This is a genomic window from Micromonospora sp. SL4-19, from assembly GCF_047921475.1.
Taxonomy (GTDB): domain Bacteria; phylum Actinomycetota; class Actinomycetes; order Mycobacteriales; family Micromonosporaceae; genus Micromonospora.
Genome location: NZ_JBLROB010000014.1, coordinates 57,672 through 114,363 on the forward strand (window position 1 = coordinate 57,672; position 56,692 = coordinate 114,363).

The following is a 56,692-nucleotide window of genomic DNA, read 5'->3' on the forward strand; positions in this document are numbered from 1 at the left end:
CGGCGATCCACAACGGACCGGTGAGGGGCGCCGACGGCTTCGGCGTCTTCCGGATGTAGGGGGCGCGCATGATCCGGAGACTGCTGGTCGCCAACCGGGGGGAGATCGCCCGCCGGATCTTCGCCACCTGCCGCGGGCTCGGCGTCGAGACGGTCGCCGTGCACTCCGACGCGGACCGCGACGCGCCCTTCGTCGCCGAGGCCGACCTGGCCGTACGCCTGCCCGGGAACACGCCGGCCGAGACGTACCTGCGGATCGAGGAGATCCTGGCGGCGGCCCGCCGGGCGGGCGCGGACGCCGTCCACCCGGGCTACGGCTTCCTCGCCGAGAACGCGGAGTTCGCCGCGGCGGTGGCCGACGCCGGGCTGACCTGGGTCGGCCCGAAGGCCAAGGCGATCGCCGCGATGGGCGACAAGTCGGCGGCGAAGGCGCTGCTCGCCGACGCGGGCGTACCGGTGCTGCCGACCTGGATCGACGGCGACCAGGTCACTGGCTTCCCGGTGCTGGTCAAGGCGTCCGCGGGCGGCGGTGGGCGGGGCATGCGGATCGTCCGCGACGCCGCCGGGCTCGCCGAGGCCGTCGCCTCCGCGCGCCGCGAAGCCGCCGTCGCGTTCGGCGACGGCACGGTCTTCATCGAGCCGTACGTCGAGCGTGGCCGGCACGTCGAGGTGCAGATATTCGGCGACACCCACGGCATGGTGGTGGCCCTGGGCGAGCGTGACTGCTCGATCCAGCGCCGGCACCAGAAGATCGTCGAGGAGGCACCCGCGGTCATGGAACCCGAGCTGCGGGCCCGCCTGCACGCGGCGGCGGTCGCCGCGGGCCGGGCGGTCGAATACGTCGGGGCCGGGACGGTGGAGTTCCTGCTCACCCCGGCCGGGGAGTTCTTCTTCCTGGAGATGAACACCCGCCTCCAGGTGGAGCACCCGGTCACCGAGGCGGTCAGCGGGCTGGACCTGGTCCGGCTGCAACTCCTCGTCGCCGAGGGCGAGCCGCTGCCGCTGGCGGCGGCCCCGCCGACCGACGGCCACGCGATCGAGGTACGCCTCTGTGCCGAGGACCCCGCTCAGGGCTTCCGCCCGGCGACCGGAGTCCTGCACCGGTTCGCGGTGCCCGGGGTGTCCGGCGAGTTCGCCCCCACGCGGGGCCTGCGGCTGGACTCCGGCGTCACCGACGGCTCGACGGTGAGCGTGCACTACGACTCGATGCTGGCCAAGCTGGTCGCCTGGGCGCCCACCCGTGCCGAGGCGGCCCGGGCCCTGGCGGGCGCGCTGGCCCGAGCCGAGCTGCACGGCGTCGCCACCAACCGGGACCTGCTGGTCCGGGTGCTGCGGAGCCGGGAGTTCGGCGCGGTGGAGGTCGACACCGGCTTCCTCGACCGGCACCCGGACGTCTTCGTCCCGCTGCTCCCGGCCGACCAGCTCCCCGTGGTCGCACTCGCGGCGGCGCTGGCCTCGGCGGCCGGGCGGCGGGCCGAGGTGAGAGTGCTCGCCGCGGTGCCGTCCGGCTGGCGCAACGTGCCCGCCTACCCGCAGGTCAGCAGGTTCACCGCGCCGGACGGCGGGGAGATCGAAGTCCGCTACCGCCTCGACCGGACCGGCCGGCTGGCCGAGTGGTCCACAGCCGGGCGCGCCGGCGGGGCCGCCCCGGCGGCCGCCCCCGACGCGCTGGCCGGCATGGACGCCGACGGCACTCCGGACGGTCAGCCGCCGGCGGTGACCCTGGTCGAGGCCGCGCCGGACCGGGTGGTGCTCGACGTGGCCGGGGTGCGGCGGGCGTTCCGCGTACACCGGGTGGGCCCGGAGGTCTTCGTGGACGGCCCGGACGGGGCGGCGGCCCTCACCGAGCTGCCCCGGTTCCCGCTGCCCACCGCGGAGCTGGCGGTCGGGTCGCTGCTCGCGCCGCTGCCGGGCGCGGTGGCCCGGGTGCACGTGGCGGTCGGCCAGCGGGTCGCCGCCGGGGACCTGCTGCTGACCCTCGAAGCGATGAAGCTCGAACACCCCGTGCTCGCCCCGGCCGACGGCGTGGTCGCCGAGCTGCCGGTGCCGGCCGGTGGCCAGGTCGACACCGGCACCGTGCTGGCCGTGGTGGACCCCGAGGAGGACAACCGATGAACTTCGACCTCACTCCCGAACAGGACCAGCTCCGGGACGCCGTCCGGGCGCTGGGCCGCCGGTACGGCCACTCCTACTTCGTCGAGAAGGCCAAGGCCGGCGAGCACACCACCGAGCTGTGGCACGAGGCCGGCCGGCTCGGCTACCTCGGTGTCAACATTCCCACCGAGTACGGCGGCGGGGGCGGCGGCATCACCGAGCTGGCCATCGTGAGCGAGGAACTGGCGGCGGCCGGCTGCCCGCTGCTGCTGCTCGTGGTCTCCCCCGCCATCGCCGCCACCGTGATCAACAAGCACGGCACCGACGAGCAGCGCAAGCGCCACCTGCCCGGCCTGGCCGACGGCTCCCAGAAGATCGTCTTCGCGATCACCGAGCCGGAGGCCGGCTCGAACTTCCACCGGCTCGGCACGGTGGCCCGCCGGGATGGCGCCGACTGGCTGCTCTCCGGCCGCAAGTGCTACATCTCCGGCGTCGACCAGGCGCGGCACGTCCTCGTCGTCGCCCGCACCGAGGACGCCTCGACCGGCAAGCTGAAGCCAGCACTGTTCATCGTGCCGACCGACGCACCGGGGCTGACCCGGTCCAAGCTGGCCATGGAGATCCTGTCTCCGGAGAACCAGTTCCTGCTCTACCTGGACGAGGTCCGGCTCCCCGGCGACGCGCTCGTCGGCGAGTCCCTCGAGGCCGGGCTGCCGGCGCTCTTCTCCGGCCTCAACCCGGAGCGGATCACGGTGGCCGCGATGGGGGCCGGCACCGGCCGGTACGCGATCGAGCGCGCCTCGGCGTACACCGCCACCCGGAAGGTGTGGGGCGGCCGGACCATCGGCTCCCACCAGGGCATCGCCCACCCGCTCGCCCACGCGGCGGTCCAGGTGGAACTGGCCCGCCTGATGATCTACAAGGCGGCCACGCTCTACGACGCGGGCCGCGACCTGGAGGCCGGCGTGTCCGGCAACATGGCCAAGTACGCGGCCGGTGAGGCCGCCGCGCTCGCCGTGGACACCGCCGTGCAGGCGCTCGGTGGTGCCGGCATGACCACCGATTACGGCGTGGCCACGTTGCTCGGCGCCGTGCGGGCCGGCCGGATCGCCCCGGTCAGCCGGGAGATGATCCTCAACTTCGTCGCCCAGCACGTCCTGAACCAGGCCAAGTCGTACTGAGCCGCCCGGCGTCCGATCAAGCTACCGGGTGCGCTGCTACACCACCGCGTTCGGCTGACGGCCGGGTACGACGGGCGATCGTGCGCCCGCCGTACCCCAGGTCCGTCAGCGGCTCACGAGGTGGGCAGCTTGTCGAACTTCTCCCACGGGCCGATCGCGGTCCGGTTGGCGATCAGCGGCTTGGCGCCCCCGCTCTCCGCCACCACGTACCTGCCGTTGGCGTTGGCCCGGAGGCTGATGGTGCCGTCCGAATTGTTGATGACCGTGAACTTCTCCCACGGGCCGATCGCGGTCCGGTTGGCGATCAGCGGCTTGGCGCCCGCACTCTCCGCCACCACGTACTTACCGTTGACCCGCGAGCGGAGCGCGACGAATCCGCCGCCCGCATCGACCACGTCGAACTGCTCCCACAGCCCGATCGCGGTCCGGTTGGCGATCAGCGGCTTGGCTCCGGCGCTCTCGGCCGAGACATAGCGGCTGTTGACGCGGGCGCGGAAGGCGACCGGTGCCGCGACCGCCGGAGCGCCGGTGAGCCGGGCGAGAGCGGCGTAGTCGCCGTTGAACACGTTCTGGCTGTAGTTCGCGGGCTGGCTGGGGTCACCGGCTGCGTACTGCCAGATGCTCTCCGTCGTCCAGCCGGCCGGCAGTGGCGGACGGGTGGCCGTGTAGCCGGCGATGTCCAGCGGGTGATCGCCGAAGGACGCGTTGTTACCGGTGCACGGGTTCCAGAAGTTGGTGTTGGTGTAGATCATCGGCACTCGGCCGATGCGTGTCTTGACCTGGTTGCTGAAGGCCCGGATCCAGCTGGCGAACTCGGTCGTGGTCAACCCGTAGCAGGTCGGCGCGCCACTCCAGTACGGCCACTCGATGTCCACCATGGGCACCAGCGTCTGGCTGTCCTTGGCGAACTGCGCGTTGTCGATGAAGTAGTTCGCCTCGGTGACCGGGTCACGGCTGTCCGGGCGCGCGAAGTGGTAGGCACCGACGAGCAGCCCGGCCGCCTTGGCCGCCCGGTAGTCCTCGGCGAAGTAGGGGTTGAGGTAGGTCCGCCCCTCGGTCGCCTTGACGTACGCGAACTTGTACCCCTTCGCCGCCACGGCCGGCCAGTCGATCGGGCCGAGGTTGTGGTCGTGGCTGGAGACGTCGATGCCCTGGATCGTGTAGCCGGGCGGGACGGTGGCGTTCGCGGAGAACGAACTCGTGCGTGCGCCGGGCTTGACGCCGGCGTTCGCCCAGCCGCCGCCGTCGGGAGTGGACTCTGCCGCATTCACCGGTTGAGACGTGCCGATCGCGGTGCCGAGAGCCAGCCCGGCAGAAATCAGCACAGAGATCCATCTTCTTGACATGATCTGTCGCGAATCTCCTTGCTCGGGAATCGATGACCGCCGGTCGCGGATCGCGGATCACGGCGGTGAAACGCACATCGCCTTCGGCCCAGGAGATCGGCCGGAACGGGGTGCGGTCGTACTCTAACCCGACAAAGTGCCTGCGCGGTGTCCCGGAACGGGCCCGCGCCCCACTCGATCCCGGTGCACCAGGACGGTGTCGGCCGCCCGCCAATCGGATCCGACGGTTGACAGGTGGCCGGCCTGGGTCATGCTTGTCGGGTGAGTTCGTTCCCGAAGCCCGATGCGCGGGCGAAGGCCGTCGTCGCGTCGCTGGCGGCGGTGGCGGCACTGGTGACCCTCGTGGTCTGGCAGCCCGAGGGCATCCTTTCGGTGGTCCTGGCGCTGGTCTGCGTCCTGTTCGGGATGATCGCCGGGGTGATGGTGACCGACGCCCGGCAGGCCCGGGACGGCAGCGCGCCCGCCGGGGACCCGCCGGTGCCCGGCGGATCCTCGGTGGACGCCGACACGCTGGAGGCGCTGGATCCCCGGGCGGTCCGAAACCTACGGACGCCGGGCGGCTACGGCGTGGACGCCGACACGCTGGAGGCGATCGATCCACGGGCGGTCCGCCAGCAGCGGACGGCGCAGCGGCTCAGCGACCGGTGATGGTCGGCACGGCGAGCGCGTCAACGCCCCGCCCGGCCAGGCAGCGGTAGCTGCCGTCCACGTCCCGCCCGGACGGTGGCAGCACCTCCAGGTTCCATCCGGCCTCCTCCCCGATGCCGCTGACGAGCCGGAACGTGCGGACGTTGCAGACCTCCTGGACGGTCGGATCGGCGATCACCGCGGCGTGACCCGCCCCGACCAGTGTCGTGGGCAGATCGCCCACGGCGTACGTCTCCCAGGTGTGCCGGCCGTCGCACGGCACCCGGGTCGCCTCGGCCCGGTCGCTGCGCAGCCGTACCGGCCCGAAGCACTCCAGCTCGGACGCGCAGCGGGCACCCGTCGGCAGGCGTACGCTCCCGGCCGCGCAGCCCGGCGTGGCTCCCGCGGTCGGGTGGACGACCCCGGTGGCCACCGACGTCGGCGGCTCCGTGGCCGGCGAGCCGGCGGCGAGCCAGGCTCCCGCGCCTGCGGAGGCGGCCAGTGCGAGCACCCCCGCGCCGCCGAAGAACCAGCGACGCGGCCACCACCGGCCGGACCCGGGCACGATCGTCCCGGCGTCCTCCGTCGACGGGCGCGGGGTCGGCTGACCCGTCCGGCCCGCGGGGTACGGCCCGCCCGTGCCCGGGCCACCGCTGATCGGGGCAGGGTACGGCACGCCGCTGATCGGAGCGGCCGGGTCGAGCGGGAGCGCGGCGAGCATGCCGCGCAGCTCGACGGCGGACGGCCGCTCCCCCGGGTCGTTGGACATGCCGAGCCGCAGCACGTCGATCAGCTCGTCGGGCACGCCGGGCAGGCCGGGGATCGGCTGCTGGAACATCTCCAGCACGGTGACCAGGCTCGGGTTACGCTCCGACTGCCACCGTGGCGGCCGGCCGTACATCAACGCGTACAGGGTGGCGCAGAGGGCGTAGACGTCGACCGCCGGCGTGGGCGGGCTGTGGTTGAACATCTCCGGCGGCGCGTACGCCGGGGTGAGCACCTCCAGGGTGACCGAGGCGTCCCGCACCTCGGCCAGCACCGCCAGCCCGAAGTCGGCCAGCACCGCCGGGTTGAAGTGGGAGTAGAGGATGTTCGCCGGCTTGACGTCCCGGTGCAGCACCCCGGCCGCGTGCGAGTGGGCGAGCGCGTCGGCGATCTTGACGCCGAGGTCGCGGGCCTCCAGCGGGCCCAGCGGTGACGTACGCATCCGCTCCGCGTACGAGCCGTCGCAGAGCTCCATGATCAGATAGGGATGCTGGTCGACGGTGACGCCGACGTCGAAGAGGTCGACCACGTGCGGGTGGGAGGACATCTTGCCGGCGGCCCGCGCCTCGCGCAGGAAGCGCGCCTGGTCCCGTTCGCTGTCCAGCGTGCGGTTCTCCACCTTGACCGCGACCTCGCGCCCGACCGAGATCTGCGTGGCCCGGTAGACGGTGGCGTAGCCGCCCCGGGCAAAGACCTCCAAATCGGCCAGGCCGGGCACGATGGGCAGCCGCAGGGCACCGGGCGGGGTCTCGGTCACGGCTCGAAAATACCCAACGATTCTGATCGCTCAGTGCACCGCGTCGGCGGCCGGCACCGGGCCGGGGCCCGCGGACGGGTCGTCCGACGGCTCCGCGACGGCCGGCCGGCGAGCGTCCCACCAGAGAGCGACGGCCGTCGCGGCCGCGCCCAGCCCCTCCCAGGCCGCCACCGAGAAGAACCGGCCCGGGGCCACCTCGGAGAGCACCGCGATGCTGAAGACGATGAACGTGACCAGCCGGAACCAGACCGTGAAGCGGTAGAACGGCCGCCACTCGGTGGCGACGGCGAGGAGGTAGTAGACCCCCATGTTGAACGAGGCCATCGAGGACGCGGTGAGGAACGTGCCGGTGTAGTCGCCCGGGGCCCGCACGGCCGGCACCTCGAAGCCGAGCATACGGAGCTGCGCCTCCGGCCAGATCAACCCGAGCGCGCCGAGCAGCAGCGCCAGAACCCCGAAGACCGCCATCGTCCAGCCGGCACTCGAGCGCGGCAGCCTCATCGTTCCTCCCCAGGGCGACCGCCACCGTGGACGGCCTGTCGCCCCACGCTAGCCAACGCCCCCGGCGCCCACATCCCCGAAACCGCCAGACCCGCCCCGCCTCCGCCGGGCCACGCAACACACCGGCGCGGATCGTGGGTGGGCGAGCGGGTCAGCCAGCGGCGAGGCGGGCGCGGAGGGCGTCGGCGTAGGCCCGCTCGCTGCGCTGCTCGGTGGCGTACGCCAGGCGTACCGCCTCCTCCGCGCTGGCCAGGGCCTCGGCCCGGCGGTCGCAGGCGGACAGCGCCTCGGCCAGCACGCAGGCCGCGATCACCTGGCTACGGACGTCCTCGGCCGGTGCGGACATGGCCCGCTGCGCCCAGTCCAGCGCCTGCTCACGCCGGCCGTGGGCGAGCAGCGCGGACGCGTACCGGGCCATCGTCTGGCGGCGGGAGAAGAGCAGCGACGGGGTGTGGGCCGCGGCGGCGGTGGCGACCGGGGCGAGCAGCCCCACCGCCGTCGCCGAATCGCCGGCGGCGAGCCGGGCCATGGCGAGCAGCACCCGGGGCCCCACCTGGGCGGGCGCCTGCGGGTTGTGCGGCTCGACGGTGGTCAGCACCGACCGGGCGTACCGCTCGGCGGTCTCGCTGTCGCCCATGTCCAGGGCCACGAACCCGCGCAGCGTGCCGGCCATCCCGGTGAGCAGCGGGTGCGACGTCCGGTCGGCGTATTCAAGGGCGTCGGTGAGCAGGTCAGCGGCGTGCTCCGGCGCGCCCAGCCCGCGGGCCACCACCCCGCGTACGACCAGGGCGAAGCCCTGCCCCCAGTCGTCACCGATCTCGGCGAACTCCCGGTACGCCCGGCGCGCCCCCTGGTCCGCCTCGGCCAGCTCACCCAGCTCGGCGGTGGCGTACGCCTCGACCGCCCGGAGCGTGCCGACCGCCCACGCCTCGCCGACCCGCTCCCCGAACGGCAGGAAGACCTGTGCCATCCGGCAGGCCTCCTTCAGCCGGCCGGCGAGCAGCCGGGCGAAGGCGGTGGTGCCGCGCAGCCAGGCCCGCCCGTACGGGTCCTTCAACTCGGCGAAGAGCCGGGCGGCCCGCCCGAGCACCGCGTCGGTGCCGGCAAAGTCGCCCCGGGTGGTGGTCACCCACGCCAGGTTCTGCAACGACCAGGCCTGCCCGCGCGAGTCCTTGACCGAGAGGCTGACCTGGTAGGAGGCGGCCAGCCGACTGCTCGCCTGGCCCAGCCGGCCGGCGATGAAGTCGGCCATGCCGAGCCGGCGCATCGCCGAGGCGCGCATCGCCGGCAGTGCGGCCTCGGTGGCCACCTGCAACGCCTCCTGCCAGCAGAGCACCGCCCGGTCGACGTCGCCGACGGTCTGGTGGGCCTGCCCGGCGAGCAGCAGGGCGCTGGCCCGGGTGGCCGCCGCGTCCCCGGCGTTGGCGGCGATCTTCTCGGCGAAGGCGAGCGCGTCACCGGGCCGGCCGATCTGGAGCAACGCCCTGGCGTGCACCACCTGGTCGGCCAGCGGCAGCCCGTCCCGGGCCAGCTCGGCGGCACGTTCCGCGTACTCGACGGCCAGGGCCGGCTCCCCGGAGCGCAGCGCGCGGCGGGCAGCCCGGCCGAGCGCGGCCACGCCCAGCGGGGCCACCGCGCGGGCGGGTGCGTCGGGGCGGAGCTTCACCGCGTCGGCGAGCGCCGCGGCCCGCCCGACGTGCTCGGCGACGAAGTCGTCCCGGACGGTCTCGGGGAACCCGCCGGCCGGGGCGACGGCGTCGGCGCTCTCCGGGGCGGCCCAGCGGGCCAACGCCGCGTGCCGCTCGGCAAGCTCGGCCTTGCTCACCCCGGCGTACGCGGCCTCCCGCATCAGCGGGGTGGCGAACGCGTATCCGGTGCGGGTGCGGTGCAGCATGCGGCGTTGCAGCAGCTCCTCGACGGCCCGGTCCAGCTCGACCGCGGCCACCGCCGCCGGCCGGCCGTCCCGCCCGACGCGCTGCTCGCGGAGCGCCTCCAGCGCGCCGGCCGGCACGGTGTCGCCGACCACCGCGGCGTCCCGCAACACCGACCGGGCGTCCGGCGGCAGGGCGTCGATCCGGGCCGCGAGCACGGCGGCCAGGTCCCGGGAGAGCAGCCGGCTGCCCAGCGAGCCAGGGGCGAGCCGCCAGCCGACCGGGGGGTTCCGGTCCGCGCCGGGGGTCAGCGCCCCGCGTTCCATCAGCAGGGTGACCAGCTCGGCCAGGTAGAACGGGTTGCCCTGCGCGGTGGCGAGCAGCCGGTCGGCGTCGGCCTGCGACAGCTTGCCGCCGTTCAGATAGCTGGTGAGCAGCCGGGCCGCGTCGGCGCCGCGCAGTGGGGGGAGCGCGTGCACCTCGGCGTCCGCGACCCGGGTCAGCGTGCCGGCGGTCCGTACCAGTTCGGGGCGGCCGAGCAGCAGCACCAGCACCGGGCCGGCGAGCCGGGAGAGGGCCACCCCGAGCGCGTTGATGGTCTCGGCGGTCGCGTCGTGCAGATCGTCCACGACGATCACCAGCGGCGCCTCGGCGGCGAGTGCGGTGAGCAGGTCGGCGACCGCGTTCGGCACCGCCTCGGCGTCGGGCGGCGGGGAGGCGGCGCTCCACTGGCCGCTCTCGGTTGCGGCCGGAAGTTCGGCGTACCCGAGCAGCGCGAGGAGTTGGTCGACGGCGAGCGGAGGGAGGTCGCCGGGGAGTCGGCCGAGCCGCTGGCCGAGCCGGCGCAGCCGCTCCTCCACGGCCGGCCGGGTGAGCGCGGTGGCGGCGTCGTTGGGCAGGCCGACCGCTGCCCGGACCAGGTCGGCGAGGGGGGCCAGCCGGCGGCGCTCGCCGAACGCGGCGCATCGGACCGACAGCACCCGGGCGCCGGTGTGGGCGGCGTAGCGGCCGGCGCCGACGTCGTAGCCGGCGGCGAGGCGTTCCACCTCGGCGGCGAACCGGGACTTGCCGATCCCCGCCTCGGCGGTCATCAGCAGCACCCGAGGCTCGCTCCGGTCGATCACCTCGGCGAGCCGACCGGCAACCCGGCCGATCTCGGTCTCCCGGCCCACGAAAGGCGCCTCGTCGCCGAGGCCGGACCGGGTGCCCGGCGCGTCCAGGAGACCCAGCAGCTCGTACGCCTCGACCGGCTCGCGCTTGCCCTTGAGCCGCAGCGGGCGCAGCGCCCGCCAGGAGGCGACGTGCCGGGTGGCGGCGGCGGTCCGGGCACCCGCGTAGACCGCGCCCACGGCGGCGGCGTCGGCGAGCCGGGCGGCCGTGTTCACCGTGTCGCCGATGACCGTGTATTCGATCGCCGCCTGGATGCCCGCGATGACGTCGCCGGTGTTCAGCCCGACCCGCAGGCCGAGCGGCGCGCCGCCGCCCCGCTCGTCGTCGAGCACCCGGCGGACGGCCCGTTGCATCGAGAGCGCGGCCCGGACCGCCCGCTCGGCGTCGTCCTCGTGCGCGACGGGCGCGCCGAAGACCGCCATGATCCCGTCGCCGGTGAGCTTGTCGACGTGGCCGCCGAAGGTCTTGACCGCACCGGCGAGGGCGGCGAGCACCCGGTCGGTGACCGCGCCGACCCGTTCCGGGTCGAGGTCCTCCGACCAGGAGGTGAAGTCGGAGAGGTCGCCGAAGAGCACGGTGACCACCCGCCGTTCGGCGGCGGGCAGCGTCGCGGCGGCCGGCAGCGCCGCGCCGCAGTTGTGGCAGAACCGCGCGCCGGGCACGGCGACGGTCCCGCACACCGGGCAGGTCACGGCTGCTCCACTCCGAGGTATTCGAGCTGCGCGCGGACCGACCACTCGGCCGCCCACCAGAGCGACCGGTCGACGTCGGCGTAGACCCTGGCCACCACCTCCTGCGCGGTGGTCGCGCCCTCGGCCACCGCGGCGCGGACCTGGTCGAGCCGGGCCCGCCGATGAGCCAGGTAGAACTCGGCCGCCGCGCCGCAGTCGGCCAGCGCCGGGCCGTGCCCCGGCAGCGCCGGGACCCCCCGGTACGTGGACAGCAGCTCCAGGCTCGACAGGTAGTCCCCGAGGTGCCCGTCCGGATGGGCCACCACGGTGGTGCCCCGGCCCAGGATGGTGTCGCCGGTGAACACGACCCGCTCGCCGCCGTGCTCCACGAGGAAGCAGACCGAGTCGGCGGTGTGCCCGGGGGTGCTCAGCAGGCGGATCCCCAGATCGAAGCCGCCGAGCTCACCGGACCCGGTCAGCGGCTCGCCGCCGATGGTGTGCGCCGGGTCGGCGGCGAGGACCGGTGCACCGCCGAGCAGCTCGTGCAGGCGGGCGCAGCCCTCGGTGTGGTCCGGGTGCCCGTGGGTGATCAGCACGGCCCCGACCGGCCCGTGCGCCGCGATCGCGGCCAGGTGCTCCTCGTCGGCCGGCCCCGGGTCGACCACGACGGCGTGCTCGGCACCGGGGGCGCGCAGCACCCAGGTGTTGGTGCCGTCGAGCGTCATCGGCCCCGGATTGGGTGCGCGCAGCAGCGTCACCCACTCCGGCAGCTCGTCCGCGAGCGCCCCCACGGCCCCGGTCACATGCCCGCCCATGGCAGCGATCGTACGACCCCGCTCGCCACTCCCCGCGATCTTGCAGTTCTGGACCGTGATTTGTGGTCGTTCACGGCTTTCGCCGCGGCCGAACCTGCAAGATCGCGGGGACGGGGCGGGGATGGAGGGTCAGGCGACCTCGACGATGGCCTCGACCTCGACGGGGGCGTCGAGGGGGAGCTCGGCGACGCCCACGGCGCTGCGGGCGTGCCGGCCGGCCTCGCCGAAGACCGCGACGAACAGGTCAGAGGCGCCGTTCATCACGCCGGGCTGACCGGTGAAACCCGGCGCGCTGGCCACGAAGCCGGTCAGCTTGACGATCTTGACGACGTTCTCCAGGCCGACCAGCGAGTCGATCGCGGCGAGGGCGTTCAGCGCGCACCGCTGCGCCAGGTCCTTCCCCTGCTCGGCGGAGACGCCGGCGCCGACCTTGCCGGTGGCGAGCAGCTTGCCCTCCGCCATCGGCAGCTGGCCGGAGAGGTAGAGGTGCTGCCCGGACTGGACGGCCGGCACGTAGCTGGCCACCGGCGGCACCACCTCGGGCAGGGTCAGTCCCAGTTCCGCGAGCTTCGCGTGTGGTCCGTTCACCATGCCGCTCACGCCTTCGGCCGCTTCAGGTAGGCGACGAGCTGCTCCGGGTTCGGGCCGGGAACCACGGAGACGAGCTCCCAGCCGTCCTCGCCCCAGTTGTCGAGGATCTGCTTGGTCGCATGGACCAGCAACGGGACCGTGGCGTATTCCCACTTCTGCATCGGTCTGAAGGCTCCCTTGCCTGGCATGTACTTCGGTCAGGCACAGCCTACGGTCCGACCCGACCACCCGGACGTGGGACGCTGCCCGGGCGTCGTCACGTTCGCCGCCGATGTGCGGGCCGCGGCACGCGCAACGTGTCCGTGGGGCTGGCAAGTCGCCCACCGACCGCTACCCTTCCGGTCTGGACGGGCGATCCGCGCTCGCCCGCCACGCTCGACCACGCGTCGGTCGCCTTCCGGGGCGACGGCGCCGCACCTCGGGGGAAGACATGACCCAACCGCCCATCGGTGGCGCCGCCGGCTCGCCCGGCGAGCCGTCCCACCTGGAGCCGCCTGCCGGCGTCGCGCCGCACCCCGGGGTCGTACCCCCGCCACCCGGCGGCTACCCCCCACCGGCGGCCGCCAATCCGCCACCCGGGTCCGCCTACCCGCCACCCGGGTCCGGCTACCCCCCGCCCGGGTCCGGCTACCCGCCACCGGGATCCGGCTACCCGCCACCGGGATCCGGCTACCCGCCGCCGGGATCCGGCTATCCCCCGCCGGCGGCCGGCTACCCGTCGCACCAGGAGCCGGTCGCCCGGAAGCCGCGGCGCGGTCTGCTGATCGTCTCGATCGTGCTGGCGGCGGCGATCCTGCTGTGCGGCGGTGGCGGCGCCGCCGCCTTCCTCACCCTCCGCAACGCCGAGGAGGGCCAGGGCGCGAAGGAGCCGACGGTCGCGGTGGACGGCTTCCTCCGGGCGGTCTACGAGGACCGGGACGCCGGGAAGGCGGCCACCTTCGTCTGCTCCGCCTCCCGGGACGAGAAGAAGATCGCCGCCAAGGTCGCCGAGGTGCAGAAGTACGCCGAGCAGTACCAGAAGCCACGGTTCCGCTGGACCGCCCCGAAGCTGGACAACCAGACCGGCGACCGGGCAACGGTCACCACCAAGGTCTCCATGATCACTTCCGACGAGAAGGTGGCCGACCAGGATCTGCGCTTCACCGTGGTGCGGAAGACGGGATGGTGGGTCTGCGAGGTCGCCTGAACCCGGCGGCTGGATAGGCTCGACCGGTGGCAGCAGCTGAGCAGCCGGCCCAACCGGCCGGCACCGGGTGGCCGGCCCGCCTCCACGTGGTGACCGGCAAGGGCGGCACGGGCAAGACCAGCGTCGCCGCGGCGCTGGCCCTCGGGCTGGCCGGCGGCGGCCGGCGGACCCTGCTGGTCGAGGTGGAGGGACGGCAGGGCATCGCCCAGCTCTTCGGCATCGACCCGCTGCCGTACGAGGAACGTCACCTGACCGACGCTCCGGGCGGTGGCGAGGTGCGGGCCCTGGCCGTGGACGCCGAGGAGGCGCTCCTCGAGTACCTGGACATGTTCTACAAGCTCGGCGCAGCCGGCCGGGCGCTGCGCAAGCTCGGCGCCATCGACTTCGCCACCACGATCGCGCCGGGCCTGCGGGACGTGCTGCTCACCGGCAAGCTCAAGGAGGCGACCACCCGGACCAGCGGGCAGCGCCGGACCTACGACGCGGTGGTGCTGGACGCCCCACCGACCGGGCGGATCGGTCGCTTCCTCAACGTCACCGCCGAGACCGCCCGGCTGGCCAAGGTCGGGCCGATCAAGACCCAGAGCGAGGGGGTCGCCGCGCTGCTCCGCTCACCGATTGCCGCGGTGCACGTGGTGACGCTGCTGGAGGAGATGCCGGTCCAGGAGACGGTCGACGCGATCACCGAGCTGACCCAGCTCGGTTTCCCGATCGGCCGGGTGATCGTGAACGGCGCCCGGCCCCCGGCGCCGGCCGCGCATGAGGTGACCGCGGTCGAGCTGAGGCGGGGGCTGGCCGCCGCCGGCCTGCGGGCCGACGACCGGACCGTGGCCGGCCTGGCCGAGGAGGCCCGGACCCAGCAGATACGGCGGGAGCTGGAAGACTCCCTCCGGGCCGACCTGGTGGAGCTGGGCCGGCCCCTGACCGAGCTGCCGCTGCTGCCGGAGGGGGTCGACCGGGCAGGGCTGGAGAAGCTGGCCGCGGTGCTCGTCCGGGCGGATTGACTCACACCTGCGGCCGGCACGGAGCAGAGACACCCCGCAGACCGATACGCTCGATTGGTGCCTTCTGAAGCCGCGGCGCCACCGCTGGACGTCGACCAGATCCTCGCCGACCCCGGCGTGCGGATCGTGGTCTGCTGCGGTGCGGGCGGGGTGGGCAAGACGACCACCGCCGCCGCGCTGGCGCTGCGCGCGGCCGAGCGGCACGGGCGGCGGACAGTGGTGCTCACCATCGACCCGGCCCGCCGGCTGGCCCAGTCGCTCGGTCTGACCGAGCTGGACAACACCCCGCGCCAGGTGAAGGGGATCGACGCCGAGGCCAGCGGCGGTGAGCTGCACGCCATGATGCTCGACATGAAGCGCACCTTCGACGACGTGGTGCTGCAGCACACCGATCCGGCGAAGGCGGCGGAGATCTTCGCCAACCCCTTCTACCAGGCCATGAGCTCCACGTTCGCGGGCACCCAGGAATACATGGCGATGGAGAAGCTGGGCCAGTTGCACGCCCGGGGCGAGTGGGACCTGATCGTGGTGGACACTCCGCCGTCCCGCTCGGCGCTGGATTTCCTGGACGCGCCCGCCCGGCTCTCCCGTTTCCTCGACGGCCGGATGCTGCGCCTGCTGCTCGCCCCGGCGCGCAGCGGGGGGCGGAGCATGTTCAGCTTCGTGACCGCCAGCTTCGGGATGTTCTCGAAGGCGGTGCAGAAGGTGATCGGCGCGCAGCTGCTCACCGACCTCTCGGGCTTCGTCGCCGCGCTGGACTCGATGTTCGGCGGCTTCCGGCAGCGGGCCGAGCAGACGTACCGGATCCTCCAGGCGCGGGAGACGGCGTTCCTGCTGGTCGCCGCGCCGGAGCCGGACGCGGTCCGGGAGGCCGCCTACTTCGCGGGCCGGCTGCGCGAGGAGCGGATGCCGCTGGCCGGCCTGGTTCTCAACCGGGTGCATCAGCCGGCGGTGCCGGAGCTGTCCGCGGCGGACAGCCTGGCCGCCGCGGAGCGGCTGGAGCACGAGGGCGGCCACGCGGGCACCGTCGAGGTGCTGCGGGCCCACGCCGCGCTGGCCCAGCAGGCGGCTCGCGAGCAACGGGTGGCCGTGCGGTTCACCACGGCCTTCCCGGCGGTGCCAGCGGTGTCGGTGACGGCGCAGCCCGCCGACGTGCACGACGTCGACGGGCTGCGGACGATCGGCGAGGCGATCAGCCGGCGGTGAGCCGCCGTGCCGGCCGCCGGCCGGCACGGCGGTCAGTTGGCCGAGGTCACCAGGATCTTGTCCTTGCCGGTCTTGTCCCTGCTGTTCTTCTTCATGGCCGCCTCGAACATCTTGCGCCAGCTGGTCACCTGGGGGTGACGGCGCAGCAACGCCCGGCGTTCGCGTTCGGTCATGCCACCCCACACACCGAACTCGATCCGGTTGTCGAGCGCGTCGGCCAGGCACTCGTACCGAACTGGGCAGCTCCGGCAGATCCTCTTCGCCACGTTCTGTTCGGCGCCCTGTACGAACAACGCGTCCGGGTCCCCGTTCTGACACGCCGCCAGTGACGGCCAGTCAGCAATCATGCCCATCTGTACACGTCCCCCCTTGCATTACCTACCGACTTCGCGCGACCAGCCGTCGAATCCTTCCGGCCGTCCGGCCCGCCTCCCCCAAGGCGGCACGGAGGGCATGTGGCTCTGTCGCCGCCACCATCATGCTGGGTAGTCACCCGATTACGCAACGTTGTCGGCGAAATCCATCATTCCGGACACTCCCGGCTTCCCGGGCCTACGCCCGCCGTCTACCCGGTCGGAGTAGGTGAAAACGCTGCGCGGGTCGCCCGTTCGGTGGAGACTTTCGCCAGGTTTCACGCAACCACGCACCAGGGTTCGTGCGTTTAGCACAACGAGGCCGGCGCGCGCAGGAAATGGGGAAAAGACGCCCCAGCGCCCCTCGTTCCCTACTCGCGTACCCTGTCGAGGTGACCTGGATGCGGAAACGTGACCACAATGTGCTGACCAACGCCGCATCGCTACTCATCTGTGGCCTGTTGGCCGGCGTGGTGGTCGCGGCGGCGGCCTTCCCCGCAGTGGCGATGTCCGGACTGGCCGCCAAGGCGGGGGCCCAGACCTTCGGCGCCCTCCCCACTGAGCTGAAGGTGGCCCGCGCGCCACAGATCACCTACCTGCTGGCCTCGGACGGCAAGACTCCGCTGGCCACCATGTACGACGAGAACCGCCGCGACGTGAAGCTCAAGGACGTCTCGCTGTTCATGCAGAAGGCGATCGTCGCGGCCGAGGATCACCAGTTCTACAAGCACAACGGCGTCGACTTCAACGGCGTGGCCCGGGCGTTCGTCAACAACAGCTCCGGCTCCAACGCGCAGCAGGGCGCGTCGACGCTGACCATGCAGTACGTCCGGCTGGCCATCGCGTACTCGGCGACCCACCCGGCCGACGTGGTGGCCGCGACCGAGGACACCAGCGCCCGCAAGCTGCGCGAGATGCGCTACGCGCTCCAGATCGACAAGGAGCTCTCCAAGGACGAGATCCTGGAGCGCTACCTGAACATCGCCCCGTTCGGCAACGGCGCGTACGGCGTCTACGCCGCCAGCCAGGTCTACTTCGGCAAGCCGCCGAGCAAGCTCGACATCCAGGAGTCGGCACTGCTGGCCGGCCTGGTGAAGGCACCGACCGCCTACGACCCCACCACGACGTCCGGCTACGACGACGCGGTGGGCCGGCGGAACTACGTCATCCAGAACATGGTGACGATCGGCGCGATCACCCAGGCGCAGGCTGACGAGGCCAAGCAGATCAAGCTGAAGGTCAACCACAAGCGCACCCCGAACGGCTGTGTCGCCGCCAACGTCCGGTCCTGGGGCTTCTTCTGCGACTACTTCTACCGCTGGTGGATGGGACAGGAGACCTTCGGCGCCACCACGTACGACCGTGAGCGCCGGCTGAAGAGCGGTGGCTACACGATCACCACCACGCTCGACAAGCAGGCGCAGACGGCCGCCGACAAGGCGGTCCGCAACCACCTGAGCGAGAGCAGCAAGGCCGCCCGGATGGTCGCGGTGGTCGAGCCGGGCACCGGCCGGGTCCGCGCCGTCGCGGTCAACCGGAACTTCAAGCTCGACGACCCGGACCACCCGCAGAACAAGATCTCCAGCGACCCGAGGAAGGCCAAGAAGGGCATCCGGGGCAACTATCCGAACACGGTTATCCCGCTGGTCACCGGCGGCCCCGGCATCACCGGCTATCAGGCCGGCTCGACCTTCAAGATCTTCACACTGGTGGCCGCCTTGGAGAAGGGCTACCCGCTCAGCTACACCATCAACGCGCAGCCGCAGTTCAAGTCCGAATACATCATCGACTCGGGCAATCCGGCCGCCTGCGCGGGCACCCACTTCTACTGCCCACAGAACGCCTCGAAGGCGATGGCCGGCGTACACAACATGTGGAGCGGGTTCGGCTTCTCGGTCAACACCTACTTCATCCCGCTGCAGCAGCAGGTCGGCGCGGAGAACGTGGTGAAGGCCGCGGAGAAGCTCGGCATCACCTTCCGCGCCTCGAACGACGCCAAGTTCGCCGCGACCAAGGACGCCGCGCACCAGTGGGGCGCGTTCAGCCTCGGCGTCTCGCAGACCACTCCGCTGGAGCTGGCCAACGCGTACGCCACCCTCGCCGCGGACGGCAAGTACTGCGAGCCGATCCCGGTGCAGGAGATCCGCAGCCCGGACGGCGAGAAGCTCGACATCGCCAACCCGCGCTGCGAGCAGCGGATCAGCACGCAGGTGGCCCGGGCCGCGGTGGACGCCGCCCGTTGCCCGCTGGGCGACAGCTCCTCGACGTCCCAGTGCAAGACCGGCACCGCGCGCAACGTCCACGGGATCGTCGACGCCCCGGTGGCCGGCAAGTCCGGCACCACCGACAAGGACAAGACCTCCGCCCTGGTGGCGATGACCAAGCAGTATGCGGTCGCCGGCATCATGGCCGACCCGGACTGGCCGCAGACCAACCAGAGGATGGGCCACGACGTCCCGAACGGCATCAACCCCGCGGTGTACGAGACGCTGCGCGACGCCATGAAGGGCAAGGATCGCAAGAACTTCACCCCGCCGAGCGGGAAGATCGTCGAAGGTGACCAGCGCTCCATCCCCGACGTCAAGTGCCTGTCCATCGACGCCGCCAAGTCACGGCTGCGCGGCGCCGGCTTCGAGCCGGTGGTGGGCACCAGCAAGGTGCCGTCGGAGTGCCCGGCGGACACCGCGGCCGGCACCAGCCCGGACCGCCGCACCATCAAGGGTGGCGTGGTGCTGATCGAGGTCAGCAACGGTCAGGGTGGACCGAAGCCCGGCACCACCACCGGCCCGGGGACCGTGTTCCCGCCGCCGAACGGCAACGGCCGCGGCCCGCGACCGCGCGGCTGACCTGGAGCAACGACAACGGGCGGGCACCCCACGGGGTGCCCGCCCGTTTCGTCGTCGGCGGGGATCAGAGGCCGAGCTGGCGGCGTACCTCGGCGGCGACCCGCCCGCCCTCGGCCCGGCCGGCCACCGCGCCCTGGGCCGCCTTCATGGCCGGGCCCATCTGCGTCTTGCCGGTGAAGCCGCCCGCGGCGAGCGCCCCCGCGACCAGCTCGGTCAGCTCGGCGTCGGAGAGCTGCTTCGGCAGGTAACGCTCCAGCACCTCACCCTCGGCCGTCTCCTTGCTCGCCTGCTCGGCGCGACCCGCGTCGGCGAACGCGGTGGCCGCCTCGCGTCGCTTCTTCGCCTCCTTGGTCAGCACCGCGAGCACCTCGTCGTCGTCGAGCTCGCGCTTTTCCTTGCCGGCGACCTCGGCGTTGCCGACGGCCGCGAGGGCCATCCGCAGGGTGGAGGTGGTCAGCTCGTCACGCGCCTTCAGGGCGGCGCGCATGTCAGCGGTGAGACGATCCTTCAGCGTGCTCATGGTCGGTCAAACTACCCTGAACGTCATGCGAAAGCGCACACTATTCCGGCTCGCCGCCGGGACCATCGCCGCCGGCGCGGCCACCCTGGCGTACGCGTCGCTCGTCGAGCGCAACATGTTCACCCTGCGCCGGTACGACGTACCGGTGCTCCCGACCGACGCCGAACCACTCCGCGTGCTGCACCTGTCGGACCTGCACATGATGCCCAACCAGCGGCGCAAGCAGGACTGGGTGGCCTCGCTGGCCGCCCTCGACCCGGACCTGGTGGTGGTCACCGGGGACAACATGGCGCATCCCGACGCGGTCCCCGGCGTGCTGCGTGCCCTGCAACCGCTGCTCGACCTGCCGGGCGCCTTCGTCTTCGGCTCCAACGACTACACCGGGCCGGTCTGGAAGAACCCGTTCACCTACTTCCTGCCCGACCGGGAGTACAGCGAGGGCGTGCCGCTGCCGTACGAGGAGCTGCGCGACGTGCTCACCGGCGCCGGCTGGGCGGACCTCAACAACGCCCGGACCACCCTGAAGGCAGGTGGCCGGGAGATCGAACTGGCCGGCGTGGACGACCCCCACGTCGAGCGGGACGACTACGACGCGGTGGCCGGCCCGGTCAGCTCCGGGACGGCACTCTCCATCGCCCTCAGCCACTCCCCCGAGCCGGCGGTGCTGGACCGGATGGCCGCCGACGGGTTCGGGCTGCTGCTCGCCGGGCACACCCACGGCGGCCAGGTCTGCGTACCCGGCTACGGCGCGCTGGTGACGAACTGCGGCCTGCCCCGCTCGATGGCCCGCGGGCTGCACCGCTGGCCCGGCTCGGATTCCTGGCTGCACGTCTCCGCCGGCCTGGGTACCCACCCCACCGCTCCGGTGCGTTTCGCCTGCCCGCCGGAGGCGAGCGTGCTCACGCTGATCTCCCGCTGAGCGGCCCACACCCCCATGAGCCGGGGGTACCGAGTTTGACCATCGGAGCGGGTGGGCTACTATTTGTCGGCACGCCTCGGGGTGTGGCGCAGCTTGGTAGCGCGCTTCGTTCGGGACGAAGAGGTCGTCGGTTCGAATCCGGCCACCCCGACCAGAGGTAAGAGCAGGTCAAGGCCCCTCCACGGAGGGGCCTTGATTCGTTTCTGGCCCTCACTGGATGCGCCTGGCGCTCGTGGCGGTCGTCTGCGTCCGGCCCGGGACAGAATTTGACCTTGATCGCTAGGGTGACGGCCAGCGCGGGTCGCGTTCCCGACGCATCCCACACCTCTCACACACGGGGAATCATGAGCAGATCAATGCTGCGCCGGTTCGGCGCACTGCTGCTGGGCGTCACCCTGGCCCTGACCGGGCTGGCTACGCCGGCCCAGGCGGCATCCACCGGCTCCATCACGGGCCAGGTTTCCGACGGCGGAGTTCCGGTCACCGGCGGCTCCGTCTACCTGTACGGCGACGACGTCGACCACGGGGCTCACGCGTCGCTCGACGACCAGGGTCGTTACGCGTTCGACGCGGTTCCCCCGGGCCGGTACCGCGTGCAATTCGAGGCCTGGGGTCACCCGACTCAGTACGCCTACGGCAAGAGCGACTGGTCGGCGGCGAATCTCATCACCGTGACGGCTGGCGGCACGACGGTGGTCAATGACGAGCTGCTGCCGCTCGGCACCATCACCGGGCGGTTGGTCGACCGGGCCGGCGCTCCGGTGCGGTACGTGTCCGTCGGCGCCGAGACCCCTGACTACAGCAGCTCCGGTTACGGCAGCACGGATTGGGACGGCAACTTCACCATCCAGGTTGTGCCGGGCAGCTACCGGGTCCGGTTCGAGGTGGGCACGTTCAGCCAGTTCGCGTACGGCACGCTGGACTCCGACGCCGCGACGCTCTTCGCGGTCACGGCGGGCGACACGGTGACGGTCAACGACACCCTGGTCCCGACCGGCACCGTGGCGGGCCGCTTCACCGACACGTCCGGCGCACCGCTGTCCGGCGTGGACGTCTACGTCAGCAACGGCCAGTTCTTCGGCAGCACCTACACCGACGAGGACGGCCGCTACCGGCTCGACCGGGTCCCCGTGGGCACCCGCAACACGGTCCAGTTCTCCAGTTCGTGGCTGCTCGTGCAGCAGTACGCCTACAGCACGGTGGACGAGTCGGCGGCGACCCGGTTCGCCGTCACCGAGGGCCGGACCACCACGGTCGACGACCAGAAGCTGCCGACGGGCAGCGTCCGCCTCACCGCCGTGGACTCGCGTACGGGCAAGCCGATCCTGAACTTCGCCTCCAGCATCAGCGTCGACGCGCGGGACACCGAGAACGGCGAGGTCATCTTCCCGACCATCCCCGTCGGCACCCACAAGATCTGGGCCTGGGCCTCGGGCTACTCCTTCGACGGGGCATCGGTGACCGTGGTCGCCGGCGAGCAGGCCGATGTCAGGCTGGTCATGGAGCCGATGGCCCGCGTCACCGCCACCGTGGTGGACGCGGCGACCGGCGCTCCGCTGCCCGACGTGTGCATCGTTGCGGTGCGGGTCGACGAGGTCCGAATGCCGGACGGCTGTGGCGCGCTCACCGAACCGAACGGCAAGGTCACCCAGATGATCCCGCAGGGTGCGGGCACCTACCATCTGCTGGCCTGGCCGGCCGAGGCCAAGGGCTACGGCGCCCAGTGGCTCGGTCCGCGCGGCGGCACCGGCGACCTGCGGCGCGCCACGAAGTTCACCGTGGAGTCCGGCGAGACGATCACGCCGCCGGTCATCCGGATGGATCGCGCGGGTGTCATCACCGGTCAGGTCGTCGGACCGGACGGAGCCGCACTGCCCGGAGGGGGAGCTGTCCGGATCGCCGGCGAGCATGTCGGCCTGGGCGGTGGCTTCGGTGTCTTCGCCTTCGGCAACGATGGCCGCTACCGGATCGACAAGCTCGGCCCGTACGAGTGGCCGCTCCTGTTCGATGTGTACGGGCAGGCCACGCAGTGGAGCGGCGGCGAGGCCAACCGCGACCGGGCCGACCGCATCAAGGTCGTCGCGGGCGGCACCACCACCTACGACTACCGGCTCGACGCCGGGGTCACGGTGACGGTGGCGAGCACCACGCCGTTCCAGGGGTACGTGGTCGCCCGCAACGACGACACCGGTGACATCGTCGGCACGTGGTCGATCTCCGCACCGAACGTCGGCGTGACCAGGCAGGTCATCGGCGGGCAGCACATCCGGTTCGAGTACCACCCCGCCACGAGCGGTCGCAGGTTCGTCGGCGGCGAGGACTTCGCCTCGGCGGCCAAGTTCAAGGTCCACAAGCACAAGGACGCGGCGTTCGAGCTCACGCTCGGCTGATCACATCCGACGAAGGCCGGGCACGCTCGCCGTGCCCGGCCTTCGTTTTGCTTCGTCTTCAGGTCCCGCGAGCAGTCCGGCCGGCGTGGTGCCGCTCACTCGGCGAGCGGACCCGGAGAGCACAGACCGGGGCAGGTGACTGGTCTTCTGGCAATCTTGACGGCATGGCCGCGCTGATCCGATCCCGCCTGACCGATTGGACCACCCTCGTACCCCTGATCGCGATCTTGGTGCTCGCGGCCTGTTGGGGCCGGGAACTGCCCGCCGTCGTGATCGCGGTGGTGGCGGCGCTGCTCGCCGGCGCGGTCCTGGCGGCGGTGCACCACGCCGAGGTGGTGGCGCACAAGGTGGGGGAGCCGTTCGGCTCGCTGCTCCTCGCCGTGGCGGTCACGGTGATCGAGGTCGGACTGATCGTCACGCTCATGATCAGTGGTGGAGAGAAGACCCAGGCGCTGGCCCGGGACACCGTCTTCGCCGCCGTGATGATCACCTGCAACGGGATCTTCGGCCTGTCGCTGCTGCTCGGCGCGCTGCGCCGTCGGGTCGCGGTCTTCAATCCGGAGGGCACCGGTGGGGCGCTGGCCACCGTGGCCACGCTCGCCACCCTCAGTCTGGTGGTGCCCACCTTCACCATCGGCCGACCGGGCCCGCAGTTCTCCCCCGCGCAGCTCACCTTCGCGGCGGTGGCGTCGCTCGCCCTCTACGGCCTCTTCGTGCTGGTGCAGACCGGCCGGCACCGCGACTATTTCCTCCCGGTCACCCAGGAGGGCAGCGTCATGGCCGTCGACGCCGACGGCGACGGGCACGCGGATCCGCCGTCGTCCCGTACCGCGCTGGCCAGTCTGGTGCTGCTGCTGGTGGCCCTGGTCGCGGTGGTCGGCAACGCGAAGATAATCTCTCCGGCGATCGAGGCGGGTGTCTCGGCGGCGAACCTGCCGCAGGCGTTCGTCGGGGTGATCATCGCCCTGCTGGTGCTGCTGCCGGAGACCCTCGCCGCGGCCCGGGCCGCCCGGCGGGACCGGGTCCAGATCAGCCTCAACCTGGCCCTCGGCTCGGCGATGGCCAGCATCGGCCTGACCATCCCGGTCATAGCGCTCGCCTCGATCTGGCTGACCGGACCGCTGGTCCTGGGCCTCGGCGGCACGCAGCTCACGCTGCTCGCGCTCACCGTCGTGACCGGCGTGCTCACCGTGGTGCCGGGCCGGGCGACCGTGCTCCAGGGCGGGGTGCACCTGGTGCTGCTCGCCGCGTTCGTCTTCCTCGCCGCGAGCCCATGACACCGCGCTTCGTCGGTGGCGGCCGGCAGCCCCGCCCGCGGCACGCGGTTCAGTCGTGCAGCTCGGTGCGGGCGACCTCGGCGAAGGCGGCGGCCAGGTAGTCCGCCAGCGGCCGGCCGGTGGCCGCCAGCAGGTCGGCGACGAGCAGCGGGGCGTGCCGGGCGATCGCGGCCGGGTCGGGCGGCGCGTCGTCGTCGCCCGGGTCGTACACGCCGAGGGAGCTGGCCAGCAGGACCAGCAGCACGTGCGGGTCGACGTCGGGCCGCCACGGCGCGGTCGACCGGACGCAGCGCTCCAGCACCAGGCGGACGTCGTCGCCGTCCAACCCGTCGGGGTGGGTCTCCTCCAGCAGCAGCCGGACCACCCCGCCGAGCACCAGGCCCGCCCGGTCGGCGGCGGTAAGCCGCTCGACGGCCGGCTCGTACGCCCCGGCGTCCCGCTCGCGGGCGGCGACGACGGCCTCGGTGGCGGCCGCGGCGATCTCGCGGGCCGGGGCGGGCAGGTGGCGCCAGGTCGTGGTCACCGGGCCAGCATGGCAGACCGGGGTGGTCTTGCTCACCCGCCGGCTCTGCTGAGCGCGTAACCGGCGGTAATCCGGTCGCGGGTGTCGTACCCGGCGCACAGAATCCAGCCATGCTGCGCCGCGCCCTGCCTGCTCGCCCGGAAGCCCGTCGAATCCTGCTCGGCACCCTGCTGTCGGCCATCGGGCGCGGCCTGACCCTGCCGTTCCTCTTCATCTACCTCACCGACGTGCGCGGGTTGACCGACAACCAGGCCGGTCTGGTGATCGGCTGGTTCGGTGCGGTGACCCTCGCGCTGTCCCCGCTGGGCGGGACGCTGATCGACCGGTTCGGCGCCCGCCGGGTGGTGCTGCCCTGCCTGGTCGTGGAGGCGGTCGGCACCGGCTCGCTCGCGCTGGTCGACTCGATCGGGTCGGCGTTCGCGGTCAGCACGCTGATCGCGGTGGGCGGCTCGGCACTCTGGTCCGGGCAGACCACCATCCTCGCCTCGCTCACCAGCGACGGCGAGCGGCAGCGGGTCTTCGGTCTCCAGTTCGCCCTGCTCAACCTCGGCATCGGGGTGGGCGGTCTGATCTCCGGCGCGGTGGTCGACATCGCCCGTCCGGTCACCTTCCAGGCGATCTACCTGCTGGACGCGTTGAGCTACCTGACGCCGGGCCTGATCCTGCTGACCCTGCCGCACGTCGGGCACCGGCTGGCGCAGGGCCGGGCGGCGGACGCCGGGCGCTCGACCGGGGGCTACCTTGCCGTGCTCCGGGACCGGCCGTTCCGGCGGCTGGTCCTCTTCGGCCTGGTGCTCACCACCTGTGGATACGCGCAGATCGAGGTCGGCTTCACCGCGTACTCGATCCGGGTGGTGGAGGTGACGCCGCGGGTGGTGGCCTGGGCGCTCGCCTGCAACACCGTGATGATCGTGCTCTCCCAGCTGCTGGTGATCCGCCGAATGGAGGGGCGCAGCCGGACCCGGGCGCTGGCCGCGGTGGGCGCGGTCTTCGCGACCGCCTGGCTGGTGCTCGGCGCGGCCGGCGTGGTCGGTACGAGCAACGCGCTGGTCGCGGCGCTCGGCGTGGTGGCCTGCTCGGCGATCTTCGGGTTTGGCGAGACCATGCTCTCGCCGGTGATGCCGGCGTTGACCAACGCGCTGGCCACCGACGAGCTGCGCGGGCGGTACAACGCGATGAGTTCGATGATCTTCGGAATCAGCGGGATCATCGGCCCGGTCACCGCCGGTCCGCTGCTCGGCGCGGCGCACGGGCGGCTCTGGGTGGCGGTCGTGGTGGGTGGCTGCCTGACCGCGTCGGCGCTGGCCCTGTCGCTGCGCCCGCTGCTCACCCCGGCCCAGGACGGCCGCCCCACCTCGGCCCCGACCCAGCCGGCGCCGGTCCCCGTGTGAGGGCTCTCGCCGGGTGCGGGGCACCCGCGGGTGCGGACACTTTCGGGGGAAAGTGCTGCGTCAAGACCGCCGGAGGCAGCACTTCCCCGACATTGCCGCCTTTTAGTGGACAGCGAACGGGCCCCGGAGCAGGAGCTCCGGGGCCCGTCGCTGCGGGAGGGCCGGCCGTCAGGCGGCGGGAACCTCCGCGGTGGTCTGGATCCGGTCCAGCGCCGGCGCGGAGACCGGCGACTTCGCGGTGAGGTACGCGGTGAACGCGTCCAGGTCGATCATGCCGGTGACCGCGTTCTGCCCGCCGGTGAGGACGCTGAAGCCGTCGCCGCCGCCGGAGAGGAAGTTGTTCACCGTGACCCGGTAGGTCGCGGTGTTGCTGACCGGGGCGCCGCTGATGGTGAGGCTGCCCCGGACCACCCGGGTGCCGCTGCACGGCGAGCTGACCGGCGCGGTGGTGCCGTTGACGTCGACGATGTAGTGCACGGTCGACGACGCGTACAGCACCTTCGCGACGGTGAACTGCTGCTCCAGCATGCAGTAGAGCTGCGCGCCGGTCAGGTCCAGCGTCACCAGGTTGTTGGCGAACGGCTGGACGGTGAACGCGTCGGAGTAGGTGACCCGGCCGGCAGGGAGGTCGGCGCGGACACCCCCGGGGTTCATGAACGCGGCGACCGCGTTCTGCTCGTTGTCGGTGGCGGCGAGCTGGGCGTCGGCGATCACGTTGCCGAGTGCGGACTCGCCGGTCTGGTACGTCGGCTTGCCGTTGGCGTCCACCCCGGTCTGGAACAGGTTCTCCTGGGCGCGGGTGATCGCAGAGGCGGTCTCACCGACCACCTTGTCGGCGACCGGACCGAGGGCGGTCTTGTAGTGGTCGATCAGCGCGGTGCTGGCCGGGTGCTTCGGGACGTCCCGGGTGACCACGACGTTGTTCGCCGACGCGCTGATCACGTCCTTGGTGCGCTGGTCGACCTTGAGGTTGATCTCGGTGACCAGGCGGCCGAAGGAGCTGGCGCTGGTGACCAGCTTGCCGTTGATGTTGCAGTTGTACGCGGCGTGGGTGTGCCCGCTGACGATCACGTCGATGGCCGGGTCCATCCGGTTGGCGATGTCGACGATCGGGCCGCTGAACCCGACGCAGTCGTTGATGCCGCCGCCGTTCTGCACACCACCCTCGTGCAGCAGCACGACGATGGCCTCCACGCCCTGGGAGCGCAGGATGCGGGCGTACTTGTTGGCGGTGTCGGCCTCGTCGGCGAAGGACAGCCCGGCCACACCCTGCTGGCTGACGATCTGCGGGGTGCCCTCCAGGGTCATCCCGATGAAGCCGATCCTGACCCCGTCGATGGTCTTGATGCCGTACGGGGGCAGCAGCGGCTGGCCGGTGGCGGTCTTGAAGGCGTTCGCGGAGAGGTACTGGAACTTGGCGCCCTTGAACGGGGTGCCGTCGGCGCAGCCGTCGACCGGGTGGCAGCCGCCGTTCTGCATGCGGAGCAGCTCGGTGGCGCCCTCGTCGAACTCGTGGTTGCCGACGCTGGTGAACTCGAGCCCGGCGAGGTTCATCTCCTCGATGGTCGGCTCGTCGTGGAAGGCCGCGGAGAGCAGCGGGGAGGCGCCGATCAGGTCGCCCGCGGCGACCGTGACGGTGTGGTCCCGCTCCTTCTTGGTGGTGCCGCGCAGCTGGTCGAGATGGGTGGCCAGGTATTCCACGCCACCGGCGGCCTTGCCGTCGATGGTGCCGCTGGACCCGGTCGGGGGCTCCAGGTTGCCGTGGAGGTCGTTGATGGCGAGCAGCTTGACGTCGACCGGCTTCGGATCGGCCTCGGCCTGGTCGGGGTGGACGGCGACCGCGGTGAACGCGGTCACGGCGAGCGCGGCCAGGCCGACGGCGGCCCGGCGCATGCCTGGGACGGACATGGGACTCCTCGTGAGAATCGGCGCGTGAGCAGGCCGGACGATGGTTCTCCCGGCACCCCTGATCCGTGCCGCGGCAGGGGTTGAGCTCGGGTGGCGGGATCGGGGGATGCCAACCCGACGGGGGACAGCTTCTCATCCACCGGGCGATCGGTCGACCGGGCCGGCACATCAGGATGGTGGATATTGACGGCGACCTGCGACGGTCTACCCGGCAAGTCGGATATTACGGGCAGGTGAATTCCTGTACAGCCAGCCGATGTCGCAGGTGAGCACTAAAAAGTAGCCATGACGTCGAACGGGACCACCTGGACGGTGGACACGGTGCGGTCCGCCGATGGCACCACGATCGCGTACGAGACCGCTGGCGAGGGGCCGCCGATCATCCTGGTGGGCGGGGCCTTCAACGACCGGAGCACGACCCGCCCGCTGGCCACCGCGTTGGCGTCCGACTTCACCGTGTACGGCTACGACCGGCGGGGCCGCGGCGACAGCGGAGACGCCGCGCCGTACGCGGTGCAGCGGGAGATCGAGGACGTGGCGGCCCTGATCGACCGGGCGGGCGGCACGGCCTACCTCTACGGCCTCTCCTCCGGCGCGATCCTCGCCGCGTTCGCGGCGGCGGAGGGTCTCCCGGTGCGCGGCCTGGCGCTCTTCGAGCCTCCTTTCCAGGCCGAGCCTCACGGCGGCGCCAAGCCGGGGCTGGCCGGGCGGCTGACCGAGCTGGTCTCCGCCGGGCGGCGCGGCGACGCGGTCGCACTCTTCCTGACCGACGCGGTCGGGGTGCCGGCCGGGGCGGTCGCCGGGATGCGCGACATGCCGGAGTGGGCCTGGATGGAGGGCCTGGCGCACACCCTGGCGTACGACAGCACCGTGACCGGCGATGGTGCCCTGCCGGCCGCCCGGCTCGCGACCATCGCCGTCCCGACCGTCGTGGCGGACAGCACGGGCAGCCCGGACTGGTTGCGCGAGGCGGCCGCCGCCACGGCCGGGGCGATCCCCCACGCCACCCACCTGAGCCTGGCGGGCGGCTTCCACGAGGTGCCGCCGGAGGTGCTGGCCCCCGCGCTGCGCGCCGCCCTGCTCGGCTGAGCTCGGTCATCGGTTTTGGGCGGCGCCGGCTCCCCAGGGACCGCGGAGCCGGCGTCGCGCACCGATCGGATCAGCAGTAGGTGTATCTGCTTCACACGATCCCCCACTTGCTGGCCGGCGGACGGGTGCCGGCGCGAACCCCCGCCCTCCTGCGGGGCGGCGTCACCGTCCATGTCATCGGGAAACCTTCACTCATGACAACCTCTGCCCCGGCAGATACATCCGGGCAGCCACCACTCCCGCCCGAATGTCGATCATGACCCGACGATCCGGCAGCGGAAGCCGCTGCCCGACATCGACAGTGCGACCGGGAGTGGACGGCCGCGTGCCGGGGCGGTCAGCCCGTCGAACACGAAAGACTGCCGGGATCGCCCGGCCCGCCGGCCGAGCCGGTCCTCCGCCCGGTCAGAACCAGCAGGTCTGCCCGGCGGCGTGGCTCACCTGCACCGTGTGCGTGACGCAGCCGTCGTCGGTCACCTGATGCAGCAGGAAGGCGGTCGGCTCGGCGACCAGCCCGATCTCCTCGTCCTCGGTCATCGTCAGGCTCGCCTGCACCCAGGTGCTCGGCGCGGTGGTCAGCACCGTGCCGGCAAAGGCGCTGGTCACCGCGCGGTGCAGGTGACCGGCGGTGACGCGTACGACATGGGGGTGACGCCTGATCACCTCGGCGAACGCGTCGGCGTCGGCGAGCCGGATGGCGTCGGCGGCCGGGACGCCGACCGCGACCGGCGGATGGTGCAGGCACACGACGGCGGGCACGTCCGGCCGGCCGGCGAGCACCCCGTCGAGCCATCCCAGCTGCTCGTCGCCGAGCCGTCCGCCACTGCCGCCGGGGGCGAGCGAGTCCAGCACCACGAGCGTCCCGTCCGGGTGGTCGACGTGGTAGTAGGCCGAGAAGCCGCCGCCCAGGTAGGGGGTGCCGCCGAAGGTGTCCAGCAGCGACTCCCGGTCGTCGTGGTTGCCGGTGGCGAGGTGGACCGGCAGCGGGAAGCGCCCGATGATCTCGCGCAACGCGACGTACTCGTCGGGGCGGCCGTTGTTGACCAGGTCACCGGTGATCACCACGCAGTCGGGGCGGGGTCGCAGCGCCAGCACCCGGCCGAGGGCCCGGTGCAACCCGGACGCCTGCTCGGCGGCGAGCGGGCCGGTGGCCACATGCGGGTCGCTGAGCTGGGCGATGAGCATCGGACGCCTCCTCGGGACCGGGCCCCTCACGCTATCGCCGCCGGCCCCGCCGCGCGGCCCCACCATATCCACAGGCCGCGTCCACACCCTGTGGATAGCACATGTGTACGAAGGTCGCCGGGCCGCCCGCTGAGTACCCTTGATCACGCCCCCGACCCCTCCGACCAGGAACGACGTGGATCACGAGCGAGTCGTCCGAGACCTCACGGTCCGCCTCCCGATGGCGTCGACCGCTCTGGAGGCGTGCGAGTGGACCGTCTCCGCGCTCGCCCGGTACACCCCGGCGACGATCTCGATCCTGCTCCAGGTCCACGACCGGCTCCGCTGCGTCGCCGCCACCGGTGCCTGGCAGGTCTTCTCCACCGTGCCGCCGAAGGCCGGGAGCGACAACTCCGGCCCGACGGGCGGCCATGATTCGGCCTCCGCGCCGCTAGGCGGCACTCCGGACCGAATGAAGGCCGGCCTGGCGCCGCGGCGCGACCTGGAGTGGTCGATCGCCGGCCGGGTGTACGCCTCCGGCGAGCCCGCCACGATCGCGGACGTCACCGCCGACCCCGACCACCTGCCCGCACGCCCCGACGTCACCACCGAACTCTGCGTACCGGTGCCGGGCCCGGCGGGCCGGCCGATCGGCGTGCTCGACCTCCAGTGGAGCGGCCCGGTCGAGCTCGCCCGGTGGCAGGAGACCGCCGAGCTGCTCGCCGGCCGGCTGGGGGCCCGGATCGCGGCGCTCGGCGGCCCGCCGGCGGAGACCCGCAGCGAGAAGCTCCTCCGGCACGCCGCCGCGATGACCGCCGCCGCCACCGAATGGGACCTGATGACCGCCGCGATCACCGCGGCCCGGGACGTCTCGGCCCTCTCCGCCGCCGTGCTGCTCCTCACCGACGGGCAGGAGCCGCGGCTGGGCGCGCCGACGGGCGTCCCCGGTGCGCTGGAGTCCCGGCTCCGGGCCGAGCTGACCGAGGCCGGGCCCGCCGCGCTCGGCCGGCTGATCGCCGGCGCGCACCGGCACGGCGCGGCGCACACGCTGGGTGAGGCGGGGCACCTGCCGACCGAGGACTACCTGCCGCTGGCCCGGGCCGGGGCGCGCACGCTGGTGTCGGTGCCGGTCGGGCCGCCGGACACCGGCGGGGTGCTGCTGGTCGCCGACGAGCGGCTGCTCCGCCCCGATCCGACCACGATCAACCTGATGGAGCTGCTGGCCGGGCAGGCGTGGACCTGTCTGGACCGGCTGCGTACGCTCGCCCGGCTGCGCGAGCAGGCCAGCTCGGATCCGCTCACCGGACTGCGCCACACCGGGCCGTTCGGGCAGCGGATCGCGAGCGCCACGCCGGGGCGTACCGCCCTGCTGGCGATCGACGTGGACGGCTTCAAGAACGTCAACGACACGTACGGGCACCAGGCCGGGGACCGGCTGCTGGTCGGGCTGGCCCGGGCGCTGGAGGGGGCGCTGCGGCACGGCGACGAGCTGTACCGGACCGGCGGCGACGAGTTCGTCGCGGTGATCGAGGTGAGCCGCCCGGAGGAGGCGGTCCGGATCGCCGAGCGTCTCACCGAGGCGGCCCGCCGCACCGGCCGCACCATCAGCGTCGGTGTCGCCCTGCCCCACCCCGGTGAGTCCCCCGAACGCACTCTGCTCCGCGCCGACCAGGCCCTCTACGCCGTCAAGCGCCACGGCCGCGACGGCGTCCGCCTGGCCGCCTAACCCCCTCCCCCCGTTCTGGGTGCCACAAGCCCATGATCGACACGATCCGGACGGGGGGTCAGGGGTGGGTGAGTTCCGCGGCGAGGAGTTCGGCGATCTGGGCGGTGTTGAGGGCCGCGCCCTTGCGGAGGTTGTCACCCGTCACGAAGAGGTCGAGGGCGCGGGGGTCGTCGACGGCACGGCGGATCCGGCCCACCCAGGACGGGTCGGTGCCGACGGCGTCGATCGGCATCGGGAACTCGCCGGCGGCCGGGTCGTCGACCAGGATCACGCCGGGGGCGTTGCGCAGCGCCTCCCGGGCGCCCTCGGCGTTCACCTCGGTGGCGAAGACCGCGTGCACCGCGACGGAGTGGCCGGTCACCACCGGCACCCGTACGCAGGTGGCGGAGACCTTGAGGTCGGGCAGCCCGAGGATCTTGCGCGACTCGTTGCGCATCTTCAGCTCCTCGGACGACCAGCCCCCGTCGGCCAGCGAGCCGGCCCAGGGCACCACGTTGAGCGCCAGCGGGGCCGGGAACGGGCCCATCTCGTCGCCGACCGCCTGCCGCACGTCCCCGGGACGGGAGCCGAGCACCCGATCCCCGGCGATCTTGCCGAGCTGGGCGTGCAGCGCGTCCACGCCGGCCTGCCCCGCCCCGGACACCGCCTGGTACGAGGCGAGCACCAGCTCGCGGAGACCGTACTCGCGATGCAGCGGGGCGATCGCCACGATCATCGTCAGGGTGGTGCAGTTGGCGTTGGCGATGATCCCCTTGGGCCGGTTGCGGATCTGCTCCGGGTTGATCTCCGGGACCACCAGCGGGACGTCCCGGTCCATCCGGAACGCGCCGGAGTTGTCCACCGCCACCGCGCCCCGGTCGACCGCTATCGGCGCCCACTCGGCCGAGACCTCGTCGGGAACGTCGAACATCGCCACGTCCACGCCGTCGAACGCCTCGGGCGTGAGCGCCCGCACGGTGAGCAGCTCGCCCCGGCACTGCACCTGCCGCCCGGCGGAACGCTCGGAGGCGAGCAGCCGGATCTCCCCCCAGACGTTGCGTCGGGCGGAGAGGAGCTGGCACATCACCGTGCCGACGGCACCGGTCGCCCCGACCACGGCGAGGGTGGGCAGCGACGACATCTCGCGCTACCGCCCGGTGCCCGCGTAGACAACGGCCTCGGACTCGCCGCCCAGGTCGAACGCGTCGTGGATCGCCCGGACCGCCTTGTCGAGGTCGGTGTCCCGGCAGACCACGGAGACCCGGATCTCGGAGGTGGAGATCATCTCGATGTTCACCCCGGCCGCGCCGAGGGCGGCGAAGAAGCCGGCCGCGACGCCCGGGTGCGAGCGCATGCCGGCACCGATCAGGGAGACCTTGCCGACGTGGTCGTCGTAGAGCAGGCCCTTGAACTTGACCACGTCCTGGATCTTGCTGAGCGCGGCCATCGCGGTCGGGCCGTCGGTCTTGGGCAGGGTGAACGAGATGTCGGTGCGCCCGGTGCCCTCGGTGGACACGTTCTGCACGATCATGTCGATGTTGATCTCAGCCCCGGCCACGGTGTCGAAGATCCGGGCGGCGGCGCCCGGCTCGTCGGGCACCCCGACAATGGTGATCTTCGCTTCGCTGCGGTCGTGGGCGACCCCGGTGATCAGTGCCTGTTCCACAGGAAGGTCCTCCATCGATCCGGTGACCATCGTGCCGGTGTTGGTCGAGTATGACGAACGGACGTGGATCGGCAACCCCGCGCGTCGGGCGTACTCGACGCTGCGCAGGTGCAGCACCTTGGCACCGCAGGCGGCCAGTTCCAGCATCTCCTCGTAGGTGATGTTCTTGATGTGCCGGGCGTTCGACACGATCCGCGGGTCGGCGGTGAACACGCCGTCCACGTCGGTGTAGATCTCGCAGACGTCCGCGTCGAGCGCGGCGGCGAGCGCCACGGCGGTGGTGTCCGACCCGCCCCGGCCCAGCGTGGTGACGTCCTTGGTGTCCTGCGATACGCCCTGGAAGCCGGCCACGATGACCACCGCGCCCTCGTCCAGCGCGCCCTTGAGACGCCCCGGGGTGACATCGATGATCCGCGCCCTGCCGTGCACCGAGGTGGTGATCACGCCGGCCTGCGAGCCGGTGAACGAGCGGGCCTCGTAGCCCAGGTTGTGGATGGCCATGGCGAGCAGCGCCATGGAGATCCGCTCCCCGGCGGTGAGCAGCATGTCCAGCTCGCGGCCGGGCGGCAGGGGACTGACCTGGTTGGCCAGGTCGAGCAGCTCGTCGGTGGTGTCCCCCATCGCGGAGACCACCACCACCACGTCGTCGCCGGACTTCCGGGCGGCCACGATGCGCTCGGCCACCCGCTTGATCCGCTCGGCGTTGGCGACGGAGGACCCGCCGTACTTCTGCACCACGAGTGCCACGACGGTGCACTCCCTCCCAGCGACGACCCTGAGCGTGCCGACGCCGCCGGGCTCCGGCCCGGCGGCGTGTCAGACTTCCCCAGGGTATCGGGCGGCGGACGCCACCGGCCGGGGTGATCCCACCATCCGGCCCGGCGTGGGGCGCCTCACCAGGGGCGGACGCGGCGGCTGCGGGGCGCGCGACACGCCGGCAGCACAGCCGCGCAGCCGGCCCCCGGACCCGCGTCAACACCGCAGAATGTCCCGGTGCACGCACACCTCCGCGCGGCCCGGCGACTGACCGGCGCCCTGGCGATCACCCTGTCGGCACTACTGGCCGCCTGCACCGCCGACCCGCCGCGGCCGGTCCCGATCAGCACCACCGACCCGGTGCCGCTGGAGGCGGACGCGGCCCGCGACGAGCTGGCCGCGTTGGCGGCCGCCGCCCAGGACCGCCACCTCACCGCCACCTACAGCTTCGCCACGGCGGACGGCCCGGCCCGCACGATCTCGGTGACCAGCGCGAACGACGGCTCCTGGCGGGTGGACGTGCCCGGTTGGGGGCAGGGCGGCACGGTCGACATCTCGCTCGCCGCCACCGCCGACGGCCTGTTCCAGTGCGCGCTGCCCTCGGCCGGCCGACCGGAACCGGCGAGCTGCGTACGCCTCGGCGACCCCGACGACGCCGTGCCACGGAAGCTGGACCCCCGGGTGCAGCACCCGTTCACCGACTGGCTGGAGGTGCTCACCGACCGGCGAGCCCCGCTCGCGGTCTCGCCGGCCACCCCCGGGGCCGGGGTGAGCGGCCAGTGCTACTCGGTGGAGTCGACGTCCGCCTCCCTGAACGCCCCGCTGGACGTGGGCATCTACTGCTACCGCCCGGACGGCACCCCGACCAGGATCCGGGCCGCCCTCGGCACCCTGACGCTGGCCGGTGAGCCCGGCCCGGCTCCGGCCACGGTGCAGTTGGCCGGGCCGGTCACCGAGGGGGAGCCGGTCGGCCGGGAGGCGCTGTCGCCCGCGGAGAGCCCGAGCCCGCAAACGCCGTGAGCCCCTTGTCCGTTACGGGTGCTCTTAGCCACATCTGACCGACCCGGCAGCGGGGGCGAATCGGCCATCGGGGACGCTCTGCCCCATGGCTGACCTCACCCCGCTGCTCGCCTTCCGCTGGAGTCCCCTGGCCTTCGACCCCGACGCGGAACTCGCCGGCGACGAGGCGGCCTCGCTGTTGGAGGCCGCCCGGTGGGCCCCCTCGACCGGGAACGCACAGCCGTGGCGCTTCGCGCTGGGCCACCGGCAGGACGAGACCTGGAAGCGGATCCTGGTCAGCCTCCCGGAAGACGACCAGCGGTGGGCGCGGCACGCCTCCGCCCTCGTGGTCGCCGCACACACCGGCGGCGACCCGGAGCGGGCCGCGTACGACCTGGGCCAGGCCGTCGCCCACCTGACCGTCCAGGCCACCGCGCTCGGCCTGCACGTGCACCAGCTCACCCGGATCGACCGGGCCGGTCTCGCCGTCGAGCTGGACCTGCCGGTCGGGATCCGGCCGCTGGTGGTGGCCGCCGTCGGCCGCCTCGGCGACCCGTACACCCTCCCGGCGGAGCTGCGCGCCCGGGAGACCGGTCTCCGCCGCCGTCAGCCCCTCGCCGCCCTGCTGCTGGCCTGACCTGTGGGGCCGCCCGAAGATCGGCGCGAAACCGCGGCTCGACCTACTCGCGGCGGCTGGCCCGGACCAGGACCATCCCGGCCTCGGTGTTCCGGTAGAGGACGTGCCGACCCTGCCGGGTCCGGGCGACCAGCCCGGCGGCGCACAGCGCGGAGAGGTGCTGGGAGACGTTCCCGCAGGACATCCCCACCCGACGGGCGAGGTCGGTGGTGGTGGCGGCCGTGTCGAGCAGGTGGAGCAGCGCGGCACGGCCCGACCCGACCACCCGGACCAGCGGGTCGCCGGGCGGGACCGGGGACGCCGCCCAGAGCGTGCCCACCGCCCGGACCGGGTACGTCCCGGCGGGCGGCGAGTCCTCCAGCAGGTTCCACAGCACCCGACGGTCGGTGAAGATCCCCGGGTTGAGCACCAGCCCCCGCCCGCCCAGGTCGAAGTCGAGCCGCCACGGATCGTCACTGACCACGCGGTCGCCGAGCCAGCGCAGGGTCGGGTGGAGCTGGCCGAAGAACCGGCCCGCGCCACCGTCGGCGAGCAGCGCCGCCCGGTGCGCGATGTCCGCTTCCAGGACCGACCGGATCCGGTGCCAGTCGGGGGCGATCGCCTCGTCGTACCAGATCCGCAGGGCCGTGACGAGCTGCGGCAACAGGCCACGGGGGTCGCCGAGCAGTGCCCGTCCGAACGGACTCAGCGGGCGCTTCGGCGTGGTGGCCAGCAGGTCCCGGATCACCACGTCCGGCGGGGTGGCGGCGATCTGGTCGAGCTGCTCCGCCAGCTCCACGTCCGGGCAGGCCGCCGGCGGGGTGAGGAAGTCGGGCAGCCAGCGGCGCGGCTGGGTCAGCTCGACCAGCGGCCGGACCTGGACCGCGACCTCCGGGCGGCGCAGCGCCATCCGGGCCCGGTCGATCCAGGGCAGGTGCACCGCGTGCCGGAGGGGGTCGTCCAGCGCCCACATGCTGGAGACGGTCTCCCAGAGCGGGGAGACGGTGAGGCGCACCCCCGCGACGTCGGCCGCGCCGAACCGCAGCTGTGACATCGCCACCCCCGTCGAAGATTCGCCTCAGCCTAAAAGGCTCGACCGGGCGGCGGGGGGCACGGTTTGCTCGACGGTCATGGGGACCAGGGACACCGTCCGCGCCGCCGTCCGGCACGTCGTACCGCCCGCCGGACTGACCCGCGCCCTGGCCGTGCAGGCCATGGTGTACGCGATCGGCCACGGCCTCTTCCAGGCCGGCAGCGCGGTCTTCTTCACCCGGGCGCTCGGGCTCAGCCCGGCTCAGGTCGGGCTCGGGCTGTCGCTGGCCGCCGGGGTGTCGCTGCTCGGCACGGTCCCGCTCGGCGCGGTCACCGACCGGTACGGCGCGCAGCGGGTGTGGCAGGTGGGGCTGGTGGTGGAGGCGGCACTCTTCGGGGCGTACCCGTTCGTGGGTGGCTTCGCAGGGTTCCTGGCCGTGGTGGTCGCGCTGGCCGTGGTGGATGCGACCACCGGGGTGGCCCGGCAGGTCTACTCGATCAACGTGCTCCCCCCGGAGGAGCGGGTTACCGCGCTGGCCTACCAGCGTTCGGCGCTGAACGTCGGCTTCGGGCTGGGCGCGGTGATCAGCGGCGTGGTGCTGGCCGTGGACACGCTGCCCGCGTACCGGGGGATGGTCTGGTTCAACGCGGCGATGCTGCTCGTCACCGCGGTCTTCGTGTACCGGCTGCCGCGGGTGCCGGTGGTCGCCGCGCCACCGGACGGGCCGAGTCGCTTCGCCGTGCTGCGCGACCGGCCGTTCATGGCGGTGTCCCTGCTCTCCGGGCTGCTCGGCGCGCACGGAACGCTCTACCTGGTGGTGCTGCCGCTCTGGGTGCTCAGCCACACCGACGCGCCCCGCACCCTGATCGCGGCGCTGGTGCTGCTCAACACGATCCTCGCGGTGCTGCTCCAGGTACGCGCCAGCCGGGGCGCCGACACGGTGGCCGGCGCCGGTCGGGCGCTGCGCGTCGGCGGCCTGTTGATCGCCCTGTTCTGCCTGGTCCTACCGATCTCGGCGGTGACCCGTGGGGGGCTGACCATCGCCGTGCTGGTGGTGGCGGCGGTGGTGCTCACCCTCGCCGAACTGGTCCAGTCGGCCGGCGCCTGGGGAATCACCAGCACCCTGCCGCCGGCCGCCCACCGGGGCGCGTACGTCGGCGCGTTCCGGCTGGGCGGGCAGCTCCAGTACCTGGCCGGCCCGGCCGGGCTGACCGCCCTCGGGGTCACCACCGGCGGCTGGGGTTGGTTCCCGATGGCCGCGCTCTTCGCCGTCGCCGCGGTCGCGGCGGTGCCGCTGGTCGGCTGGGCGGCCGGCCGCCCCCGCCTCGGCGAGGGCCCGGCCACGGGCGAAACCGCGGCCGGAATCGCGGCGGTGTCGGACCGCCCTGCCGAGGACGCGGGCGTGTCGAACTGACCGGGGTGGTCGTTCTCACGTCTCAGATTGCGGACCGGCCTACCAGCGGCCGTCCTGATCACGTAGGGTCACCCTGTCATGTGGCGGGCGTACCTTCTCCTTGGCTGCCGCGACGAGGCCTGATCGGCCGGCACCTCGTCGCGGAGTTGAACCGCGCCGTCCAGCACATCCGAACTTTCACTCGGCACCGCCCGGGCAATGTCGCCCGGCATCTCGCCGACACCTTCCGATCTGCTGACGCCACATGTTCCCAGGGAGCACTCCGAGATGGCTGAAACCGCCACCGAAGCTGAGACCGATCCGATCGCCCGGCAGCGCCCCAGCCGGATGCCGTTCCACCGTTACCTGCCCTACGACCAGCAGTTCCGCATCGACCTGCCGGACCGCACCTGGCCGACCCGCCGGGTCGAGGCCACACCGCGCTGGTGCGCCGTCGACCTGCGCGACGGCAACCAGGCACTGATCGACCCGATGTCGCCGGAACGCAAGCGCCGGATGTTCCAGCTGCTCGTGCAGATGGGCTACAAGGAGATCGAGGTCGGCTTCCCCTCGGCCAGCCAGACCGACTACGACTTCGTCCGGCAGCTGATCGAGCAGGACCTGATCCCGGAGGACGTCACCATCCAGGTGCTCACCCAGTGCCGGGAACACCTGATCGAGCGGACCTTCGAGTCGCTGCGCGGCGCTCGCCGGGCCATCGTGCACTTCTACAACTCCACCTCGACGCTCCAGCGTCGGGTGGTCTTCGGCCTGGACCGGGACGGCATCACCGACATCGCCACCCAGGGCGCCCGGCTCTGCCGGAAGTACGCGGAGATCCACACTCCGGACACCGACATCCACTACGAGTACTCCCCCGAGTCGTACACCGGCACCGAGCTGGAGTACGCGCTGGAGGTCTGCGCCAAGGTCATCGAGGTGGTCGACCCGACCCCGGACCGGAAGCTGATCGTGAATCTGCCGGCCACCGTCGAGATGGCCATGCCGAACGTGTACGCCGACTCCATCGAATGGATGCACCGACACCTGCCCCGGCGGGACAGCCTGGTGCTGAGCCTGCACCCGCACAACGACCGGGGCACCGGCGTGGCCGCCGCCGAGCTGGGCCTGCTGGCCGGCGCGGACCGGATCGAGGGCTGCCTGTTCGGCAACGGTGAACGCACCGGCAACGTCGACCTGGTCACCCTGGGCCTGAACCTGTTCTCCCAGGGCATCGACCCGATGATCGACTTCTCGAACATCGACGAGATCAAGCGGGCGGTCGAATACTGCAACCAGCTCCCGGTGCACGAGCGGCACCCGTACGCCGGCGACCTGGTGTACACCGCCTTCTCCGGCTCCCACCAGGACGCGATCAAGAAGGGCTTCGACGCCCTGTACGCCGACGCCGCAGCGGCCGGGGTTCCGGTCGACCAGTTCACCTGGGCGGTGCCCTACCTGCCGATCGACCCGAAGGACCTGGGCCGCACCTACGAGGCGGTCATCCGGGTCAACTCGCAGTCCGGCAAGGGCGGCGTCGCGTACATCATGAAGACCGAGCACCAGCTCGACCTGCCGCGCCGCCTCCAGATCGAGTTCTCCGGCGTGGTCCAGCAGGTCACCGACCACGACGGCGGCGAGGTCGAGCCGGCCGCCATGTGGGAGATCTTCGCCCGCAACTACCTGGTCGACCACCAGGTCGACCCGGCGGTCACGCTGGCCGGCTACACCATCGGCACGGCTGACGGCAAGGTCGAGATCGAGGCCGAGGTCGGCCTCGGCGGCCAGACCCACGCGCTGGCCGCGGTCGGCAACGGCCCGATCGACGCGTACGTCAACGCGCTGCAGGCCCTGGGCGTGGCAGTACGCGTGCTCGACTACCACGAGCACGCGCTCTCCTCCGGTGGGGACGCGCAGGCGGCCGCGTACGTCGAGTGCGAGGTGGACGGACGCACGATCTGGGGCGCCGGGGTGGACGCCAACATCGTGACCGCCTCGGTGAAGGCGGTCACCAGCGCGGTCAACCGCGCCCGCGGCTGAGCTGCGAGGAAGGGCTCCCTGTCCACGCCTCGCGCGGAGCAGGGGGCCCTTCCTGTCATTTGTCCGGCGGGGTGGAGGCGGGCAGGGACGGGCAGGGCTGGGCGCCGGGCGGCTTGCGGGGCGGCCGGTGGATCAGCGGCCCGGCCAGTCCGGCCCCGACCAGGAGCAGGCCGGCACACCAGAGCATCGCCCCCCGGAACGCCTCGGTCAGCGCGGCCTTCTGCTCGTAGCCGGTGCCGGAGAGACCGACCAGCAGCGGCAGTGCGGCGACCGCCAGCAGGCCCCCCGCCCGGGAGGCGGCGTTGTTGAAGCCGCTCGCCACCCCGGCGAACCGGTCCGCCACCGCCCCCAGCACCGATGTGGTCAGCGGCGCCACCACCAGGGTCAGGCCCGCCCCGAACAGGGCCACCCCGGGAAGCACGTCCGCCCAGTACGACGCTCCCGGCCCGACGCGGCGCAGCAGCAGCAGGCCGACCGCGGCGACCACCGGGCCGACGGTCAGCGGCAGGCGCGGGCCGATCCGGGCCGACAGCGCGCCGGCCCGGGGCGAGCCGACCAGCAGCAGCAGCGTCATGGGCACGGTGGCCAGCCCGGTGAGCAGGGCCGACCAGCCGACTCCGTTCTGCAGGTAGACGGCGAGGAAGAAGGTGAACCCGCCGAGGGCCGCGTACACCACCACGGTGTAGATGTTCAGCACCGAGAAGAGCCGGCTGCCGAAGAGCGCGACGGGCAGCATGGCGGCTTCCCCGCGCCGCCGTTCGACCAGTACGAAGACCACCGAGGCCAGCACCCCGACCAGCACCGCCGCCAGCACCGCCGGCGAGCCTCCGCCGCGCGCGTCGATCAGGGCGTACGTGACCCCGCCGAGGCCCAGCGCGCCGAGCAGTGCGCCGATGACGTCGAACCGTCGCCTCGCCCCGGTGCGCGAGGCGGCCACATCCCGGCTCTCCGGCACCCACCGCAGCGCCGCGAGCACCACCGCGACGGCGAGCGGCAGGTTGATGAAGAAGATCCACCGCCAGGAGAACGCGTCGATCAGCCAGCCGCCGAGGAGCGGGCCGAGGGCGGTGGACACCCCCGACAGCCCGGACCAGGTGCCGATCGCCCGCCCCCGGTCGTCCGAGTGGAAGCTGGCCTGGATCACGGAGAGCGAGCCGGGGGTGAGCAGCGCCCCGCCCGCGCCCTGGAGGAACCGGGCCGCGATCAGCCAGTCGGTCCCCTGGGACAGTCCGCAGAGCACGGACGCCACCGCGAACCAGGTCACGCCGACCAGGAAGATCCGCCGGCGGCCGAACCGGTCACCGAGCGCACCCCCGAGCAGCACGAACGCGGCCAGCATCAGCAGGTAACCGTTCACGGTCCACTGTAGGTCGGCGACGGTGGCCTTCAGCTGCGCGCCGAGTCGGGGCAGCGCCACGTTGACCACCGTGCTGTCCAGGAACACCATGCCGGAGGCGAGGATCGTGGCGAGCAGCGTGCCCCGTCCGGCAGGGGTGCCCGTCCGGAGCGCGGGTTCGGGTGCGGTCATGGGTACCAACTCTGCCCGCACTCCACCCTCGACGCCACGAATCACGCAAACGACGTCGGGGTACTGTGCGGACTCGCCGGAAGCACGCAAGCTGGAGAGGTGTCGTCTGTGCGTACGAAATCAGGAGCCCGTGCCGGGTTGGCGGCCGCGCTCGGCGCGGCGCTCGTCCTCGGTGCGGCTGGCTGTGTGCCAGTCGTCGACGAGCCGGCGACACCGGCTAGCAACGCCGGGAACGCCACCAAGCAGCTCAACGAGCTGACCGTGGCCGCCGCCGGGTCGATGAAGGGCTACAGCCGGGCCCGCTTCCCGCACTGGCGCAAGACCGGCAAGAACTGCGACGTGCGGGACACCGTGCTGGAACAGGACGGGGGAAGCATCAAGCTCTCCGGGTGCAACGTGGTCGGCGGCCGCTGGGAGAGCCGGTACGACGGGCAGGTCCTGAACGACCCGGCCCAGGTGGACATCGATCACGTGGTGCCGCTGGCCAACGCCTGGCGCTCCGGTGCGAACGAGTGGGACGACTCGAAGCGAGGCGACTTCGCCAACGACCTGACCCGGCCGCAGCTGGTGGCGGTTTCCCAGCGCTCCAACCGGGCAAAGGGTGACCAGGACCCGTCCCAGTGGAAGCCGGCGAACCAGTCCTACTGGTGCCAGTACGCGACGGACTGGGTGACGGTCAAGCACTACTGGCGGCTGACGGTGACCAGTGCCGAGAAGGCCGCCCTCACCGACATGTTGGAGGGCTGCACAACATGAGCGAGGCTCAGCGAAGCGGAGCACCGGCCACCGACGGCGGGACCGCGGCCGGTCCCACCTCGGCCGGGATGGCGGTCGACGGCACCCCGGCCGCCGCCGCCGACGTCCCCGGGGCGGGCATGTCCGCCGACACCACCCCGCCCGGCGGCGCCCCGGCGGGTGCGGGCGCGCAACAGCGGGCCAGCGACATCACGGCCGGCCCGGGCGGGGTGATGACCGACGAGGTGGGCGTGGTGACCGGCGAGCTGACCCTGTGCACGGAGTACGCCGAGGGCCAGGTCACCCTGCGCGTGCAGTACAAGGACGCCGACGAGTGGTACGCGGTGACCGGCGGGCGGGTGCCGATGGCCGACCCGGCCGGGCTGGACGCGGTGCACGCCGTCGCGGTCGCCCTGCTCAACCGGCCCGAGGGCTGAGACGCGTCGAGGCCCCTTCCCGATTTTCGGGAAGGGGCCTCGTGCTGTGCTCACAGGGTCGGGATCAGCTCACCCGGGTCCCCCGGTGCCGCGCCCTCGTCCGGCCGGACCAGCTCCGGCTCCACCTCGTGCGGCCGGATCCGGCCCTCGGCGATCTCCTCGGCGTAGTGACAGGCCACCCGGTGTCCGCCGAGCACCTCGCGCAGCGCCGGCCGCTCAGTGGAGCACCGGGTCGGCTGGGCCCACGGGCAGCGGGTGTGGAACCGGCAGCCGGCCGGGGGGTTCGACGGCGAGGGCAGGTCGCCGGCGAGCAGGATCCGCTCGCGGCGGTCCTCCATCACCGGGTCCGGCACCGGCACCGCCGACATCAGCGCCTTCGTGTACGGGTGCATCGGCTCGCGGTAGAGGTCGTCGCTGGACGCCTCCTCCACCAGCCCGCCGAGGTACATCACCCCGACGGTGTCGGCGATGTGCCGGACCACCGCCAGGTCGTGGGCGATGATCAGGTACGTCAGGCCACGCTCGTTCTGCAGGTCCTCCAGCAGGTTGAGCACCTGCGCCTGGATCGACACGTCCAGCGCGGACACCGGCTCGTCGGCGACGATCAGGTCCGGGTCGAGCACCAGCGCCCGGGCGATGCCGATGCGCTGCCGCTGGCCGCCGGAGAACTCGTGCGGATACTTGCTCAGCGCCGAGGCGGGCAGGCCGACCGCGTTGAGGGCCTCCCGGAGCCGCTTGGCGGTGGCCGCCTTGTCGCCGGCCAGGCCGTGCGCCTTCAGCCCCTCGACCAGCAGCGACTCCACCGACTGCCGGGGATCGAGACTGGACAGCGGGTCCTGGAAGATCATCTGCATCCGGCGGCGGGTCCGACGCATCGACTCGCCCTTGAGCGAGCGGACGTCGGTGCCGTCGAAGACGATCTCGCCGTCGGTCGGCTCGACCAGCCGCAGCAGCCCCCGGCCGAGGGTGGACTTGCCACACCCCGACTCGCCCACCAGGCCGTACGTCTCACCCTTGTTGATCGACAGCGAGACGCCGTCGACGGCGTAGACGTAGCCGACCGTACGGTCGAAGAGCACGCCGCTCTTGATCGGGAAGTGGACCTTGACGTCGCGCAGTTCGACCAGTGGTCCGGTCCGCTCGGTCACGGCACCGCCACCTCCTCGGAAACAGGGTTGTTGCAGCGCAGGTCGCCGCCGGTCGCGGTGGGGTCGAGCGGGGGCGTGCCCTCCAGACAGGCATCCACCACCCGGTCGCAGCGGGGCGCGAACGCACACCCCTCGACCCACGGGATGTTGTCGGCGACCGAACCGCGGATGGCGTGCAGCCGCTCACCCCGGGGCGAGTCCAGCCGCGGCACGGAGTTGAGCAGCCCGTGCGTGTACGGGTGCCGCGGCCGGGCGAACAGCTCGTGCCGGGCCGCCCGCTCGACCACCTTGCCTCCGTAGAGCACGTTGACGGTGTCGCAGAGGCCGGCCACCACGCCCAGGTCGTGCGTGATCATGATCAGCGCGGTGCCGGTCTCGTCGACGAGCTGCTTGAGCAGGGTGAGGATCTGCGCCTGGATGGTCACGTCCAGCGCGGTGGTCGGCTCGTCGGCGATCAGCAGCCGCGGCTTGCAGGCAAGCGCGATGGCGATCAGGGCGCGCTGCCGCATGCCGCCGGAGATCTGGTGCGGATATTCCTTGAGCCGCCGGGCCGGGTCCGGGATGCCGACCGCGTCGAGCAGTTCCCGGGCCTCCTTCAGCGCCGCCTTGCGCTCCATGCCGCGGTGCCGTTCCAGGACCTCGGCCACCTGAACCCCGATCGGGACGACCGGGTTCAGCGAGGAGAGCGGGTCCTGGAAGATCATGCCGATGTCCCGGCCGCGCCGGTCCCGCATGTCGTCGGGGCGGAGCCGGAGCAGGTCGGCGCCGTCGAAGCGCACCTCGCCGGTGACCTTGTTTCCCCGTCGGGGCAACAAGCCCATGATCGCCAGGCTGGTCACGCTCTTGCCGCAACCGGACTCGCCGACCAGGCCCACGGTCTGCCCCGGCTCCACGCTGAAGCTGACCTTGTCGACCGCGGTGAACGGCCGCTCACCGCGGCGCTGGAACACCACGCTCAGATCGCGTACGTCGAGCAGGCTCATCGGGTCACTTCCTCACCGTGCTGGTCCTTCCGGCCGCCGCCGGCCGTGCTGGTCCACCGCATCGCCGTCACCGCCGGTTCTTCGGGTCGATCGCGTCGCGCATGCCCTCACCGAGCAGGGTGAAGCCGAGCGCGACCACGATGATCGCCAATGCCGGGTAGTAGGCCAGTTCGGGCCGTACCTCGAAGTAGCGGACGCCGTCGTTGCCGAGCATCAGGCCCCACTCCGCCCGGTTCCGGTCCTGGTCGCCGAGACCGAGGAAGGAGAGCGAGGCCGCCTCCAGGATCGCCGTGGAGAGGGTGAGCGTGGCCTGCACGATGACCGCGGTCATCGCGTTGGGCAGCATGTGGCGCAGCACGATGGAGTGTTGCTTCACACCGAGTGCCCGAGCGGCCAGCACGTGGTCGCTCTCCCGCTGCGCCAGCATCGCGCCACGCAGCAACCGGGCGAAGATCGGCACGTTGACGATGGCCACCGCGAAGATGACCGTCCACTGGCTCGGCTTGCTGACCATGGCGACCAGCGTGATCGCCAGCAGCAGGGCCGGCAGCGCCAGCATCACGTCGGTGAGCCGCATCAGGATGTTGTCGACCCAGCGACCGAAGGCGCCGGCGACCGCACCGACCAGCACGCCCAGGGCGAGCCCGATCAGCGTGGCCAGCACGCCGACGAAGAGGGTCTGCCGGCTGCCGTAGATCAGGCGGGAGAAGAAGTCCCGTCCGAACGGATCCGAGCCGAGGGGAAACTCGCTGCTGCCGCCGGGAATGTTCTCGACGGTGAGGTTCTTCGTGAGCTCCTCGAACGTCCGCCCTGGATCGTGCGGTGCGAGCAGCGGCGCGAAGGCCGCCACCAGGACGAAGAGCCCGACGATGGACGCGCCGACCATTGCGGTCGGGTTGCGCCGCAGCCGGCGGAACGCGTCCCGGAGGAGACTCACACCGCCCTTGTCGGCGCTGGCGCGGGCCAGTTCCTCCAGCCGCGCCTTCTTCCGCTCGCCGAGCCGACCGAGGCCGCGCTCGGTCGCGCCCCGCTCCTCGATGCCGGACTGGCCGGTGCCGGGGGCATCGGCGCCGTCACGGGGGGCGGCCACGCCGGGCCGGGTGATGGGATCACTCATGCTGCCACCTCGCTTCGCTCGGCGGCAGCATGAGGCTCCGCCACACTGCGGCCGATGATTCGCTCGCTACGCTCGCTCATCGCACACGCACCCTCGGGTCGATGAAGGCGTAGGAGAGGTCGACCAGGAGGTTGACCACCACGAAGACCAGCGCGGCCAGCAGAATCAGCGCCTGCAGCACCGGGTAGTCGCGGCCGCCGCTGATCGAGTTGTAGATCAGCGTGCCCAGGCCGCCCCAGTTGTAGACCTTCTCGGTGAGCACCGCGCCGGAGAGCAGCGCGCCGGTCTGCAGGCCGATGGTGGTGACCACGGGCAGCAGGCCGTTGCGCAGGATGTGCCGTCCCCGGATGGTCCGGTGCCGCAGGCCCTTCGCCTCGGCCGTGCGGACGTAGTCCTCGTTGAGCACGTCCAGCACGCTGGCCCGGGTGATCCGGACGATCACCGCGAGCGGGATGGTGGCCAGGGTGAGCGCCGGCAGGATCAGGTGCCACAGCGCGTCGGCGGTGGCGTCGAACTCCCGGGTGAGCAGGCCGTCGAGGACGAAGAAGCCGGTGACATGGGTGTTGTCCATGCCGGTGCTGAGCCGCCCGGAGGGCGGGAACCAGTGGATGTTCTGGGTGAAGACGTCCTTGAGCAGGTAGCCCAGGAAGAAGATCGGGATCGAGATGCCGAGCAGGGTGCCGGCGATGCTCAGATTGTCCAGCAGCCGGCCCTTGTGCCGGGCGGCGAGGTAGCCGAGCGGGACACCGATTCCGACCGCGATGATCATGGCGGCCAGGGCCAGCTCGATGGTGGCCGGAAAGGCGCGGCCGATCACCTCGATGACCGGGTCTCCGCTCCGGATCGAATTGCCGAAGTCGCCGGTCACGAGCCGCCGCATGAACCTGCCGTACTGCACCATGATCGGCTGGTCGTAGCCGAGCGCCTTGATCAGCAGCGCTCGGCGCTCCGGGGTGGCCCGCTCACCGAGCAACGCCTCGATCGGGCCACCAGGCAGGTTCCGCAGCCAGATGAAGACGAGCGCGGACAGCGCTATCAGGGTCACCACCAGCTGGAGCAGGCGGCGGACTATGACTCGCAGCATCTCTCACAACCAGATTCTCGATAACAGCGGGTCGGCCCGGGCCGGGGAAGCCCGGCCCGGGCCGATTCCGCGTACGGCGTCGGTGGAGCGTCAGCCGACGCTGACCGTGTTGAACCGCTCGTCGGTCAGCGGGCTGGCGACCAGGCCCTTGACGTCCTTGGCGACCACGATGGCCGGCGGGGCGTGCCAGATCGGCACGGCCGGCAGCCACTTGGCGGCGATGTCGCGGTTGACCTGCTCCCAGGCGGCCTTCTTGCCGGCCTCGTCGACCGTGCCGTCGGCCTTGGCGATGGCCTCGAACATGTCGGTCATCGCCGCGTCACCGAAGTCGGCCTTCGCGCGACCGAAGAAGCTGCCGACGAAGTTGCCCGGGTCGTTGTAGTCACCGGTCCAGCCGAGAAGGTGCACGTCGTGCTTGCCGAACTGCTGCACGTCGTCCTTGTAGCCACCGTTCCACGGGCGGGCCACACCATTGACCTTGATGCCGACGGCCTGCAGGTCGTTGGCCAGGACGGTGTAGATCTCCTGCGGGTTCGGCATGTACGGCCGGGAGACGTCGGTCGGGTAGTAGAAGTTGAGGGTCATACCCTCGGCCCCGGCCTCCTTGAGCAGCTGCTTGGCCTTCTCCGGGTCGTACTCGTACTTTTGCACGTCCGGGGCGTAGCCGAGCACGGTGTCCGGCATGAACTCGTCGGCGACCTTGGTGCCGCCCGGGCCCTTGGTCTGGACGAGCTGCTGACGGTTGAGGGCGTAGGCGATGGCCTGCCGCACCCGCAGGTCCTTCAGCTTCGGGTTGTTCTTCTGGTTGATGCCGAGGTAGAGGATGTTGAACGCCGGGCGGTTGATGACGTTGAAGCCCTCACCCTCCAGCGCCTTGCGGTCCGCCGGGGCCGGGAAGTCGATGCCCTGGACGGTGCCGGCCCGCAGCTCCTGCTTACGGGTGTTCTCGTCCTCGATGATCTTGATGATCAGCTTGTCGACCTTGGCCTTCGTACCCCAGTAGTCGGGGTTCCGGTTCAGGGTGATTTCCTTCTTCGCCTTGTCCCAGCCGCCGAAGGTGAACGGGCCGGTGCCGACCGGGTGCTCGTTGGCGAACGCGCTGTACTCGAAGGAGTCGCCGTTCTGCTTGACCGTGTCGGCGTCGTACTTCTTCAGCGCCTCCGGGCTGGCGATCGACAGCGCGGTCAGTGCGAAGGCCCCGGGGAAGGCGCCCTTGTACTGGTTCATCGTGATGACGGCGGTGTTCTCGTCCGGCGCGTCACACTTGTTGTAGACCGCCTTGCCGGCGTCCGGGCTCTCGTTGTTCGCGAAGCCGCCGAAGACGTCCATGTAGTAGAGCATCTGCGACTGGGCGGCAGCGCCCTTCATGTTGTACCAGCGGTCGAAGTTGAAGCAGACCGCGGCGGCGTTGAAGGCGGCGCCGTCGTGGAACTTGACACCCTTGCGGAGGTGGAAGGTCCAGACCTTGCCCTCGGCGTCGTGCTCCCAGCTCTCGGCCAGGGCGCCCTCCAGGTCGGCCGTGCCCGGCTTGTTCTGGATGAGGGTGTCGAACATCTGCCGGGCCGGACGGAACGACTCACCATCGTCGTTGAAGATCGGGTCGAAGTTCTTCGGGTCACCCGCACCGGCGAAGACGAAGGTGCCGCCAGTCTTGGCCCCACCGCCATCACCGTCGCGCTCACTCTTGGCACAGCCGGACGCCCCGACCGCCAGTGCGGCTGCGGCCGCGAGGGCCACGGCCGCTTTAAGCCTGCTCGCCTGCATCTCTCACCTCTGTCATGCGCATGACCACGCCGAGTTGTGGCTCAGTCCGTGAGCGGGAGGCTATGACACGACACACAGCGAGCGGAACGCCCGTTAGGCAATCGCTATCAACCCGACACCAAGCCGCGGGTCTGACAGAGACTGATCTCCTGACAAACAGGACTGTCACAGCGGCGGGCAGCGGGCGGGAACGGACGGATCACCGCAATCCGATCCACCCGGCACGGGGGAGGCGTCGCCGGACGATGGTCGACCCGCCTCCGCCTCCCCGTGCCCGTTACGGGCGCTCAGACCGCCCGGCGACCCTCGAACGCCCGGCCGAGGGTGATCTCGTCGGCGTACTCGAGGTCACCGCCGACCGGCAGGCCACTGGCCAGCCGGGTCACCGCGATCCCCATCGGCTTGACCATCAGGGCCAGGTACGTCGCCGTCGCCTCGCCCTCGGTGTTCGGATCGGTGGCGAGGATCAGCTCGCGGACCGCACCCCCGCCCAGCCGGGTCATCAGCTCGCGGATGCGCAGGTTGTCCGGGCCGATCCCCTCCAGCGGGTTGATCGCGCCGCCGAGCACGTGGTAGCGACCGCGGAACTCACCGGTCCGCTCGATCGCCACCACGTCCTTCGGCTCCTCGACCACGCAGAGCACCTCGTCGGTGCGCCGCGGGTCGCGGCAGATCCGGCACTGCTCCGACTCGGCCACGTTGAAGCAGGTGGTGCAGAACCGCACCAGCTCCTTGACCTTGCGCAACGCACCGGCCAACCGGTTCACGTCGGCCGGATCCGCCGACAGGACGTGGAAGGCGATCCGCTGGGCGCTCTTCGGGCCCACGCCCGGCAACCGGCCCAGCTCGTCGATCAGGTCCTGGATGGCACCCTCGTACATCTGCCGGCTCAGAACCCGGGCAGGCCGAGGCCGCCCATCCCGCCCGCGACCGGACCCATCTTCGTCTCGGTCAGCTCCCGGGCCGCCTCGGCGGCGTTGTGCACGGCCGCGACGACCAGGTCCTCCAGGGTCTCCACGTCCTCCGGATCGACCGCCTTGGGGTCGATCTTGATCGCCTTCAGCTCACCGGTACCGGCGACGGTGGCGGTGACCAGGCCACCGCCCGCGGTGCCGGTCAGCTCCGCCTCGGCCAGCTCGGCCTGGGCCTTGGCGATCTGCTGCTGCATCTTCTGCGCCTGCTTCAGCATCTGCTGCATGTTCGGCTGTCCACCTGGGCGCACGGATGGCTCCTTCTCGCACTCGTCTGATCGGCCGCGCCCAGCCTAGTCGGGCGGCGGCACGGCTCCCCGGCGGTCGACGCACGGTCAGCGCGCGTCGACCTCGTCGATCTTCTCCGCCCCGAACGCCTCCCGGAGCAGCTGTACCGCCTGTTCCTCGCTGGACTGCCGGGCGGTCCGCTCGTCGATCACGTCGTCCAGCGGCTCGTCGCCCGGGTCGAAGCCCTCGTAGGCGGGCGCCGCCGCGGCCGTGTTCGTCGGGCGTCCACCGACCGGCCCGTCGTAGTCCGGGTCGTAGGGCGGCTCGCCGGCCCAGTCGGCGTCCGCGGTCTGCCGAGTCGGCTGCGCCCCGCGCGGACCCCGGCCCGGGCCACCACCCGCCGCCGCGGCCGCCGCAGCCGCCCGGGCCGCCGCGATCGCGCTGCTCACCCCACCGGTCGCGCCCGCCGCGGCCGGCGGCGCCGCGGCCGGCGCTCCGACCGGCTTCGGTACGGAGGCGGGCGGTGCGGTGGGCGCAGCGGGCGGTGCCGCGGCCGTGGTCACGACGGGCGGTGCAGCCGTGGTCACGGCGGGCGGTGCAGCCGTGGTCGCGGCTGCCGACCCACCCGGGCGCGCGGCCTCCGGCCAGTCGTCCGCGCCCTCGACGCCGGCCGTCAGGTCGACGCCGGCGCGTGCCGCTTCCGGCCGGTCCTCGGCCCCGGCACCACCGGGTCGGGCCGGCTCCGGCCAGTCCTCCTCGTCGTCGCTACCGGCCGGGTCGGCTCCCCGCCCGGCCGGACCGGCCGGTCGCCGCGCCGGGCCACCGGACGGATCGGACGAACGGGCGGCACCGCGCCCGGGCCCGCCGGACGGGCCGCTGGCGTGATTCCCGGGCGTGGCGCCGGACAGGCCGGGACCGTTCGACGGGGTGGGTGTCGGCCGGGCCGGTGCGGACGGCCGGGCCGGGCCGCCGAGCGACGCGCTGCCCCGCTCGCCGGCCACCTCGCAGCGGATCTGCCAGCGGCCGCCCAGCTCCTCGTAGAGCGCGTCGGTGAGCACCGCAGCGTGGTCGGCCATCATCTTGGCCAGCACGGTCGACTTCACGGTCAGCACCAGCGTGTCGCCGTCCAGTTCGCGGACCACCGCGTCGCGCATCAGCGCCGCGATCCGCTTGTTGGTCCGATTGACCTTGCCGACCACCTCGGGCCAGACCCGGCGTACGGCGACGGCGTCCAACGCGCCGGACGGGGCGGAGCCGGGACGCGGCGGTTCCGGGGTGGCCGGGTCGGGCAGCACCGCCGAGGACGGCGCCGGACGCCGGGCGGGGACGGACCCGGGGCCGCCGGCCGGAGCCGGGTCGGCCGGGGCCGGGGCCGGGTCGGCCGGGGCCGGGGCCGGGGCGGGCGGCGCCTGGCGTACCTCGGGGGCGGGGGCGACCGGCACGGGGGCGGCGGCGGACGGCAGCTCCGCGCCACCCAGGGTGAGCCGGCGTTCCATCCGTTCCAGGCGCTGGAGCAGGCCGCCGGCCGAGTCGTCCACGCCGGGCAGCAGCATGCGGGCACAGATCAGCTCGAGCAGCAGTCGGGGAGCGGTGGTGCCGCGCATCTCCACCAGGCCGTTGTGCACGATGTCGGCGCAGCGGGACAGCGTGGCCGGGCCGAGCCGCTGGGCCTGGGCGGCCATCCGCTCGATCTGGTCGTCCGGGCCGTCGATGAGACCCTTGACAGCGGCATCCGGCACCTGCTGCATGACGATCAGGTCGCGGAGCCGTTCCAGCAGGTCCGAGGCGAACCGACGGGGGTCGTGCCCGGCCTCCGCGACCCGGTCGACGGTGGCGTACGCGGCCGCGCCGTCCCCGGCGGCGAGCGCGTCGCACATCTCGTCGATCAGCGCGGAGTCGGTGACGCCGAGCAGCGCGGCGGCCCGGGCGTAGCCGACCCCCTCCGGGCCGGCGCCCGCGATGAGCTGGTCGAGCACGGAGAGGCTGTCCCGGGCGCTGCCGCCGCCGGCACGCACCACCAGCGGGAAGACCGCCGGATCGACCGTGACCCCCTCCGCCGCGCAGAGCTGCTCCAGGTAGGGCCGGAGCACCTTCGGCGGCATCAGCCGGAAGGGGTAGTGGTGGGTCCGCGACTTGATCGTGCCGAGGACCTTCTCCGGCTCAGTGGTGGCGAAGATGAACTTGACGTATTCCGGGGGCTCCTCGACCAGCTTGAGCAGGGCGTTGAAGCCGGCCGACGAGACCATGTGCGCCTCGTCGATGACATAGATCTTGAAGCGGCTGCGGGCCGGTGCGAAGAATGCCTTCTCGCGCAACTCGCGGGCGTCGTCGACGCCGCCGTGGCTGGCCGCGTCGATCTCGATGACGTCGATCGAGCCGGCGCCGTCGGTGGCCAGCGAGCGACAGGACTCACACTGCCCGCAGGGCTCGGGGGTGGGACCCTGCTCGCAGTTGAGCGAGCGGGCCAGGATCCGGGCGCTGGAGGTCTTGCCGCAGCCGCGGGGGCCGGAGAAGAGGTACGCGTGGTTCAGCCGCCCGCTACGCAGCGCCTGCGACAGCGGCTCCGTGACGTGCTCCTGCCCGATGACCTCGGCGAACGTACGGGGCCGGTACTTGCGGTAAAGGGCCAGTGCCACCCGTCCCGCCTCCTCTCGACCGAGCCATTCTGCGCCGGTCGGGCACGGGTGACCACCCACCACCCCGTGACCTGACCCGCAGGGACGTTACCGGCACCCAGAGACAGAAAGGCCTCCCGTGCACCCGGCAGAGCTCGCTTATCCTTGCTGCCTTCCGGCCCTGGGGAGGTTCACGAGGTACCGCCGCACGGGAGGTGCCACCAAGCCTACCCGACCCCGCGTCGATCTTCAGGGGGTGGTGGGGTGGCCCGCCCGGCGGAGACCTGTATCCTGGCTCGCGGAGGATTCGCCTAGAGGCCTAGGGCGCACGCTTGGAAAGCGTGTTGGGTTCACACCCTCACGAGTTCGAATCTCGTATCCTCCGCTCGCTTGAGCAGGAAAACGACAGGGCCGGCCCCACGGGGACCGGCCCTGAGTCGTCTCTACGGTCGCTTTCGTCTCAGTTGTCGAGACAGCGTCGATCCGGCTGGCCCGGTTCCGCCGGCAGCGGTGACGGAGCCAGTGCGATAGGCACTCCCGTGGACTGACCACGACTCGACGGGGAGATTGTTGCCGCGTGCGGGTGGTGGCCAGGGATGAGTCCGGCGACTGGAAGAGCAGTGGCGGCCCGGGGCAGGAAGCCCCGGGCCGCCGCCGTGCGGGCGAGCCTTACTTGAACAGGAAGTTCGCCGAGTGGGTGGTGCCGTCGATCAACGTCAGTTCCAGGCGCCCACAGGTGTTCGCCAGGGACTTGTCCGTCTTCCAGACGTACTGGTACTGCTTGCTGGCCGGGTCGTAGGTCAGGGTGCTAGCGCCCGCGGTGACCGTCTCCACGGTCACCTCCTGCGCGGCCGAGGTGTCACACGTCGTCGCGCGCAGCTTGGGGAAGCCGGCCGCGAGAATGCCGAGACCCTGGTCGCCGCCGAGGCCGAACTTGACCGGGACGGCGCTGCCGGCCTTCACGACGTTGACCTTGTCGGCGCTGACCGGCGACCCGAAGGTCTGCCAGTCGTAGACCACCTGGTAGGTGACGCTGACCGGGGCGGCCTTGTTGCCGGCACGGTCCCGAGCACCGGAGCAGGTGGCGGTGAAGTAGCCGATCGGGCCGCCGGTGACGGACAGAGCAGCCTGCGCGGCGACGCCGCTGTCGCTGTCGGTGGTCGAGCAGCCCGGGGCCACCGACTGGCCAAGGGTGATCTGCTGACCCTGGCTGACCCCGGTGACCTTGACGGTCGGCGCGGTCACGTCCTCGTCCTCGGTGACCGCCTTGTAGGCGTTGACCAAGCCGTGACCGAAGAAGCCGTTGACCTTCGGGTTGTTCGGGTCAACCTTGCACCGGCCCTGGGTGTAGTCGGTGCCGGAGGTGGGGCAGGCCAGCGGAATGGCCTGCTTGCGCAGCAGCTCCGCGATGTAGTCGGGAGTGGCCCCGGGGTGCTTGGACACCAGCAGCGCGGCGACGCCGGCCACGTGCGGCGAGGCCATCGAGGTGCCGGACAGCGTCCGGTAGCTGGCCACCCCGGTCGACGGCGAGGTGGAGTAGATGCTCGATCCGGGAGCGGCCACGTCCACGGCCCCGAGCCCGAAGCTGGAGAACGACGAGCGCGCCGGCTGAGTGGTCAGACCCGCGTACCACGGCCCGACCGCGTTCGCGGGGGCGGTGGGCTGGGTGGTCGACGACACCGACACCACGTTGGGCAGCTCCGACGGCAGGTCGAGGCAGCTCGGGTCGAGGGTACGCCGGACCGGGTTGGTGTCGTCCGGGCTGGTCGTGTCGACCGTCTTGTTGGCGAGGTCCTGGTTCTCGTTGCCCGCCGCGGCGACGTTGAGGATGCCGTGCTCGGTGGTGTAGTCCACCGCGCGCCGGACCGCCTCGACAATCGGCGCCTGGTCGGCCTGGCTCTCACACCAGTACAGCCACGGGTCGACGTAATAGCTGTTGTTCGTGACCTGGATGTTGTGCTCGGCCGCCCAGATGAAGCCGCAGATCGCGTACTCCGGGTAGATGAAGCCGTCCGGGTTGACGACCTTGATGGCGGCCAGCTTCACGCCGGGCGCGACGCCGACGAGGCCGACGCCGTTCTTCGCCGCGGCGATGGTCCCGGCGACGTGCGTACCGTGGTAGTCGGCGCTGAGGCTGGTGGGCCGCCACGCACCCGGCGTGGTGTCCGGAGCGCCGGTGCCGACGCAGTTCACCGACTTCGACTGGTCCACCACCGGGGCGAGATCCTGGTGGTTGGCGTCGATGCCGTCGTCCAAGACGCCGACAGTGACCGTCGAACTGCCCAGGTTGACCTCGTGGGCCGCACGGGCGCCGATGAGGATCATGTCGCTCTGCCGGGTCGCGTTCTCCAAGGCGTCCGGCGTGTAGGCGTCGACTGCCTCGGTGTCCTCGGCCATTGCGGGCAGAGCGGCGGTCCGAGTGGCACCCGCGGAGAGGACGGCGCCGCCGTGCGCGACCGTCTTCACCTTCTGGGCGAACGTGGGGTCGGTGGAGCGAGCGATGACCACGCCGATCTGCGCGTACGAGATCATCACCTGGCCGCCGGCCTCGGTGACCGCGGCGGCGGCGTCAGTCGTCTGCGCCTTGCCGACGGCGTTGACGACGTAGCTGAGGTTGGGACCTTCGGCCGCCGCCGCCGCGCTCGGCGCGAGGACCGCACCGAACGCCGCGGCGAGGCTGGTCGCTGTTGTAACGATGAGGGAACGTCTGCCCAACCTGGAATGCATCCCGGGCCTTTCGAAGGAGGGTGAGGGGGTCACCCGATCTTGAGTGGAGCGATCATAGGAAGACTTTTCCTCAGAGCGCACTTGGCCGGACGGATGACTATGCCCAGGTAAACGCCTGTGAGCCTTGGCAAGTCAGGTGAGCTACCGCTTCGATATGCCGTGATTTGACGCCCTTCCTGGGCCGCCGCGCCATTAGGCACTACCGGCCGGAACGCGGTGGTCAACGGAAGAAGCCCGGGCGCCGTCCTGCCTTCGTCTCACTTGTCGTCTCGTTCGTGAGCGGCGACCGTAGACGAACGGTCGGCCGAGCGCCGACTACTGGCGATCGGCGACTACTGGCGGTCGGCGGCTGAGGTGTCGCGGGAGGCGTGCAGTGCGCCGAGCGCGAGCAGGGTCGGCCCGGCGAGGGCCATCGCGACCTGTACCGCAGCGGACACGTCTGTCCATCCGCCCACCGACCCGGCGACGCCGACCGAGAGGAAGGCATCGCGACTGGCATCAGTTAACGACCACCAGGACGACCAGGCGGAGATGATGCCGGCGAAGTCGGCGGCGGCCGTCCCGGCGATCAGCAACGCCCCGAGCGGCACCAGCACGAACCGGTCGGAGCGCCGGCCCGCCGCGGCCAGCATCCCGGCTGCGGCCAGAGTCGCCAGCAGCGCAGACCAGCCGACGCCGAACGCGCCGAGCAGCGGGGCATCGTTCACCCGATCCCCGACGTCCACAGCGACCACGACCAGCAGCAGCACGGCGACGACCCGGGCCAGCAGGGTGCGCCTCGGCCGGTGTTGTACGGGCAGGGCGAGCACCGCGACCGCGAGACAGAGCACCCCGAGCAGCAGCCCCACCGCGGCGATCCGGTCCTGCTCGATCGTCTGACGTAGGTGGTCGAGGCGGGCTGGCAGGTGCAGATCCACTGGGGCGCCACCGTCCAGCGGCGCGTAGAAGGGAATGAGCCAGCCGGCATCGGCCGGCGGCTCGGG

Annotated in this window: 46 protein-coding genes, 2 tRNA genes and 1 other RNA gene (2 of these 49 only partly in view); 22 read left to right on the forward strand and 27 right to left on the reverse strand. The window is 72.2% G+C overall.

Features of this window, described 5'->3' with window-relative positions; all coding sequences use genetic code 11:
• The 3 genes in view from ACNAVT_RS18510 to ACNAVT_RS18520 are tightly spaced (at most 9 nt apart) and all read left to right on the forward strand, a layout consistent with a single transcriptional unit that may run on beyond the window.
• Nucleotides 1-59: the 3' portion of an acyl-CoA carboxylase subunit beta gene (locus ACNAVT_RS18510; RefSeq protein ID WP_416297839.1), read on the forward strand. The gene continues 1,543 nt to the left of window position 1, outside the view; 59 of the gene's 1,602 nt are visible here — the last part of the coding sequence; the start codon falls outside the window, past its left edge; it ends in the stop codon at nt 57-59.
• A 9-nt stretch (nt 60-68) separates the two neighbouring features.
• Nucleotides 69-2,114 carry a biotin carboxylase N-terminal domain-containing protein gene (locus ACNAVT_RS18515; protein ID WP_416297841.1) on the forward strand — a complete coding sequence of 682 codons (2,046 nt, stop codon included), beginning with the start codon at nt 69-71 and terminating at the stop codon, nt 2,112-2,114.
• Nucleotides 2,111-3,274, forward strand: coding sequence for an acyl-CoA dehydrogenase family protein (locus tag ACNAVT_RS18520; RefSeq protein ID WP_416297843.1), 1,164 nt, complete (start codon nt 2,111-2,113; stop codon nt 3,272-3,274). The genes ACNAVT_RS18515 and ACNAVT_RS18520 overlap by 4 nt, the downstream gene beginning before the upstream one ends.
• A gap of 113 nt (nt 3,275-3,387) precedes the next feature.
• Here the strand turns inward: ACNAVT_RS18520 and ACNAVT_RS18525 are convergent, their stop codons facing one another.
• Nucleotides 3,388-4,599, reverse strand: a complete 1,212-nt coding sequence (locus ACNAVT_RS18525; RefSeq protein ID WP_416297845.1) for a GH25 family lysozyme — start codon at nt 4,597-4,599, stop codon at nt 3,388-3,390.
• Between the two features lie 282 nt (nt 4,600-4,881).
• On the opposite strand from ACNAVT_RS18525, the gene ACNAVT_RS18530 reads away from it, so the two are divergent.
• Nucleotides 4,882-5,268 (forward strand): hypothetical protein, encoded by a 387-nt coding sequence (locus tag ACNAVT_RS18530; RefSeq protein ID WP_416297846.1) that lies wholly within the window; start codon nt 4,882-4,884, stop codon nt 5,266-5,268.
• Here ACNAVT_RS18530 and ACNAVT_RS18535 read toward each other — a convergent pair.
• The 6 genes from ACNAVT_RS18535 to ACNAVT_RS18560 all read right to left on the reverse strand — a co-directional run bounded on the left by ACNAVT_RS18535 (nt 5,255) and on the right by ACNAVT_RS18560 (nt 12,549).
• On the reverse strand, nt 5,255-6,769 hold the full coding sequence (locus tag ACNAVT_RS18535) for a serine/threonine-protein kinase (RefSeq protein ID WP_416297848.1): 1,515 nt from the start codon (nt 6,767-6,769) through the stop codon (nt 5,255-5,257). The two genes, ACNAVT_RS18530 and ACNAVT_RS18535, sit on opposite strands and share 14 nt — an antisense overlap.
• A 30-nt stretch (nt 6,770-6,799) precedes the next feature.
• Complete coding sequence (locus tag ACNAVT_RS18540) at nt 6,800-7,270, reverse strand: hypothetical protein (RefSeq protein WP_416297850.1); 471 nt, start codon at nt 7,268-7,270, stop codon at nt 6,800-6,802.
• 151 nt (nt 7,271-7,421) lie between these two features.
• Complete coding sequence (locus ACNAVT_RS18545; protein WP_416297852.1) at nt 7,422-11,003, reverse strand: adenylate/guanylate cyclase domain-containing protein; 3,582 nt, start codon at nt 11,001-11,003, stop codon at nt 7,422-7,424.
• A complete protein-coding gene (locus ACNAVT_RS18550; protein WP_416297854.1) occupies nt 11,000-11,797 on the reverse strand; it encodes an MBL fold metallo-hydrolase in 798 nt (265 codons plus the stop codon). Before ACNAVT_RS18550 ends, ACNAVT_RS18545 begins: the two co-directional genes overlap by 4 nt.
• Nucleotides 11,798-11,926: 129 nt before the next feature.
• The gene (locus ACNAVT_RS18555) at nt 11,927-12,385 is read right to left on the reverse strand and encodes a RidA family protein (RefSeq protein ID WP_416297959.1); all 459 of its coding nucleotides are present in this window, start codon (nt 12,383-12,385) and stop codon (nt 11,927-11,929) included.
• Nucleotides 12,386-12,393: 8 nt separating this feature from the next.
• Nucleotides 12,394-12,549: a DUF4177 domain-containing protein gene (locus ACNAVT_RS18560; RefSeq protein ID WP_013736319.1), complete on the reverse strand. Its 156-nt coding sequence runs from the start codon at nt 12,547-12,549 to the stop codon at nt 12,394-12,396.
• A gap of 269 nt (nt 12,550-12,818) precedes the next feature.
• On the opposite strand from ACNAVT_RS18560, the gene ACNAVT_RS18565 reads away from it, so the two are divergent.
• Genes ACNAVT_RS18565 through ACNAVT_RS18575 form a run of 3 tightly spaced genes read left to right on the forward strand, consistent with a single transcriptional unit; the run spans nt 12,819 to nt 15,784 of the window.
• On the forward strand, nt 12,819-13,574 hold the full coding sequence (locus ACNAVT_RS18565) for a hypothetical protein (protein WP_416297856.1): 756 nt from the start codon (nt 12,819-12,821) through the stop codon (nt 13,572-13,574).
• A gap of 26 nt (nt 13,575-13,600) precedes the next feature.
• Nucleotides 13,601-14,578, forward strand: coding sequence for an ArsA-related P-loop ATPase (locus ACNAVT_RS18570; protein WP_416297857.1), 978 nt, complete (start codon nt 13,601-13,603; stop codon nt 14,576-14,578).
• Between the two features lie 54 nt (nt 14,579-14,632).
• Entirely contained in the window at nt 14,633-15,784 is a 1,152-nt protein-coding gene (locus tag ACNAVT_RS18575; protein WP_416297859.1) for an ArsA family ATPase, read from the forward strand.
• Between the two features lie 32 nt (nt 15,785-15,816).
• Here the strand turns inward: ACNAVT_RS18575 and ACNAVT_RS18580 are convergent, their stop codons facing one another.
• Complete coding sequence (locus ACNAVT_RS18580) at nt 15,817-16,137, reverse strand: WhiB family transcriptional regulator (protein WP_416297861.1); 321 nt, start codon at nt 16,135-16,137, stop codon at nt 15,817-15,819.
• Nucleotides 16,138-16,538: 401 nt separating this feature from the next.
• Between ACNAVT_RS18580 and ACNAVT_RS18585 the strand changes: the two genes are divergently transcribed.
• Complete coding sequence (locus ACNAVT_RS18585; RefSeq protein ID WP_416297863.1) at nt 16,539-18,983, forward strand: penicillin-binding protein; 2,445 nt, start codon at nt 16,539-16,541, stop codon at nt 18,981-18,983.
• A gap of 64 nt (nt 18,984-19,047) precedes the next feature.
• Here ACNAVT_RS18585 and ACNAVT_RS18590 read toward each other — a convergent pair whose 3' ends face one another.
• Nucleotides 19,048-19,503 carry a GatB/YqeY domain-containing protein gene (locus ACNAVT_RS18590; protein WP_416297865.1) on the reverse strand — a complete coding sequence of 152 codons (456 nt, stop codon included), beginning with the start codon at nt 19,501-19,503 and terminating at the stop codon, nt 19,048-19,050.
• Between the two features lie 25 nt (nt 19,504-19,528).
• Here ACNAVT_RS18590 and ACNAVT_RS18595 point away from each other — a divergent pair, with 25 nt between their 5' ends.
• From ACNAVT_RS18595 to ACNAVT_RS18610, 4 genes are all read left to right on the forward strand, one after another.
• Nucleotides 19,529-20,422, forward strand: coding sequence for a metallophosphoesterase (locus ACNAVT_RS18595; protein WP_416297867.1), 894 nt, complete (start codon nt 19,529-19,531; stop codon nt 20,420-20,422).
• Nucleotides 20,423-20,499: 77 nt separating this feature from the next.
• A tRNA-Pro gene (locus tag ACNAVT_RS18600) sits at nt 20,500-20,576 on the forward strand.
• A 190-nt stretch (nt 20,577-20,766) separates the two neighbouring features.
• A complete protein-coding gene (locus ACNAVT_RS18605) occupies nt 20,767-22,812 on the forward strand; it encodes an MSCRAMM family protein (RefSeq protein WP_416297869.1) in 2,046 nt (681 codons plus the stop codon).
• Between the two features lie 164 nt (nt 22,813-22,976).
• Nucleotides 22,977-24,089 carry a calcium:proton antiporter gene (locus ACNAVT_RS18610; protein WP_416297871.1) on the forward strand — a complete coding sequence of 371 codons (1,113 nt, stop codon included), beginning with the start codon at nt 22,977-22,979 and terminating at the stop codon, nt 24,087-24,089.
• Nucleotides 24,090-24,138: 49 nt separating this feature from the next.
• Here ACNAVT_RS18610 and ACNAVT_RS18615 read toward each other — a convergent pair whose 3' ends face one another.
• Nucleotides 24,139-24,612 (reverse strand): hypothetical protein, encoded by a 474-nt coding sequence (locus ACNAVT_RS18615; protein WP_416297873.1) that lies wholly within the window; start codon nt 24,610-24,612, stop codon nt 24,139-24,141.
• Between the two features lie 110 nt (nt 24,613-24,722).
• Here ACNAVT_RS18615 and ACNAVT_RS18620 point away from each other — a divergent pair, with 110 nt between their 5' ends.
• A complete protein-coding gene (locus ACNAVT_RS18620) occupies nt 24,723-26,003 on the forward strand; it encodes an MFS transporter (protein WP_416297877.1) in 1,281 nt (426 codons plus the stop codon).
• Between the two features lie 168 nt (nt 26,004-26,171).
• Here ACNAVT_RS18620 and ACNAVT_RS18625 read toward each other — a convergent pair whose 3' ends face one another.
• A complete protein-coding gene (locus tag ACNAVT_RS18625; RefSeq protein WP_416297878.1) occupies nt 26,172-27,911 on the reverse strand; it encodes a bifunctional metallophosphatase/5'-nucleotidase in 1,740 nt (579 codons plus the stop codon).
• A gap of 285 nt (nt 27,912-28,196) precedes the next feature.
• On the opposite strand from ACNAVT_RS18625, the gene ACNAVT_RS18630 reads away from it, so the two are divergent.
• Entirely contained in the window at nt 28,197-29,000 is an 804-nt protein-coding gene (locus tag ACNAVT_RS18630) for an alpha/beta fold hydrolase (RefSeq protein ID WP_416297880.1), read from the forward strand.
• Between the two features lie 405 nt (nt 29,001-29,405).
• On the opposite strand, the gene ACNAVT_RS18635 is transcribed toward ACNAVT_RS18630, so the two are convergent.
• The gene (locus tag ACNAVT_RS18635) at nt 29,406-30,185 is read right to left on the reverse strand and encodes a phosphodiesterase (RefSeq protein ID WP_416297882.1); all 780 of its coding nucleotides are present in this window, start codon (nt 30,183-30,185) and stop codon (nt 29,406-29,408) included.
• Nucleotides 30,186-30,405: 220 nt separating this feature from the next.
• On the opposite strand from ACNAVT_RS18635, the gene ACNAVT_RS18640 reads away from it, so the two are divergent.
• Nucleotides 30,406-31,890: a diguanylate cyclase gene (locus tag ACNAVT_RS18640; RefSeq protein WP_416297884.1), complete on the forward strand. Its 1,485-nt coding sequence runs from the start codon at nt 30,406-30,408 to the stop codon at nt 31,888-31,890.
• Between the two features lie 58 nt (nt 31,891-31,948).
• Here ACNAVT_RS18640 and ACNAVT_RS18645 read toward each other — a convergent pair whose 3' ends face one another.
• Both ACNAVT_RS18645 and ACNAVT_RS18650 read right to left on the reverse strand, forming a co-directional pair.
• The gene (locus ACNAVT_RS18645; protein ID WP_416297886.1) at nt 31,949-33,010 is read right to left on the reverse strand and encodes an aspartate-semialdehyde dehydrogenase; all 1,062 of its coding nucleotides are present in this window, start codon (nt 33,008-33,010) and stop codon (nt 31,949-31,951) included.
• 6 nt (nt 33,011-33,016) lie between these two features.
• Entirely contained in the window at nt 33,017-34,282 is a 1,266-nt protein-coding gene (locus ACNAVT_RS18650) for an aspartate kinase (RefSeq protein WP_416297888.1), read from the reverse strand.
• A gap of 246 nt (nt 34,283-34,528) precedes the next feature.
• On the opposite strand from ACNAVT_RS18650, the gene ACNAVT_RS18655 reads away from it, so the two are divergent.
• Nucleotides 34,529-35,311 (forward strand): hypothetical protein, encoded by a 783-nt coding sequence (locus ACNAVT_RS18655; RefSeq protein WP_416297890.1) that lies wholly within the window; start codon nt 34,529-34,531, stop codon nt 35,309-35,311.
• 85 nt (nt 35,312-35,396) lie between these two features.
• On the forward strand, nt 35,397-35,927 hold the full coding sequence (locus ACNAVT_RS18660; RefSeq protein ID WP_416297892.1) for a nitroreductase family protein: 531 nt from the start codon (nt 35,397-35,399) through the stop codon (nt 35,925-35,927).
• Between the two features lie 43 nt (nt 35,928-35,970).
• On the opposite strand, the gene ACNAVT_RS18665 is transcribed toward ACNAVT_RS18660, so the two are convergent.
• Entirely contained in the window at nt 35,971-36,960 is a 990-nt protein-coding gene (locus tag ACNAVT_RS18665) for an ArsR family transcriptional regulator (protein ID WP_416297894.1), read from the reverse strand.
• 76 nt (nt 36,961-37,036) lie between these two features.
• On the opposite strand from ACNAVT_RS18665, the gene ACNAVT_RS18670 reads away from it, so the two are divergent.
• Nucleotides 37,037-38,353, forward strand: a complete 1,317-nt coding sequence (locus tag ACNAVT_RS18670) for an MFS transporter (protein WP_416297896.1) — start codon at nt 37,037-37,039, stop codon at nt 38,351-38,353.
• Nucleotides 38,354-38,620: 267 nt separating this feature from the next.
• Nucleotides 38,621-40,372, forward strand: a complete 1,752-nt coding sequence (gene leuA / locus ACNAVT_RS18675; RefSeq protein ID WP_416297897.1) for a 2-isopropylmalate synthase — start codon at nt 38,621-38,623, stop codon at nt 40,370-40,372.
• A gap of 55 nt (nt 40,373-40,427) precedes the next feature.
• Here leuA and ACNAVT_RS18680 read toward each other — a convergent pair whose 3' ends face one another.
• The gene (locus tag ACNAVT_RS18680; RefSeq protein WP_416297899.1) at nt 40,428-41,900 is read right to left on the reverse strand and encodes an MFS transporter; all 1,473 of its coding nucleotides are present in this window, start codon (nt 41,898-41,900) and stop codon (nt 40,428-40,430) included.
• A gap of 108 nt (nt 41,901-42,008) precedes the next feature.
• On the opposite strand from ACNAVT_RS18680, the gene ACNAVT_RS18685 reads away from it, so the two are divergent.
• Nucleotides 42,009-42,656, forward strand: coding sequence for an HNH endonuclease family protein (locus ACNAVT_RS18685; protein ID WP_416297901.1), 648 nt, complete (start codon nt 42,009-42,011; stop codon nt 42,654-42,656).
• Complete coding sequence (locus ACNAVT_RS18690) at nt 42,653-43,072, forward strand: hypothetical protein (RefSeq protein ID WP_416297903.1); 420 nt, start codon at nt 42,653-42,655, stop codon at nt 43,070-43,072. Before ACNAVT_RS18685 ends, ACNAVT_RS18690 begins: the two co-directional genes overlap by 4 nt.
• Nucleotides 43,073-43,122: 50 nt before the next feature.
• Here ACNAVT_RS18690 and ACNAVT_RS18695 read toward each other — a convergent pair whose 3' ends face one another.
• The 9 genes from ACNAVT_RS18695 to ffs all read right to left on the reverse strand — a co-directional run bounded on the left by ACNAVT_RS18695 (nt 43,123) and on the right by ffs (nt 53,200).
• Nucleotides 43,123-44,220, reverse strand: a complete 1,098-nt coding sequence (locus ACNAVT_RS18695) for an ABC transporter ATP-binding protein (RefSeq protein ID WP_416297905.1) — start codon at nt 44,218-44,220, stop codon at nt 43,123-43,125.
• The gene (locus ACNAVT_RS18700; protein WP_416297907.1) at nt 44,217-45,203 is read right to left on the reverse strand and encodes an ABC transporter ATP-binding protein; all 987 of its coding nucleotides are present in this window, start codon (nt 45,201-45,203) and stop codon (nt 44,217-44,219) included. The genes ACNAVT_RS18695 and ACNAVT_RS18700 overlap by 4 nt, the downstream gene beginning before the upstream one ends.
• Before the next feature lie 67 nt (nt 45,204-45,270).
• Nucleotides 45,271-46,320 carry an ABC transporter permease gene (locus ACNAVT_RS18705; protein ID WP_416297909.1) on the reverse strand — a complete coding sequence of 350 codons (1,050 nt, stop codon included), beginning with the start codon at nt 46,318-46,320 and terminating at the stop codon, nt 45,271-45,273.
• Nucleotides 46,321-46,396: 76 nt separating this feature from the next.
• Complete coding sequence (locus ACNAVT_RS18710; RefSeq protein ID WP_416297911.1) at nt 46,397-47,404, reverse strand: ABC transporter permease; 1,008 nt, start codon at nt 47,402-47,404, stop codon at nt 46,397-46,399.
• 90 nt (nt 47,405-47,494) lie between these two features.
• Complete coding sequence (locus tag ACNAVT_RS18715; protein WP_416297913.1) at nt 47,495-49,168, reverse strand: ABC transporter substrate-binding protein; 1,674 nt, start codon at nt 49,166-49,168, stop codon at nt 47,495-47,497.
• A gap of 287 nt (nt 49,169-49,455) precedes the next feature.
• Nucleotides 49,456-50,049, reverse strand: coding sequence for a recombination mediator RecR (recR, locus tag ACNAVT_RS18720; RefSeq protein ID WP_148793057.1), 594 nt, complete (start codon nt 50,047-50,049; stop codon nt 49,456-49,458).
• An 8-nt stretch (nt 50,050-50,057) separates the two neighbouring features.
• A complete protein-coding gene (locus ACNAVT_RS18725; protein WP_416297961.1) occupies nt 50,058-50,366 on the reverse strand; it encodes a YbaB/EbfC family nucleoid-associated protein in 309 nt (102 codons plus the stop codon).
• Nucleotides 50,367-50,474: 108 nt separating this feature from the next.
• Complete coding sequence (locus tag ACNAVT_RS18730) at nt 50,475-53,003, reverse strand: DNA polymerase III subunit gamma and tau (RefSeq protein WP_416297915.1); 2,529 nt, start codon at nt 53,001-53,003, stop codon at nt 50,475-50,477.
• 107 nt (nt 53,004-53,110) lie between these two features.
• Nucleotides 53,111-53,200: signal recognition particle sRNA small type (gene ffs, locus ACNAVT_RS18735), an RNA gene on the reverse strand.
• 82 nt (nt 53,201-53,282) lie between these two features.
• On the opposite strand from ffs, the gene ACNAVT_RS18740 reads away from it, so the two are divergent.
• A tRNA-Ser gene (locus ACNAVT_RS18740) sits at nt 53,283-53,367 on the forward strand.
• A 284-nt stretch (nt 53,368-53,651) separates the two neighbouring features.
• Here the strand turns inward: ACNAVT_RS18740 and ACNAVT_RS18745 are convergent.
• Together ACNAVT_RS18745 and ACNAVT_RS18750 are read right to left on the reverse strand one after the other, a co-directional pair.
• Nucleotides 53,652-55,697 carry a S8 family serine peptidase gene (locus tag ACNAVT_RS18745; protein ID WP_416297917.1) on the reverse strand — a complete coding sequence of 682 codons (2,046 nt, stop codon included), beginning with the start codon at nt 55,695-55,697 and terminating at the stop codon, nt 53,652-53,654.
• Nucleotides 55,698-56,041: 344 nt separating this feature from the next.
• On the reverse strand, nt 56,042-56,692 hold the 3' portion of the coding sequence (locus ACNAVT_RS18750) for a hypothetical protein (protein ID WP_416297919.1). It continues 228 nt past the right edge of the window; only the last 651 of its 879 coding nucleotides appear in the window; the start codon falls outside the window, past its right edge; the stop codon is at nt 56,042-56,044.

What these genes read in the sequence shown, in the direction of transcription:
- ACNAVT_RS18515 (WP_416297841.1), top strand. Translation starts at nt 69, where the DNA reads ATGATCCGGAGACTGCTGGTCGCCAACCGGGGGGAGATCGCCCGCCGG.
- ACNAVT_RS18520 (WP_416297843.1), top strand. Translation starts at nt 2,111, where the DNA reads ATGAACTTCGACCTCACTCCCGAACAGGACCAGCTCCGGGACGCCGTC.
- ACNAVT_RS18540 (WP_416297850.1), bottom strand. Translation starts at nt 7,270, where the DNA reads ATGAGGCTGCCGCGCTCGAGTGCCGGCTGGACGATGGCGGTCTTCGGG.
- ACNAVT_RS18550 (WP_416297854.1), bottom strand. Translation starts at nt 11,797, where the DNA reads ATGGGCGGGCATGTGACCGGGGCCGTGGGGGCGCTCGCGGACGAGCTG.
- ACNAVT_RS18560 (WP_013736319.1), bottom strand. Translation starts at nt 12,549, where the DNA reads ATGCAGAAGTGGGAATACGCCACGGTCCCGTTGCTGGTCCATGCGACC.
- ACNAVT_RS18565 (WP_416297856.1), top strand. Translation starts at nt 12,819, where the DNA reads ATGACCCAACCGCCCATCGGTGGCGCCGCCGGCTCGCCCGGCGAGCCG.
- ACNAVT_RS18580 (WP_416297861.1), bottom strand. Translation starts at nt 16,137, where the DNA reads ATGGGCATGATTGCTGACTGGCCGTCACTGGCGGCGTGTCAGAACGGG.
- ACNAVT_RS18585 (WP_416297863.1), top strand. Translation starts at nt 16,539, where the DNA reads ATGCGGAAACGTGACCACAATGTGCTGACCAACGCCGCATCGCTACTC.
- ACNAVT_RS18590 (WP_416297865.1), bottom strand. Translation starts at nt 19,503, where the DNA reads ATGAGCACGCTGAAGGATCGTCTCACCGCTGACATGCGCGCCGCCCTG.
- ACNAVT_RS18595 (WP_416297867.1), top strand. Translation starts at nt 19,529, where the DNA reads ATGCGAAAGCGCACACTATTCCGGCTCGCCGCCGGGACCATCGCCGCC.
- ACNAVT_RS18605 (WP_416297869.1), top strand. Translation starts at nt 20,767, where the DNA reads ATGAGCAGATCAATGCTGCGCCGGTTCGGCGCACTGCTGCTGGGCGTC.
- ACNAVT_RS18610 (WP_416297871.1), top strand. Translation starts at nt 22,977, where the DNA reads ATGGCCGCGCTGATCCGATCCCGCCTGACCGATTGGACCACCCTCGTA.
- ACNAVT_RS18620 (WP_416297877.1), top strand. Translation starts at nt 24,723, where the DNA reads ATGCTGCGCCGCGCCCTGCCTGCTCGCCCGGAAGCCCGTCGAATCCTG.
- ACNAVT_RS18625 (WP_416297878.1), bottom strand. Translation starts at nt 27,911, where the DNA reads ATGTCCGTCCCAGGCATGCGCCGGGCCGCCGTCGGCCTGGCCGCGCTC.
- ACNAVT_RS18630 (WP_416297880.1), top strand. Translation starts at nt 28,197, where the DNA reads ATGACGTCGAACGGGACCACCTGGACGGTGGACACGGTGCGGTCCGCC.
- ACNAVT_RS18635 (WP_416297882.1), bottom strand. Translation starts at nt 30,185, where the DNA reads ATGCTCATCGCCCAGCTCAGCGACCCGCATGTGGCCACCGGCCCGCTC.
- ACNAVT_RS18640 (WP_416297884.1), top strand. Translation starts at nt 30,406, where the DNA reads ATGGCGTCGACCGCTCTGGAGGCGTGCGAGTGGACCGTCTCCGCGCTC.
- ACNAVT_RS18645 (WP_416297886.1), bottom strand. Translation starts at nt 33,010, where the DNA reads ATGTCGTCGCTGCCCACCCTCGCCGTGGTCGGGGCGACCGGTGCCGTC.
- ACNAVT_RS18660 (WP_416297892.1), top strand. Translation starts at nt 35,397, where the DNA reads ATGGCTGACCTCACCCCGCTGCTCGCCTTCCGCTGGAGTCCCCTGGCC.
- ACNAVT_RS18665 (WP_416297894.1), bottom strand. Translation starts at nt 36,960, where the DNA reads ATGTCACAGCTGCGGTTCGGCGCGGCCGACGTCGCGGGGGTGCGCCTC.
- ACNAVT_RS18670 (WP_416297896.1), top strand. Translation starts at nt 37,037, where the DNA reads ATGGGGACCAGGGACACCGTCCGCGCCGCCGTCCGGCACGTCGTACCG.
- leuA (WP_416297897.1), top strand. Translation starts at nt 38,621, where the DNA reads ATGGCTGAAACCGCCACCGAAGCTGAGACCGATCCGATCGCCCGGCAG.
- ACNAVT_RS18680 (WP_416297899.1), bottom strand. Translation starts at nt 41,900, where the DNA reads ATGACCGCACCCGAACCCGCGCTCCGGACGGGCACCCCTGCCGGACGG.
- ACNAVT_RS18690 (WP_416297903.1), top strand. Translation starts at nt 42,653, where the DNA reads ATGAGCGAGGCTCAGCGAAGCGGAGCACCGGCCACCGACGGCGGGACC.
- ACNAVT_RS18700 (WP_416297907.1), bottom strand. Translation starts at nt 45,203, where the DNA reads ATGAGCCTGCTCGACGTACGCGATCTGAGCGTGGTGTTCCAGCGCCGC.
- ACNAVT_RS18705 (WP_416297909.1), bottom strand. Translation starts at nt 46,320, where the DNA reads ATGAGTGATCCCATCACCCGGCCCGGCGTGGCCGCCCCCCGTGACGGC.
- ACNAVT_RS18710 (WP_416297911.1), bottom strand. Translation starts at nt 47,404, where the DNA reads ATGCTGCGAGTCATAGTCCGCCGCCTGCTCCAGCTGGTGGTGACCCTG.
- ACNAVT_RS18715 (WP_416297913.1), bottom strand. Translation starts at nt 49,168, where the DNA reads ATGCAGGCGAGCAGGCTTAAAGCGGCCGTGGCCCTCGCGGCCGCAGCC.
- recR (WP_148793057.1), bottom strand. Translation starts at nt 50,049, where the DNA reads ATGTACGAGGGTGCCATCCAGGACCTGATCGACGAGCTGGGCCGGTTG.
- ACNAVT_RS18725 (WP_416297961.1), bottom strand. Translation starts at nt 50,366, where the DNA reads ATGCAGCAGATGCTGAAGCAGGCGCAGAAGATGCAGCAGCAGATCGCC.